This is a genomic window from Mesorhizobium sp. BR1-1-13 (assembly GCF_020165515.1).
GTDB lineage: Bacteria > Pseudomonadota > Alphaproteobacteria > Rhizobiales > Rhizobiaceae > Mesorhizobium.
Genome location: NZ_JAIUIH010000004.1, coordinates 399,436 through 454,585 on the forward strand (window position 1 = coordinate 399,436; position 55,150 = coordinate 454,585).

Consider the following 55,150-nt stretch of genomic DNA (forward strand, 5'->3'; position numbering starts at 1 on the left):
CATCGGCATCATGAACATCATGCTGGTGTCGGTCACCGAGCGCACCCGCGAGATCGGCATCAGGCTGGCCATCGGCGCGCATGAAAAGCACATCCTCATCCAGTTCCTGGTCGAGGCGACGGTGCTGTCGCTGCTCGGCGGCATCATCGGCATCCTGATCGGGCTCTCGCTGGCCGGTCTCGCCTCGGCGATGCTGGCCATTCCCTTTGCGCCGAGCCCGGCAGTCGTCCTGCTCGCCGTCGGCTTTTCCGCGCTGATCGGCATGGTCTTCGGCTTCTTCCCGGCGCTGCGCGGCGCCAGGCTCGACCCGATCGACGCGCTGCGGCATGAATAAGGCGATTGGAAAGCAAAGGCGCGGCTACGACGCTGTTTCCCAGGGATTGATGGTATTCAATCCGGCGGCCGCGAATGGACTGGTGTCGCGGGTGGCGACCGTAAGACCGTTTGCTGCGGCCGTGGCTGCGATGTAGCCATCCGCATTGCCGATCGCCTTGCCTGAGGCTCTCGCTTGCACCATGAGCTTGGCATAGGCGCGCGACGCGTCGAGGTCGAAAGGCAGAATGCGGCCTGCAAACAGCGGCAACGCATCCTGCTCGAGACGATCATGCAGGACCGCGCGACGCTGGCCGGCGGGCATCGCTGCGATGCCGAACCGCAGCTCAGCCACGGTGACGGCTGAGAGATACAGGGTTTCGACAGCCTGGGCGTCGATCCACGCGATTACGCGGCGATCGGGTGCAGGTTTCCAAGGCTCAGAAATGACATTTGTGTCGATGAGGATCATTCGAACCTCATCGGCTCGCCCGGTGTTTCGTCGCGGAGCTGCTGCAATCTATCGACATCCTCTTGCGACAATCCGGCCTCGCGGCCGATGGCGGCGAGCAGCGAGCCGAGTTTGACCCGATTGGCCGGCCGCACCGCCGTTTCCAGGATTTCGCGCATTTCGGCTTCGGTGCTACGGCCATGGTGCGCTGCCCGCACCTTCAAGGCGCGGAGCGTTTCCTCTGGCAAATTGCGGATAGTGACAGCGCTCATTGATATCATCCAAGGTTACAATGATGTCATTGATAGCAATATAGAGAAGTTGCCATCAACACACAACAGTCCCCGCCCCTGAAGGAGGGAGTCATTCGATGTTTGCGATAGCAGAAAGCCACTCAGACCGTCGCATGGCTGGCCAGACGATCAGCAAGGAAGGGTACTAAGATTTTAGTCCGCGTTCGCAAAATGCCATTCGATCAGCGGCTTCATATGCGGCATCAGCCCGTGCGGCAGGTCGGTGGCATGGCGGATGATGACCGGACCCACGATCTCCGGTTCGGCCTCGGTTGCGACGAAGGCCGAAATGCGCTGCGCGATCTCCTCGGCGGGCTCGGGAACCCGGTAGCGGCGGAAGATCACCGTGCCGCTTGCCGTCGACAGCGCATGGTAGTGCAGGCCGCGTGCGGCGCCCGAAATGTCGAGGCCGGTTTCTTCCCGCACCTCGCGGATCATGTTGAAATCGACATCGACGAGGCCGTCGCGAAAATCCGCCGGTTCGAATGAACCGGCGGCGAAATAGACGCGGCCGGCAGTGACGGTGTGGGCGGCCATGCGGATCGCCACCAGCGCATTGTCGCCGGCCACAAGCATGGCATGGGCATAGGCGTGCTCGGCGCCGGAATTCTCGCGCCGCTTCCGCCAAAGCATGAAGGTGGAGTAGTTGACCGCGTGGCACCGGCCGACGAGGCGATTGTCGCGCCAGGCAAGTCGCGAAAGCAGCACAACGGGACCATCGAACAACGCGGGATTGGCCGCGATCTCGTGCTGCCAGTTCGCTGCGATCGCCTCGGCATTGTCCAGCGCGAAAGGATGCGGCCCGGGATCGAGCCGGACATCGACGGCGTCGACCGGCAAAATGACATTGCGCGGCAGGTCGAAGCTCACGGCTCAGGCCATGTCCAGCGTGATGGCCACCGGACAATGGTCCGATGCCTTCGGCCGGTCCCAGCCGGCGCGCGGGAAACGCTCAACTTCCTGGCCGGCGGGGAAGATCGTGCGCCAGGGCTGGCCGTTGCGGATGATGTCCGGGACGGCGGTGGCGTTCTTAGCAGCCAGTCCCTTGGAGAGCAGGATATAATCGAGTTGGCACAAATGCCGCTCTTGCGGCCCACGCGTGTGGTAGAAGGTCCAGCGGTTCATTTCCGGCCGCCTCTCGACCACGTTTTCGCAAAAGCCGCCAGCCGTCAGCACGTTGATGCAGGACAGGTTCTCGTCGACCACCTCGAAACGATAGCCGTCGATGTCGTCGCCGGCGATCTTCACGCGCTGGCGGTAATCGTTCATGTCGCCGCAGATCGCCCAGCGCTTGTCGGCTGCATGATCCGCCCCGAAGCGCTCCTCGATGATCCGCCGCACCGCCTGCGCCTCGGCGATGCGGATCGGCATCGTCGCTTCACGCCCGTCGAGCCCGTTGCGGGGCGAGCCCATCGACTTGAAGTGCACGAGATAGATGGTCAGCGGCGAGCCGCCCACGGTAATGTCCACTTCCAGGCAGTCGCGCCGGAAGATGCGTTCATTGGGCTGGTTGCCGAGCGCCGCCAGCTCCGGCGTGTGCAGCCCGAACTGCTCATAGGTCACATAAGCGTGGCTGGTCATGCGCACGAATTCGATGGGCTGGCCCTGCGCGGTCTCGCTGCGCATCATCACGGCGACGTCGATGCCGCGCGAATCATTGCCGGCAGCGGTATATTTCTGGCGGTAGCCCTGACCCACCATCTTGAAAAGATAGCCATATTCGAACGCCTTCAGGGCCTCGATATTGTCGACTTCCTGCATGCAGATGATGTCCGCGCGCGTGGCCGCGATAGCCAGCGCCGTCAGCTGCCGCGTGTCGTCCGACTGCGCGATGGCCCGGGCCTGCTCCAGCATCTTGTACTCGGCCTCGCTCTGGATATCGAAGAGGGCCAGCGTCCGATCCTCGTTGAGCTGGTTGCGGTATCCGGAAAAATCGAACCTGTTCATCAGGTTCTCGACATTGAAGGTTGCAAGGCGCAGCGACATATCATGACCTTTGCCCGCAAGCGCGGCAGAAAACAAGGCCGGGCAACCATCAGCTGGAAGCGATTGATCCTGGCGGGCTTCGCGCCGTGGTTGACGGAACCTTTCCGTTCATCCGCCGTTCAGACGCAAAGACCCACAGTGCGCCCATCCAGGGTCGGCGTGGGGCCTGTTTTTCTTGGAGAAGTGCAATGAACGCGCTCTTTTCTTCCACTGTAAAATCCGGGCTGATAGCGCTCGGTATCTTCTCCGGCGTCACGGCACCTTCCGCTGCTGGACCGATCCTGCAGCCGGATCTGTCGATTCCCGCCAGCACAGCGGCGCCGACTGTGACGCCGGTTCGCGACAGCTGGGCCGGCGGCAACAACCGGAGTAGTTTCAACAACGACTGGAGATGGCGCCGGTCGGGCGGCTGGAACCGCGACAACTGGAATCGCGGCAATTGGAGCGGCCGTCACTGGAGCGGCCGTCACTGGAACGGCGGCGACGACTGGCGTTGGCGGCATGGTCGCCATCACTACCGCGGCCGCTACTATGACGACGGCGCGGGTGCCGCGATCCTGGGCCTTGGCTTGGGGCTTGGCCTCAGCAGCCTGTACAACAACTACAACTACTATGATCCACCGCCGCGCCGCTACTATCGCGCCGGGCGGTTTTCGAGCGCCCATGTCCGGTGGTGCTACAACCGCTACCGCTCGTATCGCGCTTGGGACAACACGTTCCAGCCCTATAACGGCCCGCGCCAGCAGTGCTACTCGCCCTATCGCTGAGCCAGGCCGCACAATCCTGCAATAAAAAACGGCGCCCCGCGGCGCCGTTTCTTTTCGAGCGTGGATCGCTCAGGACTTGCAAAATGAGGGACGTGGATCGCTCAGTTCTTGGCCTTGTCGACCAGCTTGTTCTTCGAGATCCACGGCATCATCGCGCGCAGCTTGGCGCCGACCTCCTCGATCTGATGGCTGTCGTTCATGCGGCGGATGCCCTTGAAGCGCGACAGGCCGGCACGGTATTCCTGCATCCACTCCGAGGTGAATTTTCCGGTCTGGATGTCCTTCAGCACGCGCTTCATCTCGGCCTTGGTCTCGGCGGTGATGATGCGCGGCCCCGAGACGTATTCGCCCCACTCGGCGGTATTCGAGATCGAGTAATTCATGTTGGCGATGCCGCCTTCATAGATCAGGTCGACGATCAGCTTGACCTCGTGCAGGCACTCGAAATAGGCCATTTCGGGCGCATAGCCGGCTTCCACCAGGGTCTCGAAGCCGGCCCGGATCAACTCCACCAGGCCGCCGCATAGCACGACCTGCTCGCCGAACAGATCGGTCTCGCATTCCTCGCGGAAATTGGTCTCGATGATGCCCGAACGGCCGCCGCCGACGCCGCAGGCGTAGGAGAGAGCGAGGTCGAGCGCGTTGCCCGAGGCGTCCTGGTTGACCGCGACCAGGCAGGGTACGCCGCCGCCCTTCTGGTATTCGCCGCGCACGGTGTGGCCGGGGCCCTTCGGCGCGATCATGACGACGTCAACCGTCGACTTCGGCTCGATCAGGCCGAAATGCACGTTGAGGCCGTGCGCGAAGGCGATCGCGGCGCCGTCGCGGATGTTCGGTGCGATCTCGTTTTTGTAGATGTCGGCCTGCAATTCGTCGGGCGTCGCCATCATCATCAGGTCGGCCCATTTGGCGGCGTCGGCCACGCTCATCACCTTGAGCCCGTCGGCCTCGACCTTCTTGGCGGTCGCCGATCCGGCCTTGAGGCCGATGGCGATCTCCTTGGCGCCGGAATCCTTGAGGTTGAGCGCATGCGCCCGGCCCTGGCTGCCATAGCCGATGATGGCGACCTTCTTGCCCTTGATCAGGTTGAGATCGGCATCACGATCGTAATAGACGCGCATTTTTGTCTTCCTTCCCGTTTGAAGATCAGAGGCCTTGCGGCCCGGTTTTTGCTCCGAAAAGAGCGAGAAACTGCTGCGTCGCGCGGACGGCATCGCCGCCGATCGCCGCCTCAGTCAATTCCAGCCGGTCGCCGAGCAAGAGACGGATCTGCACGTCGCGGGCGACCAGCCCGAAAAAGGTGCGGAACGCCGTCTCGGCGTCCGAAAAATCGAGCAGCCCGGCCTGCCGGCCGGCCTCCAGCACCGGCTTCAGGCGCTTGGCGAGGGCAAAGCGCCCGTTTTCCAGCACCACCGCGCCAAGATTGTCTTTGCCCGAACCGGCATGGCCGACCGCCAGCCGGTTGAGCGCGATCGAAGTGTCGCTGGAAATGACCCTCAGCCAGTCGGAAGCAAATCGCTCCAGGCTCGCGGCCAATGAGGCAAGATCGAGTCCCCTGCCGTCGACCGCCGTCACCCGTACCTTCGAGGCCTGCCATTGCACCGTCGCGGTGAGCAGCCCGTCGCGGTCGCCGAACCATTTGTAGAGCGTTTCCTTGGAGCAGCTCGCCCGGCGCGCCACTGCGGTCATGGTAAGATTGTCGCCCTCCTCGACCAGCAGGCGGAGTGCTGCATCCAGAACCGCCTTCTGACGCTCCGTCAGCGCTTCGCTGTCGTCGAGATCGGCGTTTGCCTGCAACACACTCTGTTCCCGTTTGATGGTAGAGCCGCGGATCGTCCCGAGTCCGTACCGTACGTTACGGTTCGGCATATTGCGCAATCCGAAGATCGGCGCAAGGGGAAAATGACGAAATGTCTTCTGGTGTCCCCGCAGCCGCGCAAACGTATGTTCAGTCGCCGGCTGGCGGATCGCGCAACCGACCGAGCAAGGCCGATACCGTGTTCAGTTCTTGCGGCGAGAGCTTGTCGCCAACCAGCTCCGCGATCGACCTGCCGTAGACGGCCCACATGCGGCGGCGCGTCTCTCGTCCCTTGGCCGTGATGCGGACGGTTTGGCCCCGGCCGTCATCAGCCACCGGCAGCTTCTCGACAAACCCGTCGGCCTCAAGTCGAGCCAGCAGCCGCGAAATATTGTACTGCGCGAACAGGGTTCGTTCCGTCAGCTGGAACGGCCGCAAGCCGCCCTCGCCCGCCTCAGCGAGTTCGTGCAGCACGTCATACCAGGCAAGCGGCGGCAGGCCGCCTTCCTTTAGCGCGTCTTCGGCACGTTCCACCAGTTGGCGTGATACCCGCATCAGGCGGGCCCAGGTCTTGATGGCCTCCGGCGATGGCAGGGCTGTCTCGATCATGACGTCATCATAAGAGATAGATGCAGTTGCATCAATCTTGACGATCAATGCATTTGCATCTAGATAGATGCGAATGCATCGATATCGAGAGGCAAATCCGATGAAGCATGCCAACACCCTCATTCTCGTCAGCCATCCCCTTTGCCCCTATGTCCAGCGTGCGGCGATCTCGCTGGCCGAGAAAGGCGTGCCGTTCGGGCGCGTCGACATCGACCTCGCCAACAAGCCTGACTGGTTCAAGGCGATCTCGCCGCTCGGCAAGGTGCCGCTGCTGCGCGTGGGGCTAGGGAACGACGAGACGGTGATCTTCGAATCCGCCGTCATCCTCGAATTCCTCGAAGAAACCGGGGCCAATCCCCTCCACCCCGCCGACCCCTATGCCCGTGCCCGGCATCGTGCCTGGATCGAGTATGGCTCAGCCATCCTCAACGGGGTCGGCCGGTTCTATTCGGCGTCGACCGAGGCAGGATTCCTTGCCGAGTCTCGGACGCTGTCGGAAATGTTCGATCGTGTGGAGACCGAATTGGCGGGCGAAGCCGGCCGGACTGGACCATGGTTCGAAGGCGGGCGCTTTTCGCTCGTCGACGCAGTCTACGGCCCTGTCTTCCGCTACATCGATACCTTCGACCGGATCGGCGACTTCGGCATTCTGGACGGCAAACCGCTCGTCCAGGCCTGGCGCCAGGCACTGAGTGGACGCCCGTCCGTCAAGCAGGCCGTGGCGCAGGACTATCCAGAGCGCCTGTATGCCTTCCTGCGGGCGAAGGGGTCGTTTCTTTCGACGGTCATTCGCAAGAACGATCCGGCCAGCGCGCTTCCGCCAGCCCAGTTCGCCTGAACGGATCGACCACCGTGCCGGCCACCATCGAGGCCAGGAACTGCGGCGCCGGGGCCGGCACCGCCACGCCCGTGCAGGATCAGTTCCGAGCCGATCGGCTTGGCCTCCTCGAAGCGCTCGAAGATCGTGATACTGTGCCCGGTGCGCTTGAGATAGAGCGCCATCGCCAGCCCGGCGCCCGCAATTGCGATATCGTAGGAAATGCCGATGCCCCCAAGCCGAACAGGCCGGGACAATCCTTCAGCGGCCGGGTGAAATCAAGTCGCGGCGCCACCCTGCGGCTTATGCCTGGGCGGCATCAAAGTCGGCACGCGCTTCGCGCACCGCATCATGGTTGAGTTCGGCCCATAGGATCAGTTGATGAAAGGCGCCGAACATCGAGCGCCCGAGATCGGTCAGGCTGTATTCAACGCTCGGTGGTTTGGTCGGGAACACTTCACGATGCACATAGCCGTCGCGTTGCAAATCATGCAGTGTCTGGGTCAGCATGCGCTGCGAAATGTCAGGCACCAGCCGCCGCAACTCGCCGAAGCGATACGGCCTTTCAGCCAGCGCCATCACCAGCAGCGATCTCCATTTGCCGCTGACGCCCTGGATGACATTGCGAACCGGACAATCGGCAAAATTGCCGCCCCCGCTCATCGCTTTGTAGGTCTCCAGCTTCGATTTCAGATTGATGACCTTGCCGTCCATCGCTGGTTCCCTGGATGTGCCTACCTCCCGAAAAACTGCCTCCTTTACGGGGACAGGTCAATTTCTATTTTAGTGCTGGTCTCTTTCTGAGACCACTAGGGCACCCGCCGCTTCGGCGCAAATCAGGATCTCCGATGACCGAAACCCTTCTCGTCACCGGCGCCTCCGGCCAGCTTGGCCGCGGCGTCATCCGCTATCTCCTGGACGCGCATAAAACTCCGCCTGCAAAGATCATCGCCACCACGCGCAATCCCGAAAGCCTGGCAGATTTGGCGGTGCGCGGCGTCGTTGTCAGGGCCGCAGACTTCAACGACGCCGTTTCGCTGGAAACCGCGTTCAGGGGTGCCGACAAGGCGCTGATCATTTCGACCGGCGATCTCGATCTAAAAAGCGGCAAGCGCCTGAAGCAGCACAAGAATGCAGTCGCGGCGGCCAAAAACGCCGGCGTTTCGCACCTGCTCTACACCTCGATGCCCAACCCGGAACCGGTGTCGCCGGTCCTGTTTGCCGGTGACCACTACAGCACCGAGCAGGCAATCAAGGCGAGCGGCATCCCCTACACGATCTTCCGCAACGGCTGGTACCAGGAGAACCTGTTCATGGCGCTGCCGCACGCGATCGCCTCGGGGCACTGGTACACGTCCGCCGGCGAAGGCCGCATCGCCCATGGCGCACGCGATGACATGGCAGCGGCGATCGCCGCCGGTCTCGCTTCCGGCTCGACCGACAGCGAAACCTACACGCTGACTGGCCCGCAAGCGTATACGACGGCCGAGATCGCCGCCCTCGTCAGCGAAGTCACCGGCAAACCGCTAGATGTCGTGCAGGTTTCGGATGATGCCCTGACCGAAGGGGTAAAGGCATCAGGCGTTCCCGAGGATTTTGCCGGCGTCATCGTTTCCTTCGACGTCAACACGCGCGCCGGCCGCATCGCCATGGTGACGGACGCGGTCGAGATGCTTTCCGGCAGGACGCCAAGGACGTTGAGACAATTCCTCGAGGCGAACAAGGCTGCCCTGGCCGGTTGAAATCCACGCGGCGGGAAGTCTGTTCTCGACTTCCCGCCGCCCCCTACTTCGATGTTTTGATCAGGCCGTGCCGGATAAGGCTCTCTCCGGTCACCGCCAGCGCATCTTCGGGCGAACGCGGCTTCCAGCCGAGCATGCGCACCGCCTTGGCATTGGTGGCATTCTTGACCTTGCCCAGCTCAGGCACGAGCTGGGCGACTTCCGGATTGAACAGTCCCACCATGCGCACCAGCCAATCGGGAAGCTCTCTGGTCGAAACGCGCGCCGCCGCATTGCCGAGCCGCTTTCTCAAGGTTTGCGCGATTTCCCGCACCGTCATGAAATCGCCGGCGACCGCCAGGAAGCGCTCGCCGTTGGCAGCTGGATCGGTCATGGCGCGGACATGCAGGTCCGCCACATCGCGTGCATCGACGACGCCGAAGGACAAGCGCGGCAGCCCCGGCATGGCGCCATTCATCATGCGTTGGACAAATTCGGTGGAGGTCGAATGGTCGGAGCCAAGCACAGGCCCGAAGATGCCGACGGGGTTGACGGCAGCAAGCTCCAACCCGTCCCCCTCGGCGGCGATAAAATCCCAGGCTGCGCGCTCGGCGAGCGTCTTCGACTTCACATAGGCGCTGACCCTTCCCATCGGATCGGTCCAGCTCTCCTCGGTGAACGCACGGCCGTCGGGCGGCAGCTTGCCGTAGCCGATAGCCGCGAAGGAGGACGTCAGCACGACGCGTCTGACGCCGGCAGCTCGTGCCGCCCGCAGCACCCGCAACGCGCCTTCACGGGCCGGAATGATCAGCTCGTCCTCATGCTTGGGCACGCCGGGCGGGAACGGCGAGGCGACATGCAGGACATAGTCGCAGCCGGCAGCGGCTGGCGACCAGCCGGCATCGCTCATGAGATCGGCGATTGCAAAGGAGAGCCTGTCATCCGGCTCGACGCCACCTGTCTTGAGCATGGCCAGGACATCGGCTTGCCGCTTGGCCGAGCGCACGGTCGTGCGCACGCGGTAGCCCGCCTTCAGCAGTTCAAGGATACAGTGAGCGCCGAGAAACCCAGATCCGCCGGTGACAAGCACCAATTCGCCGCTCATGCCCGCCCCCCGAAGCGTCAGCCCAAGGCGATCGAGACCGTCAGATCGCCACCTGCGTGCCGATCTCTACCACACGGCCGGTCGGTATCTGGAAATATTCGGTAGCGTCGGCCGCCGTGCGCGCCAGGCCGATGAACAGCCGGTCTTGCCACACCGGCATGCCGGAATTGGGCGAGGCTTTCAGCGAGCGCCGGGACAGGAAGAAGGAGGTCGTCATGATGTCGAACTTCCAGCCTTGCTTGCGGCAGATCGCCAGCGCGCGCGGAATGTTGGGCTGCTCCATATAGCCGAAGGTCAGCGTCACCCGCATGAACAGCTCGTTGACTGTCTCCATCTTGACCCGGTCGCTGTCAGGCACCACCGGCTGCGGCGCGGTCACCACCGAGAGGATCACATTCTGCTCGTGCAGCACCTTGTAATGCTTCAGGCTGTGCATCAGCGCGGTCGGCGCGCTGAGCGGATCGCTGGTCAGGAACACCGCGGTGCCGGATACCAGTTGCGGCTTCTTCTTCAACAGATTGCCGGCCAGGAAATCGAGTGGGATCTCGTTGCGGCGGGTCTTGTCGAAGAGATAACGGCTGCCGCGCACCCAGGTCCACATCGCCAGAACGATGGTGAAGGCCACCGCCAGCGAGGCCCAGCCGCCTTCGAACACCTTGACGATGTTGGAAGCAAAGAAACCGACATCAATGAAACCGAACAACGCTGTCATCGCGACCGCCACCCACAGCCGCCATTTCCAGATGCGGGTCATGACGACAAACAGCAGCACCGTGGTGACCAGCATGTTGCCGGTCACCGAGATGCCGTATGCCGAAGCCAGCCTGCTGGATTCGCCGAAGCCCACCACCAGCATCATCACCACCAGCGCCAGCAACAGGTTGACGCGCGGCATGTAGATCTGGCCGGACTGTTTTTCCGACGTGTGCAGGATTTCCAGCCGTGGCAGCATGTTGAGCTGCACCGCTTGCCTGGTCAGCGAGAATGCGCCTGAAATCACCGCCTGGCTGGCGATGACCGTCGCGGCGGTCGCCAGCACCACCATCGGGATCAGCGTCCAGCCTTCGTTCATTTCGAAGAAGGGATGTCCGACCACGCCGTTCTTGGCCAGCACGAAGGCGCCCTGGCCGGCATAGTTGAGCAGGAGGCAAGGGAACACGATCGCCAGCCAGGCGAGCACGATCGGCTTGCGGCCGAAATGGCCCAGATCGGCATAGAGCGCTTCGGCGCCGGTGACCGCAAGGAAGATGGCGCCGATGGTGACGAAGGCGACATCGGGCGAATTGATCAGGAAGGCGACGATATAGTGCGGGCTGATCGCCCACAGGATTTCCGGATCGGCGATGATATGGTTGAGACCGGACAGGCCGATAGCCAGGAACCAGACCGCGGTGATCGGGCCGAAGATCAGCGCCACGCCGCCGGTGCCGAAGCGCTGCACCGAAAACAGAACCGCCAGGATGACCAGTGTCAGCGGCACGACATAGGGCTGGAAGGTCGGCGTGACGACATTCATGCCCTCGACCGCCGAGAGCACCGAAATTGCCGGGGTTATGACGGCATCGCCGAAAAACAGCGAGGCGCCGACGATACCGATGCCCAGAATGATCGCCGAGCGCTTCGGGAAACTGCCGCGCGCCAATGCCATCAACGATAGCACGCCGCCTTCGCCGCGGTTGTTGGCGCGCAGCACGAACATGATGTATTTGATGGTGACGATGATCGTCAGTGACCAGATTATCAGCGAGAGAACGCCAAGAATGTCGCCACGGTCGGCCACTTCGCCGCCCGACGACGCCACCAGCGCCTCGCGGAACGCGTAGATCGGGCTGGTGCCGATATCGCCGTAAACAACGCCGAGCGCGCCGAGCATCAACACCTTGGTGCTGTGCTGCTCAATCTCAGGATGGCTCGATTGTTCGACGGTTTCTGCCTCACTACCAGTGTTGGCAAGGGCCATGAACGACACTCCGATAAGCGGGCGGTGCTCTACGCTTGCTGCGATGCAATATCAAGTACCGTCGCGTTATGGCTGCCATGCTTTGCACGCGAGGCTGCCACCATTACCACCCACAAGCCCTGAGAAATCGGCCCACCGTGCCGGCCATGCCATACTCCAACGCGTCGGCTGTCAACCCATGTCCGATCGACACTTCGGCCAATGCCGGAACGCGTCGCGCCAGGGCCGGCAGGTTGCTCACCGTCAGATCGTGCCCGGCATTGACCTCAAGGCCCGCGGCAACGGCCGCATCGGCGGTTTTTCCCAGTCTTTCCAGCTCCTTGGCCGCCTTGGCGGAATCGGCATGACAACTGCCATAAGGTCCCGTGTAAAGCTCGATACGGTCGGCCCCGGTATCGCGCGCGGCGTTTATGCCGGCCGGATCCGCATCGGAGAACAACGAGACCCGGAAACCGCCCTTCTTCAGGCGTCTCACGATCGGTGTCAGGAACGCTGCATCGGCGATGAAGTTCCAGCCATGGTCCGAGGTTGCCTGGGAGGGATCGTCAGGCACCAGGGTCACCTGTTCCGGCTGGTGCTTTTCCACAAGCGCCAGGAAATCCTCGGTCGGATGGCCCTCGATGTTGAATTCGGCCCGCGGGAACTCATCGTCGATCAAGGCCCTGATCTCAGGCAGATCTGAACGGCGGGTATGGCGCTCGTCCGGGCGAGGATGCACCGTCAGCCCATGCGCTCCCGCCGCAAGCGCGATGCGGCCAAGCCTGATCACATCAGGCCACGGCAGGTCGCGCCGGTTGCGCAGCATGGCGATGGCGTTGAGATTGACGGAAAGCTTTGCGGGCATGGCTTCGGATCCTGCTCGATTTCGGCGCATCTATACCGCCTTTGACGGGAACAGATAGGGGTTTCCGGTGTTCCAGAAGATCGGACGACGTTTGTGAAAGGATACGATCCCTTGAATTTCCTCGAAGCCGTGCCGGCAATCCGGCGCATCGATACGGACCGTGAGGATCTCTTCGCCATCGATATCGTCGGCCATGTCTCGGCGGCCGACGCGGAAAACCTGTTCGGCCTGCTCGAAGCGGCCTACGCGCTTCACCCGCGAATCGATGTGCTGGTGCGCGTAATCGATCATGACGGCGTCGACTGGAACGACATATCGGACGAGACGCTGAGACAGGGCGCGGTCCAGGCCGTGGAGCATATCGGCCGTTGTGCCGCGATCGGCGAGCCGGACTGGACGGCGCAAGCGCGAGACTTCCTCCCTACCCCGCCGCCGGTCGAACTCAGGCACTTCAAAGACGAGGACGAGGCCGATGCCTGGCAATGGCTCGGCGCCAGGCAACTGGGCTCCGCTACCTGACGATCGTCAACCGTTCGGCCGCCCGGGTGATCGCGGTGTAAAGCCAGCGCTGGCGCGTCTCCTTGAACGCCCAGCTCTCGTCGAACAGCACGATCTCGTTCCATTGCGAGCCCTGCGCCTTGTGCACGGTCAGCGCATAGCCATAGTCGAAATCGTCGAACCGCTTCTTCTGCTGCCACGGGATATCGGCGTCGGGATCCTCGAAAGCCGCCTTGAGCAGCTTGATCTTGGCGACACCGCGGTCCGGATCATCCTCTTCCGGCGACACCAGAAGGTTGATGCCAGGTTTTACTGTCTCGCGCGACGAGGTCATCACCTTCCACAGCGAGCCGTTGAGCAGGCCCTTGGCCGGGTCGTTGCGCAGGCACACCAGCTTGTCGCCGGCCTGTGGATAGTCGGCATTGAACCCCTTGAGCTCGCGCAGGCGCTGGTTGTAGCGGCGGCGCGTGCGGTTGGTGCCGACCAGCACCTGGTCCGCCCTCAGCACCAGCTCCTGGTTGACGTCTTCCTTGCCGATCACCTGCGCCGTGCCGTAGTCGCCGCGCATGAATTCGCGCCCCTCGCGCACATCGAGCGCCAGCCGCAGGATCGGATTGTCGCGCGCCTGCCGGTGGATTTCGGTGAGCAGGAAATCCGGCTCGTGGTCGGTGAAGAAGCCGCCGCCCGAGATCGGCGGCAACTGGCCGGGATCGCCCAGCACCAGGATCGGCGTGCCGAAGCTCATCAGGTCGCGGCCAAGCTGCTCGTCGACCATCGAGCATTCATCGATAATGACCAGTTTCGCACGCGAGATCGGGCTCTGCCGGTTGAGCGAAAAGGTCGGCGACATCGACGTCTTGCCGGTCACCTCGTCTTCGACCGATTCCTCGCCCTTGGGCCTGTAGATCAGCGAATGGATGGTGCGGGCATTGACCGCGCCCTTGGAGCGCAGCACCTGCGCGGCCTTGCCGGTGAAGGCGGCGAACTGCACCTGCCCGTCAACATGTTCGGCGAAATAGCGCGCCAGCGTCGTCTTGCCGGTGCCGGCATAGCCGAACAGCCGGAACAATTGCGGCTTGCCGGCCTTGAGCCAGCGCGCGACCGCTTGCAGCGCCTCGTCCTGTTGGGGTGAAAATTCCATCTGATCGTGTGACCGGATTCGCGAGGGAAAGACAAGATAGCCGCCATCGCCATCGACGCAGCCTGGTGGCGAACTCCCTGCGCTTCAGCCTATCAGGCGAGGACGGGAACGTAAAGGGAACGGGCGCCATGTCCGCGCGATCAGATGACGGCGTGCGGATCGTTCTCCAGCAGGATCGGCTTGCCGTGCGGGGTGGCATGCGCTGCGCGCTTCCAGGCCCGCGCCATCGCATCGACATCGGGCTTGGCGGCCAATCCTTTCGACGCCAGCAGCCCTTCCAGCGCCGCCAACCAATGTTCGTAATAGTCATGGCCGTCAGCCGCGGCGCCGGGTTTCTTCACTTCGGCCGACAGTGCCTGCGCCCACTCGCTCCACGAAAACAGGCCTTTGTCGTGCAGCGCCACCGTCATCGCGAAGGCTTCGGCCTGCCAAGGCTCGGCGAAGACGGGCGCATCGAGGCCGGCGGGCAATCCGGCAGGCCCGTTCGCCTCAGGCCGGTTCAAGATAGCTCTCCCAGGCATCGATGGACACGGTCAGCGTCGGATCGGCCCCGTCGCCCCAGATCTCGGTGCCGTCGAAGACCACCGTATAGACCCATTGTGGGTTTTCGCCTTGCCCATGCGCGTTGGTGTCGGGGAACACAAAGCCGTCGCGCACCGCTTCGATCCGCCCACGCTTGCCGCGGGCGTAGCGCGGCAGCCTGGTGTGGCCGGTCCGGTTGAAATTCCTGGTTCGTATGCGGTCGCCGGCCCTGAACCGCGGCGCCGTTTCGACCGGCCGGTTGCACGGAGCGCCCCTGGCAAGCACGGCCGGAACGTCATCGGCCTTCAGCACCCGTTTGGGCGTCGCGGCCGCATCGATCGCCTCGCCTGCCGCAAGATCGCGCTCGCTGACGAAACCATGGCGCTTGAGCAGGATCTCCAGCGCCTTGATCCAGATCTGGTAGTAGCTGGAGGCGTAATAGTTGGCCGGATGCAGCGATTCCCGCGCATGCCGGCTCTCATCGATATTCCAGGCGCCCATTGCGCCGGCGGTGAGCGTCACGCCGAGCGCCCGCCGCTCCCAGTCGGCATGAAAATACGGCTCGTCCCGTTCCGGCGCTACCGGTCCGAATCCCATTTGTCCACCGAGATCCTGTGGGCCGTTCATGGCGGCCCCCCCGTTTGTTCCGTTTTTTGGGCCAGCGCGGTGCCGATCATGGCGTCGCGGCTTACCAATCCGGACAAGCGCTCCTCGCTCCAGCCTTCGGTTCCTTGAGGCCGCCTCGGTACGACGAGATAGCGCAACTCCGCCGTCGAATCCCAGACGCGTATCTTTGTTGAGACCGGCAGCGTCAGCCCGAATTCCTCAAGCACGCCGCGCGGATCGATGACCGCGCGCGAGCGATAGGGCGGCGCCTTGTACCAGACCGGCGGCAGGCCGAGCACCGACCACGGATAGCAGGAGCACAGCGTGCAGACGACGAGATTGTGCGTCTCTTCGGTGTTGAACACCGCCTGCATGTGCTCGCCTTGGCGGCCGGTGTAACCCAGCGATCCGATCGCCGCCGTCGCATCGCGCTTCAGCCACTCGGCAAAAGCGGGATCGCTCCAGGCCTTTGCCACCACCCTCGCGCCGTTGCGCGGACCGATCTTGGTCTCGTAGGTATCGACGATGACATCGATCGCGGCCGGATCGATCAATCCCTTGCGGGTGAGAATGGTTTCCAGCGCGCGCACGCGAGCGGCAAACGGATCGAGCTCGTTGTCGTGGTCATGATCGTGGGACATAGCCACAAACTACGGCTGCGATCCGCCGGCCGCAAGCATGACGACTTGGGCCAGTGGGCGCGACGCGGATACGCTACTCCGCGGCCGCCTTTTGCGGCTCGCCTCGGATTTCGTCATCATCGTCGAACAACGAAGGCTGATCCCCCGCTTCGACCAGGTGCAACTCGCCCTTGCGCTTCGGCATCAGCCCGACCAGCCAGCCCGAGAAATTCTCGAAGTAGACATAGATCACGGGTGTGACGAACAGCGTCAGCGCCTGCGACGCAAGCAGGCCGCCGACGACGGCGACGCCCAGCGGCTGGCGCAGCTCCGCGCTGGCGCCCGTGCCGAGCGCGATCGGGAACGTGCCCATCAAGGCGGCCAGCGTCGTCATCATGATCGGCCGGAACCGCATCAGGCAGGCCTTGTGGATCGACTCGGTGGCCGACATGCCCTCTCGTCGCAATTCGAGGGCGACGTCGACCATCATGATGCCGTTCTTCTTGACGATACCGATCAGCATCAGGATGCCGATCACCGCGATGACGGACAGGTCCATGCCCGCGAAGCGCAAGGCGACAACCGCCCCCAGCACAGCCGATGGCAAGCCTGTGAGGATCGTGAGCGGATGGATGAAGCTCTCATAGAGAATGCCAAGCACGATATAGATGGTCAGGATCGCGCCGCCGATCAGCAGGCCCTGGTTGGCGAGCGAGTCCTGGAAGGTCTTGGCCGTGCCGGCGAAGCTGGTCGAGATCGTCTCCGGCATACCGATCTGCTCTTTGAGCGCGTTGATGCGGCTCACGCTGTCGCCAAGCGCCACGCCTTGCGGCAGATTGTAGGAGATCGTCACGGCCGGAAGCTGGCCGAGCTGGTTGACCGTCAAGGCGCCGGCCGTGCGATCGACCCGGGCGAAGGCGCCAAGCGGGACCAGGGAGCCGCTCGCCGTCCTCATCTGGATGGCCAGCATCCGCTCCGGCGACCACTCGATCTTGGGATCGAGCTCGGTGATGACTTCGTAGCTGTCGGCGGAGCCGAAGATCGTCGAAACCTGGTCGGTGCCGAACCCGCCATAAAGCGCCGAGCGCAGCGTGTCGGTGTCGATGCCGAGCTGGGCCGCCTTGTCGCGATCCACCACCAGTGTCGCCTGCAGCGCATTGTTCTGCAAATCGCTGGTGACGTCGGTGAAGGTCGCATGATCGGCCGCCATCGCGTCATTCAGTTTCTGCGCCCAGATGTCGGTCTGGCCGGTGTCGAGGCCCTGAACCACGAGCTGGTAGGCGCTGGCCGACGAGCGCGAACCCAGCCTCAAATTCTGCACCGGCTGCATGTAGGTCTCGATGCCCGCCACGCCGGCCAGTTGCTTGCGCAGATCCGCAAGCACCTTCTCGATATTGGGCCGCTGGTCCTTGCCCTTGAGCTGGACGAAAAGCTGCCCCTGGTTGAGCGCATTGTTGCCGCTGCCCGCCGACCACGCAACATGGTCGACATAGGGCGAATGCGAGAAGACGCTGGCCACCTGCCCCTGCAGCTTTGCCATGGCGTCGAACGAGATGTCCTGGCGCGCGATGGTCGTCACCGATATCTGGCCGATATCCTCCTGCGGGAAAAAGCCCTTCGGCGAGACCTCGATCAGCCACACCGACGCCGCGGCGGTGCCTATGAAGACCAGGAACACCAGGAAAGTGTGCCGCAGGCAGAAGCTCAAGATCCGATCGTAGCCGCGGGTGATGAAATCGCGCCTGTGGCCATCGCCATGCGCCTCGCGGTCGGCCTTGGTCACCGACAGCAGCCGCGAGCACAGCATTGGCGTCAGCGTCAGCGACACGAACATCGACGCCAGGATGGCGACCGTCACCACGACGGCGAACTCGTTGAAGATGCGCCCGATCACGCCGCCCATCAGAAGCACCGGGATGAACACGGCCACCAGCGAGATCGAGATCGAGATGATGGTGAAGCCGATTTCGCGCGCGCCCTTCAGCGACGCATCGAAAGCCGACAACCCATCCTCCTCCATATGGCGGAAGATGTTTTCCAGCATCACGATGGCGTCGTCGACGACGAGGCCGACCGCAAGCGTCAGGCCCATCAGCGAGATGTTGTCGATGGAAAAGCCGAACAGGAACATCGCGCCGAGCGTGGCGATCAACGAGATCGGCACCGCCACGGCCGGGATGATTGTCGCCGTCACGCGGCGCAGGAACACGAAGATCACCATGACCACCAGCGCGATGGTCAACAGCAGTGTGAACTGCACGTCGTCCACGGCCTGGCGGATCGAGGTCGAACGGTCGTTGAGCAGCTTGATCTGGGCGGCGGCCGGCATCTGGTCCTGGAAGGACGGCAGCATCGCCTTGACCTTGTCGACGACGTCGACAGTGTTGGCGTCGGGCTGGCGCTGCACCGCCATGATGATCGCGCGCGTGCCGTCATACCAGCTCGCAGTCGTCGTGGTCTGCACCGAATCGACGACGCGTGTCACCTCGCCCAGCCGCACCGGATGACCGTTCTTGGTGGCGATGATGAGGTTGGAGAACCCGGCGGCGTCGGTCAGTTGCGTATCGGCCGTGATCGTCAGCTGCTGTTTGTTGTTCTTCAGAACGCCCAGCGGCGTGTTGGAGTTGGCGGATGCGATCGCCGCCTGCAGCTGGTCGATCGAAATGCCGCGCGCGGCAAGCGCGGTCGGATCGATCTGAATGCGGACTGCATATTTCTGCTGGCCGAAGATGGAGACCTGCGCCACGCCGTCGATGGTCGACAGCGACGGCGAGATGACGTTTTCGGCGAAAGCATCGAGATCGGTCAGCGGAACCGTATCGCTGACCAGCGACATCAAAAGGATCGGCGCGTCGGCCGGGTTGACCTTGCGGTAGCTCGGCGGCGAGGTCATCTGCGGCGGCAGCGATCTTTGCGTGCGCGCGATCGCTGCCTGCACGTCCGCGGCCGCGGCATCGATGTCGCGGTTGAGCACGAACTGGATGGCGATCGAGGTCTGGCCGAGCGAGTTGGTGGTCGAGATCGAGTCGATGCCGGCAATGGTGGCGAATTGCTTGATCAGCGGCGTCGCCACCGACGTTGCCATCGTTTCCGGCGAGGCTCCGGGCAGCTGAGCCGAGACGTTGACGACCGGGAATTCGGCACTGGGCAGCGCGGCTACCGGGAGGAACTTGTAGGCGAACAGCCCGCCCAGAACGAGGGCGAACGACATCAGGAGGGTGGCGACAGGCCTGCGAATGCAGAACTCGGAGATCATTGGGCGGCCTCGCCGGCCTTGTCGGCTTGCGCAACCTTGGGTGCTGCCTGGTCGCGCGCTCCGGCGGATGCCTTGCCTTCGTGCACGGCAGCCCCGTTCTTCAGTCGCGTCTGGCCTTCGATAACAACCTTCTCGCCGCTTTTCAGGCCATTGCTGATGGCGCTGTTCTGACCTTCGGTCAGCGCCACTTGCACGGGCCGCATTTCGACTGTGTTGTCAGGCTTGACCACATAGACGAACGGCCCCTTCTGGCTGGGCTGCACCGCGACCGTGGGAACGGATGTCATCTGCGGCATGATGCCGGCATCGAGCACGACATTCACATATTGGCCCGGCCACAGCGACAGATCGGCGTTGGGTATGCTGGCTCGCGTTGCGATGGTGCCGGAAGCGGTATCGACGCTGGAATCGACGAAATCGAGCGTGCCCTTGCCAATCGGTGTCGGGTCCCCGTCCTGGGTCAGGGTCACTGCCCCTTGCTGTGGCTTTGCCAGTGCCTTGTGCAGCAGCGCAAGGTTGCTTTCGGGCAGGTTGAAGTTCACCTGCAGCGGATCCATCTGGGTGATGGTGACGAGCGGGGTCGAGGTGCTGCTGCTGCCATTGCTGGTGGTCACGAGATCGCCCACGGCAACGTTCACCGCGCCAAGCCTGCCGGAAATCGGCGCGGTAATCGTGGCAAAGCCAAGCTGGACATTGTCTGCATCGATTGTCGCCTTGTCGGCATCGACAGTCGCTGCCGCCGCCTTCTGCGCGGCAACGGCCTGGTCGTAGGTCTGCTGCGTACCGGCCTGCTTGGCGACAAGATCCTTGGCGCGCTGAAGATCGGAATTCGAACTGGCAAGCAGCGCCTGATCCTTGGCGAGCGTCGCCTGATCCTTGGCGAGCTGCGCCTTCAAGGCACGGTCATCCAGCGAAAATAGGAGGTCGCCGGTTTTCACCATCTGCCCGTCCTTGACGTCGATCGACACGATCTGGCTGGACACGCGCGCATTGATGCTGACCACTGCGGGAGAGGAGACGAAGCCAATGGCGTAGCGCCGGACCGGGAAATCGGCCGTCGTTGCCGTGGCCGAGATGATCGAGGCCGTCCGGGCGCCAGTGCCGCCGGCCGCCTGCTTGGCCCCTGCCTGCGGATCCTGCCTATCCGGCGTCGGCTTGTCCGACGCGACCTGCTTTGCACCGATGATCTGCCGGGCCCTGCTCAGCGTGTCGGGAGACAGATAGAGCCAGGCCGCGCCTGCGCAGGCGACCGCAAGCAATGAAAGAATGACTTTTCCACGCATCGACAAAAGACCCTCTCCGTCCGACACGCCATAGCCAGGTGGTCGTATTCTAGCTCAAATCACGACTGCCTGCCGCGATTTCGCTGAATAGATAGGACAGGGCTTTGGCGGAAAAGGGCCAAAACACGGCATTACGAAGATTTAATGTGCACTGCACAATGGATGGGCAGGCCACCATGATCGCGTGCAAAAGCCGGATCGCGAACCTGGACAGCTCACCGCAGCATCGGCCAAAGCGTCGCGGCCAACAACACGCCCATGGCGATGTTGAACCATTTCAGCCGCACTGGATCGGACAGGAAACCGCGCAGCGCCGTGCCGAATCCCGCCCACACTGAAACACTCGGCAGGTTGACGATAGTGAAGGCCACCGAGATCAGCGCCACCGACAGGAACGGATGCTCCGGATTGGAGTAGACGGCCATGGCGGTGATCGCCATCACCCAGGCCTTGGCATTGACCCACTGGAACGCCGCCGCCTCGATGAAGCGCATCGGACGCGCCTTCGTCTCCCCTTTGCCGCTGAGCGAGCGCGACATGGCGATTTTCCAGGCAAGGTAGAGCAGATAGGCCGCGCCGGCGACCTTGAGCGCGGTGTGCAGCGCCGGGAACGCCGTCAGCACGGCGCCAAGACCAAGGCCGACCGCCAGCAGCAAGACAAGAAACCCGATGCTGATGCCGAACATATGCGGCACGCTCCTCACCAAGCCGAAATTCACACCTGAGGCGAGCAGCATCAGATTGTTAGGCCCGGGCGTGATCGAGGTCACGAAGGCGTAGACAAGCAAGGCGAGGAATGCGTCGAGCGACATGATATCCTCCCAGATAGGCCAGTATTATTGTCTCTTCCGACGACCGCACAAAGGCTACCATCGGCCGGTGGCCGATCCCGTCGTCATGCTATGGAGAAACTGACGGGTGCTACATCCCCTGCGGGCCACGGTTCATCGCCGCCACGCCGGTGCGGCAGATTTCGACCAGGCCGAGCGGCTTCATGATGGCGATGAACTGGTCGAGCTTGGAGCCCTTACCGGTGATCTCGAAGATGAAATGTTCGGTATTGGCGTCGATGACGCTGGCGCGGAAGGCGTCGGCGAGCCGCAGCGCCTCGACGCGGGCTTCGCCGGTGCCGGCGACCTTGACCAGCGCCAATTCCCGCTCCAGCGGCCGTTCCTGGCCGAATTCCTGCGAGCGCACGGTGAGGTCGACGACGCGGTGGACCGGCACGATGCGCTCGAGCTGGTGCTTGATCTGTTCCAGCACATGCGGCGTGCCGCGCGTCACGATGGTGATGCGCGACAGATGTTTCTCGTGCTCGGTTTCCGAGACTGTCAGGCTCTCGATGTTGTATCCGCGCCCGGAAAACAGGCCGATGACCCGGGCAAGCACGCCCGGCTCGTTGTCGACCAGCACGGAAAGCGTGTGGTTTTCGGGCTTTTCCGTTTCCTTGGCGATGAAATAGGCGGAGCCGGTCGGTTGTAGCTGTGCGTTCATGATGTGAATCTCGACTTCAAACTCTTGGATCTAATCTCTGTTTACGCACGGCTTCTCGCGACAGCCCTGCCTCTGTCCGCTGCTACACCAGTTCCCTGCCCTTGGCGTCGATGGCGTTGGCCACCGCCTCGTCCGTGGCCTCGTCCGGCAAGAGCATCTCATTGTGCGCCTTGCCCGACGGGATCATCGGGAAGCAGTTGGCGAGCGTCGCCACGCGGCAGTCGAACAGCACCGGCTTCCTGACCGAGATCATCTCCTTGATGGCATCGTCCAGCTCGTCCGGCTTGTCGCAGCGAATACCGTGGCCGCCATAGGCTTCGGCCAGCTTGACGAAATCAGGCATGGCTTCGGTGTAGGAATGCGACAGCCGGTTGCCGTGCAGCAGCTGCTGCCATTGCCGCACCATGCCCATATACTGGTTGTTGAGAATGAAGATTTTGATCGGCGCGTCGAACTGCACCGCGGCACTCATCTCTTGCATCGTCATCTGCACCGAAGCGTCGCCGGCGATATCGACGACCAGCGCGTTCGGATGCGCGATCTGCACGCCGAGTGCCGCCGGCAGGCCGTAACCCATCGTGCCGAGCCCCCCGGAGGTCATCCAGCGGTTCGGCTTCTCGAAATGGTAGTGCTGCGCCGCCCACATCTGGTGCTGGCCGACCTCCGTCGTGATGTAGGTGTCCATGTCCTTGGTCAGGGCATAGAGCCGCTGGATGGCATATTGCGGCATGATCACGTCGTTGTTCATCTTGTAGGCGAGCGAATCGCGCGCACGCCATTTGGCGATCTGCTCCCACCAGGGATAGAGCGCCTTCTTGTCGGCCTTGGCGGTTGCCCGCCACAGCCGCACGAGATCCTCGAGAACCCGGCCGACATCGCCGATAATGGGCACGTCGGTGTGGACGTTCTTGTTGATCGAGGACGGATCGATGTCGATATGGATCTTCTTCGAGTTCGGCGAGAACGCGTTGAGCCGGCCGGTGATGCGGTCGTCGAAGCGCGCGCCGATACAGATCATCACGTCGCAATCATGCATGGCCATGTTGGCTTCGTAGGTGCCGTGCATGCCGAGCATGCCGAGCCAGTTTTTGCCCGATGCCGGATAGGCGCCGAGCCCCATCAACGTCGAGGTGATCGGGAAACCGGTGAGGTCGACCAGTTCGCGCAGCAGATGGCTCGCTTCCGGACCGGAGTTGATGACGCCGCCGCCGCTATAGATGATCGGTTTCCTGGCACCGGCCAACAGCTCGACCGCCGCCTTGATCTTCTCCAGATCACCCTGCACCTTCGGCTGATAGCTGGTGCGTGGCGCGGTTTGCGGAGAAACGTAAAAACCCTTGGCGAACTGCACGTCCTTCGGGATGTCGACCACGACAGGACCGGGACGGCCGGTGGTGGCGACATGGAAGGCCTCATGGATGGTTGCGGCAAGTTCGTTGACGTCCTTCACCAGCCAATTGTGCTTGGTGCAGGGGCGCGTGATGCCGACCGTATCGCACTCCTGGAAAGCGTCCGAACCGATCAGCGAGGTCGGCACCTGGCCGGTCAGGCACACCAGCGGGATCGAATCCATCAGCGCGTCCTGCAAAGGCGTCACCGCGTTGGTCGCGCCCGGACCTGATGTCACCAGCATGACGCCTGCCTTGCCGGTCGAGCGCGCATAGCCCTCGGCCGCGTGGCCTGCGCCCTGCTCGTGCCTCACCAGGATGTGCTCGACGTCGTCCTGCTGGAAGATCTCGTCATAGATCGGGAGAACCGCGCCGCCCGGATAACCGAAGACATGCTTGACGCCATTGTCCTTCAGCGCCTGCACCACCATTTCGGCGCCAGTCATTTCGCGCCGCTCGCTCTGTCCGTTGCTCATCGGTTTGGTCCCGTACTGTCCGCCATCTGGCGATTTGCTGGTCGTTTAGTCGTGTTTTGGGCAATAAAAAAGGCCCCCGAGGGAGCCTGTGTGTTGCGCATGGGAGGTTTTCGCCCGGCGGTTACACCGCCTTGCCCACGCGCCTTCCTACGAGAATGAGTGCCTTTTTCATGGTGGCGAACCATAAGGGTGAAACCGGCCGTTCGTCAATGGGGTCGATTCCGCTTTCGTGGCGGCCTGCCCGGTGCATGGCACGAAGCACGCGCACGCCGTCAGTTTAGACCCGGCTCGACGCCTGGTCGCTGCTCAACCCCCTGAAAACAAAGCGAACTATTTGGCGACGTGACGCGGACCATCGTTTGCCGCGATACTGCCCGAGGCCGGACCCCAAGCTCGGCAAAGGCAGCTCGCAACGAGGCCGATCAACAAAAACGCGGAGGAAACTGATGCTCGACAAGGCCCCGAACAGGAAGCTTTCCGACCTTCTAGAACGATTTGGCGCGGCCCTCGCCGCCGGCGACATCGACAAGGCGGTCGAATGCTTCCAGGAAGATTGTTATTGGCGCGACCTCGTCACCTTCACCTGGAACATCAAGACCATGGAAGGCCGCGATCAGGTGCGTGACATGCTGGAAAGCCAGTTGTCGAAGACGAAGCCATCGCATTTCGCGATCGCCAGGGGCGAGGACGCGACCGAGGCGAACGGCGTGATCGACGGCTGGATCAGCTTCGAGACCGACGTGGCGCGCGGCTTCGGCCATATCAGGTTGAAGGACGGCAAGATCTGGACGCTGCTGACCACAATGGTCGAGCTGAAAGGGCATGAAGAGCCGGCCGGCTTCGCCCGGCCGCTGGGCGCCAAGCACGGCTCCGGCAAGAACCGCCCGACCTGGAAGGAAGAGCGCGAAAAGGAAGCGGCCGAGCTTGGCTTCAAGACGCAGCCCTATACGGTCATCATCGGCGGCGGCCAGGGCGGCATCGCGCTTGGCGCGCGGCTCCGGCAACTCGGCGTGCCGACGATCATCATCGAGAAGAATGAACGTGCCGGCGACAGCTGGCGCAAGCGCTACAAGTCGCTCTGCCTGCACGATCCGGTCTGGTATGATCATTTGCCCTACATCGATTTTCCCCGGACCTGGCCGGTGTTCTCGCCCAAGGACAAGATCGGCGACTGGCTGGAAATGTACACCAAGGTGATGGAACTGAATTACTGGTCCTCCACCGAGGCCAAGAGCGCTTCCTATGACGATGAGAAGAAGGAATGGACGGTTGTCGTCCACCGCGACGGCAGGGACATCACGCTGAAGCCGAAGCAGCTGGTGCTGGCGACCGGCATGTCCGGCCGTCCCAACCTGCCGAAGTTCAAGGGCATGGAGAATTTCAAGGGCGATCAGCACCACTCCTCGAAGCACCCCGGCCCCGACCAATATGCCGGCAAGAAGGTTGTCGTCATCGGCTCGAACAATTCCGCGCATGATATTTGCGCGGCGCTGTGGGAAGCCGGCGTCGACGTCACCATGGTGCAGCGCTCGACCACCCACATCGTCAGATCCGACACGCTGATGGATATTGGGCTTGGCGCCCTCTACTCGGAGCAGGCGGTGCAGAACGGTATGACCACCGCCAAGGCCGACCTTATCTTTGCGTCCCTGCCCTACAAGATCCTGCACGAGTTCCAGATTCCGCTTTATGAGAAGATGAAGGAGCGCGACGCGGCATTCTACAAGGGCCTGGAAAAGGCCGGCTTCATGCTCGACTGGGGCGACGACGGCTCCGGCCTGTTCATGAAATATCTCAGGCGTGGTTCCGGCTACTACATCGATATCGGCGCTTCGCAGCTGATCATCGATGGCGCCATCAAACTCAAGAGCGGCGTCGATGTGGCCGAGATCAAAGAACATTCCATCCTGCTCAGCGATGGCACCGAACTGCCGGCGGACGTCATCGTCTACGCCACCGGCTACGGCTCGATGAATGGCTGGGCGGCCGAGTTGATCTCAAAGGAGGTTGCCGACAAGGTCGGCAAATGCTGGGGGCTCGGCTCGAACACCACCAAGGATCCCGGCCCATGGGAAGGTGAGCAGCGCAACATGTGGAAGCCGACGCAGCAGGAGGCGCTCTGGTTCCATGGCGGTAACCTGCACCAATCACGCCATTATTCGCAGTTCCTGTCGCTGCAGTTGAAGGCGAGGCACGAAGGCATTGCGACGCCCGTCTATGGGCTGCAGCAGGTTCACCACAAGGCATAAGCCCGATTGTGCCGCAAACAAGCCGAGGGAGGCGCGGTTTGGCGCGCCTCCCTTTCCGGAGCACATCGGGGCATTTTCTGACCAAGGCACCGGTCGCGCGACTGACCGGTGTCGAGCAGGATTTCCGCCAATGGCTGCTGTCGCGCCTCGGCGAGCGGTCTCCGGATGACGGTCACCGGCCGATGCGCTTCCAGTAGATGAGCGTGCCGGTCAGCCCGCCATGGGGCTTCAATGCATAATCCGGTATTTCCCCGGTCAGCGTGAAGCCCAGCCTCTCATAGAGCCCGGACGCCCCCTCTTCGGTCGCCGTATCCAGAACCAGAAGTGTGCGGCCCCTCTCCACCGCAAGGGCCTCGGCCGCTTGCATCAGGCGGGTCGCCACGCCTTTGCCTCGACGATCGAGGCGCGTCATCAGCTTGGCGATCTCGGCCCGGTGCGGCTGGTTGGGCGGACAGTCGAGCAGCAGCGTGACCGTGCCGACCAGCGTGTCTGCCTCCCACGCGCCAAGCACCACCCGCTCGCCTCTTGCGGCCGCCGTCAGCGACGTGTCCCAGAACCTGCGGGCGGTTTCCGGCGCCAGCGGATGCATGAAGCTCACGGACCCGCCCGCGGCAACCGTTTCGACCAGAAGATCGCCAAGCAACGCCTGTGTTCGCGCGTCCTGCGTCAACATTCTGATCTCGATGGAATGCATGCTCGTTCTGCCTGGCTGAGATGGAAGGATCGATACGGTCGAACTGGCGTCAATCGAAAGCGCCGAATCGCCTTCGCTTGCGTGCAGCCTTGATCGCGGCGATGCGTTCGGCGTCCTCTTCCCTGAGATGCCGCCCGCGCTCCAGAATCTCGAGCGTGTATTCCTCATAGGTGAGTCCCAGCCGTTCCGCCTTGTCCACGCGCATCAGCATGACGTCGCGACTCGGTGCTTTCCACGCCTTGGCGTGCGCGGCCTGCCAGGCCAGGAAAATATAAGGATCGCCCTTGCCCCATGGCGGCCCCTTATAGTCGTCGATCGGCGGTCCCCGATTGTGGGAGCGCTTCGGACGTCTCGCGGCCATGATGTCAGCCCCTGACCAGCGCGACGAGGTAGTCGGCGCCCGCATCGAGCGCATGGAAGGTGCAGTCCGACGGCGCGCCGAGCGCCAGACAGTCGCCGGGCTCGAGCCTGTGCACCAGATCGCCTTCGGTGAACTCGAGCCGTCCGGAGATCAGCCATATCTGCTGTTTGATGAAGGCGTAGGACGCCGCGGGCAAACTGACCTTGGCGCCCGCCGGCAGATGAACCCTGATCAGTTCGAGCGGCATGTCGCCGGCCGGCGAAAGATGCCGCCTGACATAGCCGGTGTCGGGATCCCGCCAAACGGGCTGGTCGCTCGCCCGCAGCAAGCCCCCACCCTGCAATTCCGCGCGTGCGATAAGGGTCGACAGCGTCATGCCGAAGGCGGCGGCGATCCGCACCAGGAGCGCTGCCGTCGGGCTGGTCATGCCGCGCTCGATCGTGCTCAGCATGGCTTTGGAGACGCCGGAGCGTTCGGCGAGTTCGGCCAGGGACCAGTCCCGTATCGTCCTCTCGGCGTGTATCCGTCTGCCGATTGTCGAGGAGATGTCGTTCGCTATGTCATCCATTTGTCTATTATAGCGAAAACCGATAGCGGGAAAAGAGCCTTGTCGCGACAATTTTCGCCGGCTTCTTAATCCTCCCTACACCATCCGGCCACACTCGACCTTAACCCCGTTCCTGTAGGCTTCGATGTGAGGGAAAATGGGGATTGGCCTGTCCATGTATGTCGAACGCGAAGCCTCGGTCGGAGAACCGACATCGCAGGAGCGCCGCAACGCCGAACAGAACGACAGGCGCATCCTGGGCAATGTCGTGCAATGCGACGGCGCGCGCGCCACCATCAGCGCCTTTGCGGACGACGTCGACGGCGCGGTGACCGGCCTGTGGACGGTCGGCAAGATGATCTCGGTCAATCTCGGCACGACGCGCACCGTCGGCCTGGTCTATGCGATCGGCAAGTCGGATCGCGCCTGGAACAGCGAAGGCCAGAACGCCATCGAGGTCAGCATCGAGCTGATCGGCGAAGTGCGCGACGGCGCCGACCCCGGCTCCAAGCCGATCTTCGACCGCGGCATCACCACCTATCCCCATATCGGCGCCATCGCGCACCGCATCCGCAGCCGCGACCTGCAGGCCGTCTATGATCTGGCCGGGCGTCATTCGATCACCATCGGCTCGCTGTCGCAGGACGAGGCGATCGCCGCCAACATCGCCATCGACGACACGCTGGCGCGCCACTTTGCCATTGTCGGCACCACTGGTGTCGGCAAGTCCACCGCCGTCTCGCTGCTGCTGCGCAAATCGATCGCGGCGCGGCCGGATCTGCGTATCCTGATCCTCGATCCGCACAATGAATTCGCCGCGTCGCTGCCCGAATATTGCGTCAAGGTCGATTCCAAGACGCTCGACCTTCCGTTCTGGATGTTCCGGCTCGAGGAATTCGCCGAGGTTCTGTTTCGCGGCCGCGAGACCGTGCCCGACGAGATCGATGCGCTGCGCGACCTCATTCCGCTCGCCAAAAACCTCTATCGCAACCCCAATTCCGGTGCCTATCTCAGGCGCGGCAGCGATGCGCTGACCGCCGATACGCCAGTGCCCTACCGCATTGCCGATCTGCTCAAGCAGATTGACGAGCGTATGGGCATGCTCGAAAGCAAGAACGAGCGCCCGACGCTCAAATCGCTGAAGACGCGCATCGAATCGGCGGCAGCCGATCCGCGCTACCGTTTCATGTTCAACTCGCGCCTGATCGAGGACACCATCCACGAGACGATCGGCAACATCTTCCGCGTGCCGCATAACGGTCGCCCGGTGACCTGTTTCGAAATGGCCGGCATGCCGTCCGAAGTGGTCAATTCCGTCTGTTCGGTGCTGGCGCGCCTGGCGTTCGACCTTGCGCTGTGGAGCGAGGGCAAGCTGCAGCTCCTATTGCTGTGCGAAGAAGCGCATCGCTACATGCCGGCCGATTCGCGCCTCGGCTTCGCGCCGACAAGGCACGCGCTGTCGCGCATTGCCAAGGAGGGCCGCAAATACGGCTGCTATCTCGGCGTCGTCACCCAGCGCCCGGGCGAACTCGACCCGACCATCCTGTCGCAGTGCTCGACTTTCTTCGCCATGCGGCTCGCCAATGAGCAGGACCAGGCGATCATCCGCTCGGCCATCGCCGACTCGTCCGCCTCCACGCTTGCTTTCCTGTCGTCCATGGGCCAGCGCGAAGCGATCGCCTTCGGCGAAGGCGTGGCGACGACGATGCGGCTGAAGTTCGAGAGACTGCCGGCTGAACTGATCCCGGGCACGGCAAAGCGCGAACAAGCCATGTCGTCGAAAACCGGAGACGATGTCGATCTGGTGACGATCGTGGAACGGCTTCGCAACGTTCCAAAGCCGCAACAGCAGGCGATGGCCTTTGCCGAAGTGGTCGATTCTGGCCGCCAGGCTGGCGATCCCGACTACCGCAAGCCGCCGGCCGCACGGGTGCAATCGGACGATGATTTCGATATGCGCTACGGCCTCAAGCCCGCCACCTTTGGCATGCGCCCCCAGAACGATTGAGCCTGCAAGCTCTCTGACGACCGGCCGGGAAGCCGCACACAAGCTTCCAAAGGCTTCACATCATCGAACCAGCTTGGTCAAATCCCGAAAGGGAATTCATCAGGCCGGATTGAATGGCGTGGTTTTCGAGAAAGCCGCGTCAGGCAACCGGCCTCATGAATTCTTCTTCGGGATTTCAGGCGCAGACACGGTTGCGGCCTTGCCTCTTGGCCTCGTAGAGCTGGCGGTCAGCGCGGCGATAGAATTCTTCCGCCGTCTCCTTTCGGTCCCAGACGGCAAGGCCGACGCTGGTGGTGATCTTGAGCCGGACATTGCCCGAGAGAACCGACATGTTGGCGATCGCCTTGCGGATACGCTCGGCGAATTTCGACAACAATTCCGCCTCCATATTGGGCGTGACCACGGCGAATTCCTCACCGCCCAATCGCGCCACCACGTCATGGTAGCGCGTCATGTCCTTGAGACAGCTGGCGACGGCCTTGAGTACCTCGTCGCCGACGTCGTGGCCGTGTGTATCGTTGACCTGCTTGAAATGATCGAGGTCGAGGATCATCAGCCCGACGGGCTTCTCGATGCGCTTGAACTCCTCGAGATATTCCTTCAGCGCGTCGTCGAAATAGCGCCGGTTCTGCATGCCGGTCAGGCTGTCTGTCAGCGCCGCATGTTCGAACGTCTCGGAGCGGGCGCTCAGCGACACGGTCATGGCGCGCAGCTTGCCTTCCTCCATCGCCTGCTTGCGGATCAGCGGGTAGATGAAGAAGATTCCGAAGAACAGCGCGGTCGCCAGCAGCACGCCCGTCGCGAAAAGCAGCTTGTTGAGGTAGATGACCTTGTCCAGGCCGGAGGCCGTGTGCAGTTCGGTGGCAAAGGATTGCAGCAGTCCATAGGCATGCAGCGTCACCAGGCCGGCGGCCAGGATCACGAAGATAAAGACGAAAAACGCCGATTCCGCCTTGTGGAAACGCATCTGCTCCCCGATGGAAAAATGCCCGTCGACCTTATGGCATGGCGGGCCTTACGGAGGGTTAATTCGGACAACCACAACGAGAACCTTTCCGTGAAGGCTCAGCTTTCTAGGTTGCATTAGCAACAAGCGTTTGGATCGTGGTTTCGAGATCGTCACCAGGGCGCAATCTTTGCCATTCCGGCCCTAGCTGGTGGCGAAACCAGGTCGTCTGCCGCTTGGCATATTGCCTGGTTGCGATCTTGGCGCGCTCGATCGCCTCAGGAAAACCCGATTGGCCGGCCATCGTCGCTTGCAGTTCGCGGACGCCGATCGCCTTCATCGCCGGCAATTGCGAATCGAGACGAAGCGATGCGAGTTGCCTGACTTCGTCCAGTGCGCCCTTGGCCAGCATCTGGTCGAAACGCCTTTCGATGCGTCCGACCAGCGTGGCCCGGTCCGGCTCGATGACAAAGAAGCGGGCCGTCTGTCTGTCGATGAGCGGCCGGCCCCGCGCGGCCTGCCAGTCCAGGATCGAGCGGCCGGATGCGTCGAGTACTTCGAGCGCCCGCACGATGCGCTGGCTGTCCGTGGGCTTCAACTGCATGGCTGCCCTGGAATCCTCGCGCAGCAGGATGCCATGCAGTTTGACGGCGCCTTGCTCCTTCAACTCGTAGCGCCAACGGTCGCGTACCTGCCGCGGAATGTCGGGCATTTCCGAAATGCCCTCGGCCAAGGCGCGAAAGTAAAGGCCGGTGCCGCCGACGAAGATCGGTCGCCGCGAGAGCGCGCCGTCTTCGATCAGCCTCGTCACGTCGCGCAGCCACGCGCCGGTCGAGTAGGCGGTGCCGGGATGGACATGCCCATAGAGATAATGCGGTGCCCGAGCGAGGTCCGCCGCCTCCGGCCGGGCGGTCAACACGTCGAGAACCGAATAGGCTTGCATGGAATCGGCGTTGACGATCACGCCGCCTATACGCTCGGCCAGGTCGAGCGCCAGCGCCGACTTGCCGCTGGCGGTCGGCCCGGCTATCAGGATCGCGTTCTTCACGCGGCCTTCGCCCGCATCCGCACCGGAATTATCGATGCCGCTTATCGCCACGCTTGTTTCCCATCCCGCCGATCGTGCCTTGTCGCCATCGCTTGCGAATATGGCCTCACGGTCGGTGGGCGCAAGCACTGTTAGCTGGATGGCCGAAGACATTGCCTGCGATCTCGCACTGCCGGCGAATGCACAAGCCGACGAGGCGACCGCCAATCTGCGCGCGGCGCTGGCCGCCGAGCCGATCGACGTGATCGTCCAGCAGTCGGCAACGCGCCGCAAGAAGATCCTCATCGCCGACATGGATTCGACCATGATCGACCAGGAATGCATCGACGAGTTGGCCGACGAGATCGGCGTCAAGGAGCACGTCGCGGCGATCACCGCACGATCGATGAATGGCGAGATCGCCTTTGAGCCCGCCCTGCGCGAGCGCGTGGGGTTGCTCAAGGGGCTCGATGCGGCCGTGGTCGATCTGATCGTTGCCAACCGGTTGACATTGGCCTCCGGCGGTCGCGCGCTGGTGCAGACGATGCGGGCCAACGGCGCCTGGACTGCACTAGTCTCGGGCGGCTTCGAGGTCTTCACCTCACGCATCGCCGCCATGCTCGGCTTCCATGAAAACCGCGCTAACCGCCTGCTCGAACAGGATGGCCTCTTTGCCGGCCTGGTCGGCGAGCCGATCCTCGGCCGCGCCGCCAAGGCCGAGGCGCTGATCGAGATCACGGCGCGTCTCGGCCTCACCCCGGCCGATGCCATTGCTGTCGGCGACGGGGCCAACGATCTCGACATGATCCGCCTTGCCGGCACCGGTGTTGCGCTGCATGCCAAACCGATGGTGGCTGCACAGGCAAAGGTTCGCATCGACCATGGCGACCTGACCGCATTGCTCTATCTGCAAGGCTACAGGCAGGAAGAGTTCGTCCAATGAAACCAATGCGCACCGAGCGCCTGATCCTGCGCAACTGGGAGGATCGCGACCGCGAGCTCTTCCATCGCATCAATTCCGACGAACGCGTGATGGAGTTCTTCCCATTCCGTCGCGACCGCGCCGCAGCAGACGCCAAGATGGACGAACTGCGGGCCATCATCGAGCAAGACGGCTATGGCTTCGCCGCCGCCGAGGTCGCCGCATCGGGTCAATGCATCGGCTTTGTCGGCATCACCGGAACCGACCATCTGCCGTTCCTGCCCGCCGGCACCGTCGAGATCGGCTGGCGGCTGGCGCCCGAATTCTGGGGCAAGGGCTACGTCACGGAAGCTGCCGAGGCGTGGCTGGCCTACGGCTTCGAAAAACTCGGCCTTGGCGAGATCGTCTCCTTCGCGGTCGCGAACAACCACCGCTCGACCGCCGTCATGCAACGCCTCGGTATGACCGCCGATCCATCCGCCGACTTCGATCATCCCGGCATTCCCGACAGCCACTCCGGGCTCAAGCGGCATGTGTTCTATAAGCTGACGAGCAAGGATTGGCAGGCAAGAAAAAGGGCGGCTCGCTAACCGCCCTCTTCAATCAGATTGTTGCAGGCTGTGCCGGATTCAATCCATCCGGATCGTCACAAACCTCAGCTCACCGGTCTTGGAGGCCAGCATCAGCAGTGCGTTCTTGCGTCCCTGCTCCTTCAGCGCGCCGATCCGGTCCATCACATCCTTGGGCGTGGCAACTGATTCCTGCGCGATTTCGGTGATCACCTCGCCCGGCTGGATGCCGCGTTCAGCCGCGGCCGAATCCTTGGCGACATCGGTGATGACGACGCCCGAAACATCGGCGGCGATGCTGAACTTCTTGCGCGTATCGTCGTTCAGTTCGCCGACGGTCATGCCGAGCACCGAGGCCGTCGAAACCGCCGGCGCCTTGTCGCCTTTGTCCTGGTCGGTGTTGCCGTTTTCGCCGCTGGCGAGCTTCTCGCTGTCCTCGAGCCGGCCAAGTGTTACCTTCACCGTCTGCTCGACACCCTTGCGCACTATGAGCACGTCGACCGCCTTGCCGACCGGGCTCTCCGCGACCACACGCGGCAGGTCGCGCATTTCGTGGATGTCCTTGCCGTCGAACTTGATGATGACGTCGCCGGCCTGGACGGTGCCGTTGTCGACCGGTCCGCCCTTGATGACGCCGGCGACCAGCGCGCCCTTGGCGGTCGCCATGCCGAGGCTCTCGGCAATGTCGTCCGTCACCGGCTGGATACGCACGCCAAGCCAGCCGCGCCGCGTCTCGCCATATTGGCGCAGCTGATCGACGACGCCGGAGGCGAGTTGCGAAGGAATGGAGAAGCCGATGCCGATCGAGCCGCCGGACGGCGAGATGATCGCCGTGTTGATGCCGATGACCTCGCCGGCGCTGTTGAACAGCGGCCCGCCCGAATTGCCGCGGTTGATCGCAGCGTCGGTCTGGATGAAGTCGTCATAGGGGCCGGAATTGATGTCGCGGTTGCGCGCCGAGATAATGCCGACCGTGACCGTGCCGCCGAGGCCGAACGGATTGCCGATCGCCATCACCCAGTCGCCGACACGCATCTTGGTGGAATCGCCGAATTTCACCGCCGTCAGCTTGTGGCCCTTCGGATCGACCTTGAGCACCGCGACATCGGTCTTGGTGTCGGTGCCGACCAGCGTCGCCTTCAGCGTGACTCCGTCGGAGAAATTGACCTCGATATCGTCGGCATCGGCGATGACATGGTTGTTGGTGACTACGATGCCCTGCTCGGCATCGATGACGAAACCGGAGCCGAGCGACTGCACTTTCTGCGAGCCATTGTCCTTGTCGCCACCGCGGTTCTTGAAGAAATCGTCAAAGAAATCCTGGAATGGCGAGCCTTCGGGGAGCTGCGGCATCGGCACCGCGCCCGGACCTTCCGTGCCCTTCACCGTCTGCGAGGTCGAGATGTTGACCACCGCGCCGAGCAGGCCTTGCGCCAGGTCGGCTACCGAAGCAGGCCCGTCGGCGGCCATTGTCGGCGTCATGAGGGCCGGAACGGCCACGGTGCCCAGAAGAAGCGCTGCCGCGCCGGCGACGAATGTGCGTCGAGCCGCGCGCAAAAGGGTGTTGGATGTCATCGAGAAGCCTCCCGGCATTTCTGAAAGAGAAAAGCGCTTCGACGAAAACGCCGTGTCGCGCCATGATGGTAAGAAATAAGGCACGTTTGCGGCTGTGGCTATCGGCAGAGTGTAAATCCCGCGTTATTGCGCAAACCGACGCTCCTATCCGCCGCGAACCAGCCAGACGACGCCGACGCCGGCTCCGATCGCCACCAGCCCGGCAATCCGCAATGCATTCTCCGGCAATGACAGCACCTCGCCCGCCAGTTTCCTGGCGAAGCCGGGAAAGCCGCCATAGACCAGGCCCTCGATGACGAGGACCAGGCCTATTGCCGCGAAGAAATCCTGCACCGGCCGCTACTGGCCGGTGCCGGGCGAAGGCGCGGGTGCCGTCGCCGGTGCGGCAGGAGGTGCCGGTTGCGGAGCCGCCGGCCTTGCCGGCGCCTCCTTGCCGTCAGGGTCGCGGAAGAAACGGAAGAACTCCGAATTCGGCGACAGCACCATTGTCGTGCCGGTGTTGTCCAGCGCCGTGCCATAGGCGTTCATCGACCGGTAGAAGTCGAAGAACGCCGGATCGCGCTGATAGGCCTCGGCAAAGGTGGCGCTGCGCTGCGCCTCGCCCTCGCCGCGCAGGATTTCGGACTCCTTCTGCGCTTCCGCGATGATCTCGACCACCTCACGGTCGGCGCGGGCCTTGATGCGCTGCGCCGCCTCGTTGCCGCGCGCCCTCAGCCTTTCGGCCTCGGCCAGACGTTCGGCCTTCATGCGATCGAAGGTCTGCTGCGAGACTTCGGCGGTGAGGTCGGTGCGACGGATGCGGACATCCTCGATCTGCAGGCCGAGCGAGGTGGCGTCGGGCCGTAACTGATCGCGCACTTCGCGCATCATCACCGCGCGCTCCTCCGATAGGGCGGCCTCGAAGTCGCGCAGACCGTAGACCCGACGCAAGGCAGCGTCGAGACGCGTCCTCAGCCGGGCTTCGGCGAGCTCGATCTGGCCGGATACCGCGGCTCGGAAGACACGCGGATCCGAGATTCGGTAGGCAATGAAGGCATCGACCTCATAGAACTTGCCGCCCGAGACCTGGACGCGGATGTTGTCGAGGTCGAAGCGCAGCACCCGGTTCTCGATCAGTTGCACCGTGTCGGCGTCGAAGAACGAGAACGGCGCCTTGAAGTAGATGCCGGGTTCGGTCTTGACGTCGACGATCTCGCCGAACCTCAGCACCAGCGCCTGCTGGCGCGCATTCACCACGAAGACCGACGAATAGAGCAGAAACAGGATGACCGCCGCGATGACGACGATGACGGGGAGACGGTTGGCCATCACTGGTTACCTCCCGTCGTCGCGCCAAGGGGGGCCGGAGCCGGCGCTTTCTGCTGCAATGCCGGCAGCGGCAGATAGGGGACAACCCCCTGCCCGTTGCCTTGCTCGACAATCACCTTGCCGGAGTCCTTCAGCACCTTCTCCATCGTTTCCAGGTAAAGCCGCTTGCGCGTCACGTCGGGCGCCTTGGCATATTCGTCATAGACGGAGATGAAACGCTGGGCCTCACCTTCGGCCTCCTGCACCACCCGGTTCTTGTAGGCGGCCGCGTCTTCGCGGACCTGTGCGGCCTCGCCGCGAGCCTGGCCGAGCTTCTGGTTGGAGTACTGGTTGGCCTGCTCGACGAACTTATCCTCGTCCTGCTCGGCGCGCTGCACCTCGTCGAAGGCGTCGGCGACCTCACGCGGCGGCGCCGCGTCCTCGATCGAGATGGCGTTGACCTGAAGCCCGGCCTTGTAGCCGTCAAGCGTGGTCTGGATGATCTCGCGCACCGAAGCCGCTATGCCCTGGCGGTCGTCACGGAAGATGTCCTGCGCCGGCCTGCGGCCGACGGCCTCGCGCATCGCGCTTTCGGCGACCTGCCGCAGCATGCCGTCCGGGTCGGAGACGTCGAACAGATAGGCGCGGGGATCGGAGACCTGATAGGCGACCGAGAACTGCACGTTGACGATGTTCTGGTCGCCCGAAAGCATCAGCCCCGACGTGTTGCCGCTGGACGCGCCGCCGCCAATGTCGACGAGCTGCTCGGAAATCTTGGCCGTTTCGACGGTTTCGAGAGGCCACCAGTGGAAATGCAGTCCGGGCTGCGACAGTTCGGCCTTCGGCTTGCCGAAGCGCAGCTCGACCGCGACCTCGTCGGGCTGCACGGTATAGATTGCCTGGAACGCCCATAGCACGACCAGCGCGGCGCCGATCAGGCCGAATATGGCCGGACTGGCGCCGCCACCGCCGGGCAGCGCACGCCGCAGCCTGTCCTGGCCGCGGCGGATGATGTCCTCGAGGTCGGGAGGCGAGCCTTGCGGTCCGCTTGGCCCCTTCGGTCCCTGCCCCCAGGGTCCCTGATTGTTGCCGCCGCCCCACGGGCCGCCGCCACCGCCACCTTTGTCGTTCCAGGGCATGAATGTCCTTTCGCTTGGAATTCCCTCAAGCGCCGGAATTACGGCGCAAATCCAGTCTTGTTCTTCTATAGGGACGCCACGGCATGCTTTCAACGCGATGCCCCTTTTCTCTGGCACGTCAGAACAGGGATAACTGCTCCTCTTCAGCGGAATGCATCTCCGAGCGCGCAATCATCGACGAGTATCTGTCTAAGAACGAAGCCACCTCAGGGTCAGCACGCAACAAATTGTCTGTCGTTTCGTACCGATGCACGGGCTTTAACCGCAGCAGTGTGGTAATACGAAACGGATGATCGTCAACATCAGACCGGGGATATTCTCTTTCCTTGAAAAACCTCCAATGCTTCTGATCAAATTCCCAGTCGAACTTCGCGTCTCCATTAATTCTAGCAAAAACTTCCGTCAAATAAACCTTATTTATGTACTTTTGAAATTCCCCATATATACGTTCTCCGCCGATTACAAAGAACTGCTTTCTAAAATTACAAATCGAATAAACGTCCGCCAGAAGGAGGGCCGTCTCTATATCTTTGGCCCACTTTATTCCCCGAGCATCCGCTAATGGCGTACGAGAGAGAACAATATTCTCCCGCTTAGGAAGCGGCCGACCAATCGATTCGAACGTTCTTCTGCCCATAATTATGGCGTGCCCCTCGGTTCTTTTCCTAAAAAACCGAAGATCGGTACTTAGATGCCAAGGTAACTTGTTCTCGATTCCGATGACATGGTCGGGGTAACTCCTGGCAACGATTGACGTTGCGGAAGGCATCTGAACTCTTTTCGCTACCAATGGCCGTCCCCCACACTCAATAGTCGTAGGCTCGGGAAAACGCCGTCAACCTCGATGAGATTGGACCTCTATGTCCTATCAATTCGGACTGCGCCAGTGACGAAGCGCCGCAATTGGATTGAGCGCGGCCGGTCACCCCGTTCTCTGCAGTGGCAACGTAGGCGGCGGCATCCATCAGTTGCCACTCCCGCCGCCGTCCGTTGGATCGAGGATAAGGATGTCGATGTCGCGCTCTGGATAGAAGTCCTCAGCCGTCATCTCGAAACTCGTCGGCCCGACCTTCCTGACATTGTCGCCGCAGAACGAGACCAGGGCTTTGGGATTGCCCTTGTCGACGGTCAGCTTGAACTTGCCGATGCTGCCGGCCGCCCAGTTGCCGCCGGTGGTCAGGATGTAGGCGATGCGGCTCTCGTAATATTTTGGATAGCCGTCGGGATCGTTCTTGGCAGCCTTGCGCACTGCGTTCTCGAACGTGTCGTCCATGCAGTAGCGGGACTTGTAGGCGGCGTACTGTCCCTGGAACTTGCCGTCGTAGAAGAAGCTGACCGACGAGGTGCCGCCGACGCTCGGTTTGTAGCGGTGGGAAACGTGGACGTCCTTGTTGGCCGGAAAGGTCGAGCGCCACCAATAGGTCGAGCGCAATTGCCAGAACGGTGCATAATTGGGTTTCGCGCCAGCGCCGTCATCGACAGTACCCTCGATGATGATGCCGCGGGTGACCCAATCGTCGGCCACCGTTTGCGGCAGCTTCGCGAGCGCCGCCTTTGCCGCTTCACCGAATGGGTTGAAAGACACGTTCTGCGCCTTCAGGTCGGCACCGATGTCGATGCCGAGCGCGAACGCCTTCTGCTCGAGCTCAGGCTTTGCCGCCACGCCGTCGATCGTCACCTCGAAGCCGAGGAAATTGTCGCTCTGGTTTTCGGGGATCGCCGGCATCTCCTCGGGATCGCCGGAGATGTCGGGCATTGGGAAGGCGACGATCGCCTCGACGTCCTTGTCGGTGTTGTTGTGGAAGACGTAATCCACGGTCACCTTTTCCGGCGATATGAAGAGGTCCTCGCTCTGCATCGCCACGGCATCGCTGCGCGATAGGACTAGGCCGCCGGTGCCGAGCTCGGCAACAGAATCATTGGCGAACGCGGGGGCAGCCGACAAGGCCAGCACCGCGGTCAGAACATATCGCAACATGAAAGCCCCTCGGCGAGAATGTCGCGATGACCCTAGCGGTTTCAACGTGGCGTTTCAAAGCCCTTCCGCATTGCACCACGCCAGTCTGGACTAAAGGGTTGCGATCGGGCAGGAGTTCGCTTCATGCGCAAGGTTCTCGTCATCGGCATCGGCGCCGGCAATCCCGACCATATGACCGTGCAGGCCATAGACGGCCTCAATCGGGCCGACGTGCTGTTCATCCCCGACAAGGGTGCGAAGAAGAACGATCTTGCCGAACTGCGCCGTCACATCTGCGACCGTTTCGTCACCAACCCGAACTCACGCCGCGTGCAATTCGACGTGCCCGTGCGGGCCGAACCAGCGCCTTCCTATCGCTCGACGGTCGATGACTGGCACGAGGCAATCGCCGCCATCTATGAAGACCTGATCCGCGAAGAGATCGCCGAAGATGGTTGCGGCGCCTTCCTGATCTGGGGCGACCCCTCGCTCTACGACAGCGCGCTGCGCATCCTGGAGCGCGTACGCCTCAGGGGCAACGTCGCCTTCGAACTGGAGGTTATTCCCGGCATCACCGCCATCCAGGCGCTCGCCGCCAGCCACGCGACAGCGCTGAACCGCATCGGCGATTCTATCCTGATCACCACCGGCCGCCGGTTGACGGAAGAAGGCATGCCGAAAAATGCCGGAAGCGCCGTCGTCATGCTTGACGGCAAATGCGCCTTCAACACGCTCGCCGACCAGGATCTTTTCATCCAATGGGGCGCCTATCTCGGCACGCCGGACGAAATCATCGTCTCCGGCCGCCTCGGCGACGTCGGCGCCGAAATTGAAAAAATCCGCGAGGAAGCCCGCCGGAAGAAGGGCTGGATCATGGACACCTATTTGCTGCGGAAGGGAGGGGAGTAAAATTCCAACGCGCCCGAGTTGGACTGCCCTACTGCCCTACTGCCTAATTCTACCCCGCCTCAATCTCCGCCTGCAACGCTTCCATATGCGTTGCGGCCGCCGAAGCCGCCGCGCGTTCGATGGCGCGGAAACGGCTGACTACGGCCAGGCCCACCGCCGTCAGTTGCGCGCCGCCGCCCTTGCGGCCGCCGGTCTGCGCGGCCACCAGCGGCTTGCCGAACACCCGGTTCATGTCCTCGACCAGGTCCCACGCATGCTTGTAGGACATCTCCATGCCGCGCGCGGCGGCCGAGATCGAACCGAAGGCGGCGATCTGCTCCAGCAATTCAATCTTGCCCGGCCCGATGCGCCCGTCGGGGTCGAGGTTTATCCGCAAGCTCAGCGACGGCATTTTCTTCCTCCGCGATCACGCCCGCCATGTTAGAGCGTCTTTGGCGGCATCGCTATTCCAAATAGATATAGCGCAAAGACCCACTCGCCGTCTCAGCCATCCGCCTCCGCGGGGAGCCCGCCCCCGGTGTTCGCCTGGTCGAAACTCACCGTCTTGATCACGGCGAAGACCTGTACACCGAGCCGCAGCTTCAGAACCTGCCGCGACTGTTCGGTGACCCGTGCCAGCACGGTCGCGCCGTTGCAGTCGATACCGATCTCGACCGTCGGCCCCTCGCCCGGCCTGATCGCGACGATCGTGCCGGCCAGGATGTTGAGCGCGCTGAGACCCGAAGGCCGTTCGGTGGCGATCATGACGTCGCGAGCGCGGATGCGTATGCGCACCGGCGCGCCCACCGTCGCCGCCAGCTTGGGCACACGTATCTCGCCGGCGTTCGAGCCAAGCACCGTCATGCCGAAAACCTCGTCATGCTGCAGTACGCTGGTGTCCAGCACCGCGCCGCCCTCGCCGCGCTCCTCCGCCGGCAGAAGGTCCAGCCTTTGCATGACAGCCGTGGTCGGGCCGCTGGCGGCAAGCTTGCCTTGCGCCAGCATCACCACCTCGCTCGCCAACCGCGCCACCTCGGCGATCGAATGGCTGACATAGACGATCGGGATCTTCGTCTCGTCGCGCAGGCGCTCGACATAGGGCAGGATTTCGGCCTTGCGCGCCTCGTCGAGCGAGGCCAGCGGCTCGTCCATCAGCAACAGCCGGGGGCTGGCGAGCAGCGCCCGGCCGATCGCGACGCGCTGCCTCTCGCCGCCCGAGAGCTTTGCCGGCCGCCGCGCCAGCAGCGGCTCGATGCCGAGCAATTCGACGACGGCGTCGATCTCGGCATAACGCTCCGCCGCCGGCGTGAACCAGCGGCCATAGCGCAAATTGCTCGCCACGCTCATATGCGGAAACAGACGCGCATCCTGGAACACCATGCCGATCCGGCGCCTGTGCTTCGGCACGAAAATGCCCTTGGCCGTGTCGACCAGCACACGGCCATCGACCTCGATGCGTCCCTGGTCGGGCCGGATCAGCCCGGCAATCATATTGATCAGCGTCGTCTTGCCCGAGCCAGAGGGCCCGAACAGCGCCGTCAGCCGCCCGGCGCTCTCGAATCGGATGTCGAGGGGGAAATCGCCGAGCCGATGGCGGATATCGACAAGGACCGTCATTCGATGTCCATCCGCCGGCCGACGCGCCGCGCCAACACTTCCGAGGCCACCAGGGCAGCCATCGAGATGACGATCGAGATCAGCGTCAGCCGAAGCGCGCCGGCATCGCCGCCCGGCACCTGGGTGAACGTGTAGATTGCCGACGGCAGCGTCTGCGTCTCGTTCGGGATGTTGGAGACGAAGGTGATCGTCGCTCCGAACTCGCCCATCGCCTTGGCGAAGGAGAGGATGGCGCCGGCGATCAGCCCGGGCAGGATCAGCGGCAAGGTGATGGTGCCGAACACCCATGGCGGGCTGGCGCCGAGCGTTCCGGCCGCCGCCTCCATCTTGCGGTCGACGGCCTCGATCGACAATCGGATCGCCCGCACCATCAGCGGAAAACCCATGACGCCGCAGGCAAGAGCCGCACCCGTCCAGCGAAAGGAAAAGACGATGCCGAAATGCTCGGCCAGGAATGCGCCGGCCGGCCCGCGCTTGCCGAAGGTCAGAAGCAGGAGATAGCCGGTCACCACGGGCGGCAGGATCAGCGGCAGATGCACCAGCCCATTGAGCAGCGTCTTGCCCCAGAAGCGGCCGCGCGCCAGGAGCAGCGCTATCGCTATGCCTGGCGGCAGGCTGGCGATCATCGCCACTGTCGCCACCTTGATGGACAGCCGGACCGCATTCCATTCGTCGGGAGTGAGGTCCAGCAGCCAGTTCATGCGCAGGTGGCTATCCTAGTTGACGGGCGCAAGGACCGTGAAACCCTGCTCCTTGAATAGATCCGATGCCTTTGCCGTCCGCAGGCACTTCAGGAAGGCAGGCGTGTCCTTGTCCTTCGAATCCGCCGTCTGGGCAACCGGATAGATGATCGGCGGATGCGAATCCTCGGGGAAAATACCAACCACCTTGACGCCCTTTTCTGCATGCGCGTCCGTGGCGTAGACGATGCCGAGAGCCGCTTCGCCCGTCGAGACCAGCTTGAGTGCCGCCCGCACATTCTCGGCCTGCGCCACCTTGCCCTCGACCGAGGACCAGACGCCGAGCGATTCAAGTGCGGCCTTGCCGTATTTGCCGGCCGGCACAGCCTTGAAGTCGCCCATGGCGAGCTTGCCGTCGCCGACCAGCTTGGCCAGATCAAAACCCTTTTCGATCTTGGCTTCAACGCCCGAATCCTTCGGCGCCACCAGCACGATCCGGTTGCCGAGCAGCTTCACTTCGGTATCGGGCTTGGTCAGCTTCCTATCGGAAAGATACTTCATCCAGTCGAGATCGGCCGAGATGAAGACGTCCGCCGGCGCGCCGCTTTCGATCTGCTTGGCGAGCGCCGAACTCGCCGCGTAGGAGATGGTCGCCGCTTCGCCGACATCAGCCGCGCAGGCCTTGTTGACCGCGTCGAGCGCGTCCTTGAGGCTGGCGGCCGCAAACACCACGACCTCGTCTTGCGCGCGCGCCGCCGGCACTGCTGCCGTCCACGCCGCTGCGAAGCCGCCAATGGCGACAGCCGCCACTGCAAAACCATTGCGCGTCATGAAACTCTCCCTGAGTTGACATCCGGCCTGCTCGAAGCCTGCCATCCGATATATCCGGATGAATATAACAAGGAAAGGTTTTTCGCCCAGCGTGGCCATTGAATGCGCGGCGTCATCGCGACCAGCGATAGACCAGCACGGATACAGCGAAAGGCAGAAGAAGACGTCACAAGAAGATGCAAAGGCCGACCGCCTCGCCTGTCAGGATCGACATTGACGGCGCCGTCGTCACGGCCTCGATGCGTCACGTCGGCAAGGGTTGCGCCGGCGGTTCAGACCGCGATCGGCGCCTTGATCGTCGCGTCGGCGACATAGTTTTCCAGCCGGAAATCCTCGAAGCGGAAGGCGAAGAGATCCTTCACTTCAGGGTTGATCCACATGGTCGGCAGCGTTCTTGGCGTGCGCCGCAGCTGCTCGCGCGCCTGCTCGAAATGGTTCGAATAGAGATGCGCGTCGCCGAGCGTGTGGATGAAATCGCCGGGCTTCAGGCCGGTCACCTGCGCCACCATCAGCGTCAGCAGGGCGTAGGAGGCGACGTTGAACGGCACGCCGAGGAAGATGTCGCCGGAACGCTGGTAAAGCTGGCAGGAAAGCCGGCCTTCCGAGACGTAGAACTGAAACAGACAATGGCACGGCGGCAACGCCATCGCCTCCACCTCGGCCGGATTCCAGGCCGAAACGATCAGCCGCCGCGATTGAGGATTGCGGCGTATCTCTTTCACAAGATTGGTTATCTGATCGATCGACCCGCCATGGCCGTCCGGCCAGGAACGCCACTGCTTGCCATAGACGGGGCCAAGATCGCCATTCTCGTCAGCCCATTCGTCCCAGATGGAAACGCCATGGTCGGTCAGATATTTGATATTGGTTTCGCCGGCCAGGAACCACAGAAGCTCATGAATGATCGATTTCAGATGCAGCTTCTTGGTGGTGGTGGCGGGAAAGCCGCGCGCCAGGTCGAAGCGCATCTGGTAGCCGAAGACGGAGCGCGTTCCCGTGCCCGTGCGGTCGCCGCGGTCGGCGCCGTGGTCCAGCACGTGCTGCAGAAGGTCGAGATACTGGCGCATCGGTTCGGCTCGATTCGATCGTGCGAGCATTATAGCTGCTAGACAGGCGGGCGAACACATCAAAACGGTGCAGGCGGCGCTTGCCTCATCACTGTTTCGGCGTCCGCGCCGGCCTCCAAGCAACTGACCGCAGCCTCGGCGTCCGTCTTGCAACGCCGGCAATTGGCCAAACCATCGGTGGCAGCGTGCTTCTCCCCGTCTCTATACGGGGAGAAGATGGCGGCAGCCAGATGAGGGGCAGCACCAGGCGTGCCCATTACAAAGCAACGGCGCGCCTCAGCAGCCGCGCGAGCACGGAATTCTCAGAGCGAACCGAGCTTTCCCAGGTCCTTGGCAACGAGGTAGTAAAAAGTCACCCGATTCTTGGTGTTGTCTGCGGCCATCGCCTTGCAGGTCTTCTCGATCGCAGCATCTGCCTTCGCTGCATCAGCGACGCCGAGCTTCTTGCCGACCCAGTTTTCCCGGACTCGCTCGAGTTCTTTGGGATCGGTGCAGGACACCAGCGAGGAATCGCGGTTCCTGAGCGCAATGCCCAGATGCTTCACAATCTTCTCGACAGTTTCGGCACTCGCCGCGGCGTCGTATTTCTTCACGTCTGCAAGATAGTCGGCCATCAAAATTCCCCTCGTCGGCGCCACGGATCCGATCGATGAGGGCTGTGGCGCGCTCCGCAACTCGTGCGCTCTGTCGGTAACTCCTCACCGCGGCAAAGCTTCGGTTGAGACCGTTCCCAAGTCAACCCTGCCGCGTCGCATTTTGACACAGGGACAAAGCACCATTGCGGTCTTTCATTTCTGGCGACGGACCCCTATATTCGCTTCGTCGGCTTGACCGACTATGGCGATAAACTGGCGATGAAATAAGCCGTTCGGACCCGGGGGCGGTACCCGGCGCCTCCACCAAAAACCGCTCTGGAAGACGGAGCGGCTTTTGCTGGGGGCGAAATAGGATCGACGAAGGTGTAAAGATCGTACTTTTGCCCGGCATTGTACCACCGTCATCGGGCTAAACTTATAGTTGCCAACGACAACTATGCGGAAGCACGTCTCGCTGCTTAATGCAGTGCGATAGCTTCAAATCAAGCCCTAGGGGTTCGCACTTCTAGGCGGGGTTCGGAGGTACCTGGCAACAGAAACCTCCACTTCTCCCCCTTTTTCATCTGCATCACGCGCAACGGCTCCTCGCGCCAGCCAGACTTCGTTCGGCCCATGGGAGGCGACGCAGTGGAGCCGCATGCCTCCTTCGACATGGGTAAAAATGCAAAACAATTCCGACCGATTCTTCGTGCTGACCGGCGGTCCGGGCTCCGGCAAGACCACACTGATCGAAGGCTTGCGCCGTGCAGGGTTCGCCACCTCGGTCGAGGCCGGACGCGGCATCATTCGCGACCAGTCCGCCATTGGCAGCCCCGCTTTGCCCTGGAGCGATCGCGCATTGTTTGCCGAATTGATGCTGTCCTGGGAGATGCGCTCGTACCAAGCCGCGATGGAACAGGAGGGACCGGTCTTCTTCGATCGTGGCGTGGCTGACACGCTGGGCTATCTCCGCCTCGGCGGCCTGCCGGTGCCCGATCACGTCGGCATCGCAGCGAAGCGTTTCCGCTACAACCCCCGTGTCTTCGTTGCCCCGCCCTGGCCCGAAATCTTCACGCAGGATGAAGAGCGCAAGCAGACGCTCGACGAAGCCGAGCGCACCTATCACGCGTTGGTCGGCGTCTACGCCGAACTCGGTTATGAACTGGTACGACTGCCCCTGGCGTCTGTCGAGACACGGCTGCGCTTCGTGCTGGACGAAGCGGGATTGGCATAAAAAAGGCCGGGATCGGCCCGGCCTCTTTCAATTTATTGACGATTGCCTACTCCGCCGGCGCTTCAACCGCCTCGCGCGAACGGCCGAGGGTGATCTTGGCCAGGGTGAAAGAGATCACCGCGCAGAGCGTGATACCGGCGACCATCGGCAACGGTGTGCCGTCGAAGAAGATGCCGGCGATCCCCATGGCGAGCGCACCGATGGCGAAGTGCAGCGTGCCCATCAGCGCCGAAGCCGTGCCGGCAATCTCGCCATGCTCCTCCATGGCCAATACCGAGGTGGTCGGAATGACCAGGCCGAGGAAGCCGTAGCCGACGAACAGCAGCGCCGCCATCATATCCAGCCGGTCCACGCCGGAAGCCATGATCGCGAACAGGGCCACCATCGTGGTGGCGTAGCCGGTCACCGCCACCCACACCACCCGCTTGAGCCCGAAACGCTCGGAAAGCAGGCCCGTGAGTTGCGACATGCCGATGAAGGCGACGGCATTGATCGAAAAGAACACGCTATAGACCGAAGGCGACAGGCCGTAATGGTCGATCAGGATGAAGGACGAGCTCGACAGGTAGACGAAGAAGCTCGCAATGCCGAAGCCCGCGATCGCCACCAGACCGAGGAAGTTGCGGTCGCCCATCAGGAAACGGTAGCCTGAAAGGGCGGTGCCAAAGGAAGAACCGGCGCGTTCTTCAGCCGGCCGCGTCTCCTTGAGCGAGGTCGCGAGCAGGATGGTTGCTAGCACCGCTGCGGCCGTCACGGTCCAGAACACGGCGCGCCAGCCGAAACTCTCGATGATCTGGCTGCCGGTCAGCGGCGCCAGGATCGGCGATACCGAGAACACCAGCATCAGCAACGACATCAGCTTGGCGGCTTCGTTGCCAGTGTGCAGGTCGCGCACGATCGCGCGCGGAATGGCCATGCCGGCGCTGGCGCCAAGGCCCTGCAAGAAACGGAAGGCGATCAGCCATTCGATGGTCGGCGCCAATGCCGAACCGATGCCGCCGACCATGAACAGCGCAAGACCGCCATAGAGCGGCAGCTTGCGTCCGACCATATCGGAGATCGGCCCTACGACGATCTGGCCGAAGCCCATCGACAGGAAGAAGATCAAAAGGCTCATCTGCACGGCTGCGGTGCCGGCATTGAGATCAGCGCCGATCGACGGCAATGCGGGAAGATACATATCGATGGCGAAGGGGCCGATGGCGGACAACAGGCCGAGCACGACCGCGATGCGGAGGAATTTGGAACTCATGATGTTGGCTTCTTTCGAATCTGGTTGTCGCCGCAAGGCGACGTCTAACCCCAGGACGTTCGATCCCGTGGGATTCCGACTCTCCGAGTGCGAATTGTTCGCGTGTCCAGAGGGGAACCCCTTATATCGTGTCCACAAATTTAGACAGTCTTGTCTAAATCGTCAATCACCTCTATATAGATTTTCATGAGACCGGGCGTTTCTCCTGACAGTTTCCCGCCACGAAGCCACGAGGCCAAGCGCATCTCGGTGGTCGACGCCGCCGCTTCCGTGTTCTGCCGCGAAGGCTTTGCCGGCGCCAATATCGACCTGATCGCTGCCGAGGCGGGTGTGTCGCGTCAGACCGTCTATAACCACCATGGCGACAAGGAAAAGCTCTTCATCGCCGTAGTCCGCGACCTCACCGAGCGCTGCAATGCCGGCATCTTCGCCACCATCGCCACGTTCCCGGACCAGCCGAGGGATCTGGAAGCGGATCTGATCGGCTTTGCGGTGCGCCTCAACCAGAACTGCATCTGCAACCGCGACGGAAAATTCCTGCGCAAGCTGATCCAGACCGAAGGCGAGCGCTACCCTGAATTGTTCGCCGAATGGCGCGAACAGGGTCCGGGGCGGACCTGGCCAGCAATCGCCGCCCGCTTCGCTCGCCTTGCCTATGGCGGTTACCTCGCGATCGACGACCCCGACGTCGCGGCGCGGCAGTTCCTCGGCCTCGTTAATGCTGAATTGCAGACGACTTTCATGCTCGGCGGCACCCCGGCCGAGGACGAGGTCGTGCAATCGGCGACAAATGGCGTGCGCACCTTCCTGCGCGCTTTCGGCAAGCGCCCCTCCCCGACCGTCAAAAAGCAGACCGCACTGGCCAACGCATAGCATTGCGCGTGACGCAAGCCGGCTTCGCCGATCAAATCTCGGCAATCGTCCTCGCTTCGACACGGCGGCGCGTCTATATGCGGTTTACGCCGCGCTCAAGCTTGATTACAGCTATGCGGACGATTCAACGGAACCCGACCGCCACATGGCCGACGACCACATACGCTATGACATTCTGGCCCAGGAGGCGTTGCGCGGCGTCATGCGCAAGGTCCTGGCGGAAGTCGCGCGCACCGGCCTCCCCGGCAATCATCATTTCTTCATCACCTTCCTGACCGGCGCGCCGGGCGTGCGCGTGTCGTCGCGGCTGCGCGAGCGCTATCCGGAGCAGATGACCATTGTCATCCAGTTCCAGTATTGGGACCTTAAGGTCACCGAGACCGGTTTCGAGGTCGGGCTCTCCTTCTCGGACGTGCCGGAAAAACTCGAAATCCCGTTCTCGGCGGTGCGCGGCTTCTACGATCCGTCGGTCAACTTCGAACTCGAATTCGACGTCAAGACCGAAGGCCAGTCGGATGACGAGCCAGCTTCCCAGCCGGCGTCCGAACCGCTCGCCATCGTCTCCGAGAAAAAGCCGAAGGCGGAGAAGAAGACCGCCGAACCCGAGAAGAAGGCGGCCGATGCCGATGCCGCCAAGGGCGCCGAAGTCGTCTCGCTCGACGCCTTCCGCAAGAAATAAGCCTTCGGGTCGCGCGTCATGGCCGACATCGTCAATCTGCGCCAGGCTCGCAAGCAGAAGGCAAGGCTGGAGAAGGAGCGCACTGCCAGCCAGAACCGCGCCCTGTACGGCCGCTCCGGGGCAGAGAAGGAACGCGACCGCCTGGTTGCCGAAAAGGCTGAGTCCTTCGTCGCGGGCCATCGGCGTCAACCGTCGCCCGATCCGGACCCCAAATGAGCTTCAGGTGAGCCCGGTCGAAAAGCGCTCGGTGACGATCCGCGGCCACCGCACCAGCTATTCGCTCGAAAAGCCCTTTTTTGACGACCTTGTCGCTATCGCCATCGCGCGCAATCTGACCCTTGCCGCGCTGGTCGCGGAAGTCGACGAAAACCGGCCACGAGACACCAATCTGTCCTCGGCGCTCCGGATCCATGTACTGGCCTGGGCGAAGCGCGGCCGCGCCTGATGCCAGGCTCCGTCAGACAGCGCTTTCCTGTTTCCCGCGGCGGGTGCCGAACCCCAGCAGGGCCGTGCGATCGCGCTCTTCCGCCTGCTTCCTGGATCTGACGCGCATCAGGTCCTTCCAGCCGACGTAACCGACCAGCGTTCCGTCGTCGCGGGCCACGACCGGCAGATGCGACACGTTGGCCATCAAGAGCTTGTCCGACAGGCCTTCCAGATATTCATCGGGATAGGCAAGCGTCACCTTGCTCCCAGCCAGCAAGTCGCCGAGCGTCGTCGTGCGGTGTTTGCCGGCGCGCCGCCAGCGCAGGATCGCCGGTGGGTCGATAAGGCCGAGCACCTGCCTGTTGCCGTCAATGACCGGGAAGCTCGGATGACGCGTCTCCGGCGCGGTCAGGAATGCCGCTGCGCCATGCAGCGTCATCGTCGCCGGCACGCTTTGGACCTCCGTGGTCATCACTTCGTGCACCCTGGTCAGCGCGAACGGATCGACCCGGTATTCGCGCACCAGATGATGCCCTCGCCTGGCGATCTTCTCGGTCAGGATGGAACGTTTCATCAAAAGCACAGTCACCGCATGGGCGGCGGCGCAAGCCGCGATCAGTGGCACCAGCACATGCGTGTTGCCGGTCAATTCGACCGCGAAGAAGGTCGCCGTCAGCGGCGCGCGCATCGTACCGCCCATGGTCGCCGCCATCGCCAGCAGTGCCCAGAAGCCGGGATCGGCCGCCGGCAGGAAGCCGGCGAGCACCGCGCCCATCGCGCCGCCCATGATCAGCAGTGGTGCCAGCACGCCGCCCGACGTTCCCGAGCCCAGCGCCACCGACCAGATGACGGCTTTTACCACCAACAGCAGGAGTGCCGCCGTCGCGATCGTACGGCCGTCCAGCATGTTCGATATGTTGTCGTAGCCGACGCCGAGCGCCTGCGGCTCGATCAGGCCGCCAATGCCGACGACGAGGCCGCCGAGCATCGGCCACCACATCCAGTGGATCGGCAGCTTCTGGAAACCATCCTCGCAGGCATAGACCATCTGCGTCAGCAAGGCGGACAGGAGGCCCGCGGCAACGCCGATCAGGACCCAGCCGCCAAGACCGGCAAAGGAAATCGCCATGCCGCCCTGAAACGGAAAGATCGGTCCCGGCATGTGCAGCATGGTGCGCTCGACCTCCGCCACGATGGCAGCCACCGCCACCGGAATGAAGCTGCGCGGCGTCCATTCGAACAGAAGCAGTTCCACCGCCAGCATGATGGCGGCGATCGGCGTTCCGAACACGGTGGTCATGCCCGCAGCGGCGCCCGCCACCAGCAGCGTCTTGCGCTCATTGTCGCTGACCGGCAGCATCTGCGCGATTAGCGAGCCGATGGCGCCGCCGGTCATGATAATTGGGCCCTCGGCGCCGAACGGTCCACCGGAGCCGATCGAGATCGCCGACGACAGCGGCTTCAGCACTGCGACCTTGGCGTCCAGTCGCGAGCGCCCGAGCAGGATCGCTTCGATCGCTTCGGGAATGCCGTGGCCACGGATCTTCTCGCTGCCGTAGCGCGCCATCAGGCCGATGATCAGCGCGCCGATCACCGGCACGGCGACGGCGGCATATCCAAGCGGAGTGTCCTCCAGCTTCAAATCGGCAAGCGTGAATTGACCGAAATAGGCGACATTGGTGGCGAGCCGGATCAATTTCAGCAGGATGATGCCGGCAAACAGCCCGGCCGTCGCCACCACCACGGCAATGGCCGCGATCAGCAGCACCCTGGCGTCGGTGGTAAAATCGCGCAGATGTCCGGGAGTGCCATGTTCGGTCTTCATTGCCTGCCTGCTTTCCGTCGGCGTGCCGCTCTTGGAGGATAGGCAAACCGCCAAATCGGCTTTGCCGGCGGCTATGTATCGTAATACGATATAAATATTCAAGCAGGCATGGCCCGAAATCGTTTGAGCTTTGGCCGGAATGACAACACATGTCTGATATGTCGCATCCGCAAAAACCCCGCTCCGCCATCAGCCAGGCCGACTACCAGCGGCTGTCCGAGTTCCGCTACCTGATCCGCCGCTTTCTGGAATTCAGCCAGCTACAGGCGGAAGACGCCGGTCTCACCACGCGCCAGCACCAGGCACTGCTCGCCATAAAGGGTTTTCCGGGCGGAGGCCCGGTAGCCATCGGCGACCTCGCCGAACGCTTGCGCATCCGTCACCATAGTGCCGTCGAACTGGTCAACCGCCTGTGCGAGGCCGGGCTGATCGTCAGGGATCAGGACAAGGACGACCAGCGCAAGGTGCTGCTGCAACTGACCGAGCGGGCCGATGCCTGCCTCGCCGACTTGTCGGCCGTGCATCTCGACGAGCTTTCCCGCATCGAACCCATGCTGAGGAGCGTGCTCGCCCGAAAGGACCGCGATACGCTTCAGAAATAAGTTCGTTAACCCAGCTGAATGGAGGCTATGCCATGTACAACATCTGGTTTTCCAAGGCAGTCCCGGTTTCCACAGGCGTTTCCGGCGACGTTCGACATCTGTCCAATGCCGAACAAGCCCTCGACCTTCTTGCCAATCACTGGCGCGATGCGGGAAGCATCAAGCATAAGGCTGCGCTGCGGGCGTGCCGGCAGGCCATGAACGGCGGCGTATCGGCCGATACCGCCAGGGATGCTTTTGTCGAAGCCGCGAGGGAAGCGCGCATTCTGGTCGAATAACTGCCGCGCATGGGCTGTGGCGTTGTTGGTCCAACCAGAGGCCCGACATAGCGTCGTCGATCGACGGCGAGCGCACGATGAGATCGCGACAGCCGTCAGCAACGCGCCGTCGTCCATTCAACTTTGCGAAGCCCGGCTACCATCGGGAAGATGGGACATGACGGGCCGCATAAAAAATCCGGAAACCCCGAATCCTTTGGCTCCGCCGCTTCGTCTCGGACATGAGCGACCTGCAGGGTGCAGGGCCGCCAGAGGAACGGGCAAGATGAAACACCATTTGATACGTTACAGGACCAAACCGGAGCTGGTCGACGAGAACGAGCGGCTGGTCAAGGCCGTGTTCCAGGAATTGCGGGATAAATCGCCCGAAGGGTTTCGCTACATGACATGGCGGTCCAGCGACGGTACCTTCTTCCATCTGGTCGAAGCGGCAACCGAGGAGCAGGCCGGCACCCTTCCCGGGCTGGCGGCGTTCGAGACTTTTCAGAACGGCATCAGGGATCGCTGCATCGAGCCTCCGCATCGCGAGGCGATGACGGTGGTGGGCAGTTACCGGATGCTGGACCAGTAGGCGCGGTCAAGCGATGTAGAGAACGGCGGGCGTATGAACATCCTCATTCCTGGCGAGCACCGCGCGCTCATCGAACGCCTGTTTGGAGAATTGCGCCCAAAGCTGCACCGCTATTGTGCGCGCATGACGGGTTCCGTCTTCGACGGCGAGGACGTGTTGCAGGAAGCTCTGGCCAAGGCGTTCGAGGCTTTGCCGAACGCCGGCCAGATCGCAAATCCGGAGGGCTGGCTGTTCCGCATCGCGCACAACACGGCACTCGATTTTCTGCGCCGGCGAGCCCGCGAAAAGGCCTTTTCCGATGAGGATCCGGACATGATCGTCGACCCGGCCAACGCCACCTTCGACCGTCAGGCCGCTGCCGCCGGCCTGCACACCTTCATGCGCCTGCCCGTCGCGCAGCGAAGCAGCGTCATCATGATGGACGTTCTGGGTTATTCCCTGCAAGAAATCAGCACCGCGCTGGACACCAGCGTCCCGGCCGTCAAGGCGGCGCTGCATCGTGGCCGCGGCCGCTTGCGCCAGCTCGCCGCCGAGCCCGAGGATCGGCCGGTTCCCAGGCTGAGCGTCTCCGAACGCCTGTTGCTCGAAGCCTATATCGATCGCTTCAACGCCCGTGATTTCGACGCCGTGCGCGACATGCTCGCCGATGAAGTTCGCCTGGAGCTGGTGGCCAGAACGCGATTTACCGGACCCAAGGAAGTGGCCACCTACTTTCACAACTATTCCCGCGTTCACGATTGGCGTTTTGTGCCGGGATTCGTCGAGGACAGGCCGGTGATCCTCGTTCACGACGGCAACGATCCGGTTGCGCGACCAGCCTATTTCATCCTGCTGGTCTGGCAGGAGGGTAAGCTTGCCGCCATCCGCGATTTTCGTCACGCCCGCTACGTCGCCGACAGCGCCGAACTGCTCGTTCTTTGAACGATTGAGGCAAATCCCCTGCCTACTGCCCTACTGCAAAGACTTCAGCAAATTGTCGATCGTAGACGGATTGAACTGCGGTTTGGCCGGGGGCGGATTATCATTGGCCACCGGCGGCGGCGCCGGTTCCGGGTTCGGCGTCTGCTCGGCGCCCTTGCGCTCTGCTTCCAACCTTGCCCTCTCCTGCGAGGCGGTCCGCATCGCCTCCTCGGCCTTTGCCTTGGCATCCGCCTCGGCTTTGGCTTTTGCCTCGGCATCCGCCTTGGCCCTGGCCTCCGCTTCGGCCTGCGCCTGAGCTTCCGCCTCGGCTTTCGCCTTGGCGTCGGCCTCGGCCTTCAGCCGCGCCGCCTCCTCCCGCTGTCGCTGCTCCTCGGCCGCCTTGTCGCGCTGGTCCTGCAACGCAGCGTAGTAACGCACTTCGCGCCGCAGCCGCTGCTTCTCCAGCAATGCGGCCTGCATCGCCTCGACCCGCTGCTGCTCTTTCTCCAGCGCGCGCTGCGTCAGGAATTGCGCCAGCGGTTCGCTGTCGAACTGCCGTTTGACGGCGCCGAACGGCCCCTCGACGCTGAAATTCATCGCCGGCTCGGAACCGACGAGCGCTTCGTCGCCGGGCCGGTAGGTGACCGCGCCCTTGGCGGAGACCGTATCGGCATTGAGATCCGCCGTGATGTCGGCGGACAAGGTCGCCGAAGGATTTTCGAGGCTGATCGGCGGCGCCCGCAGCGTGCCACCTGCAATGGTGAAGGCGATGTCGGTATCCTTTGCCGCGAAACTCCCATCTGCCGCGATAGCAGGGGCGAAGCCGGCTGTCTTGGCTGCATCGATATCGCGGCCGATCGCGTCGGCCTTGGCGAGGAAGGTGTTGAACGCATCGGGATTGACGCCGGCGACCGTAACGCCCTTCAGCGCCGCCGTGCCCGAACCCGACAGAGCGGCGATCATCGCGTCGACCGATTTGCCGCTTGTCGAAAACGCCGCGGAGATATCCCCCTTGCCGTCGATGCCGGCATTCGGCAGCACGGCTGGCAAATCGGCGTCCGCAAGCTTCATCTGGCCGGTGAAAAGCCCGGTGCCGTCATTGTTTTTCAATTCGAACAGGCCGGTCAGCGCACCGCCAAGGAATTTCGCCCTGAGATCGGACACGCGGATGCCTTCCTGGTCGAGCTTCAGCGACAAGGCCGCGTCATAGGCGGTCGCGAATGGTCCTGCGGTGAGGGAAGCCGCGGTCAAGTCGAGATCGGCCGTGAACGGAAGGCTGGATTTCTGGCTGAACGGAGCCGACGGCCACACACCGCCTTTATTGTCTCCGTTCTTGTCCGTGAACGCGGAATCGCCGAACAGCGCCACCGCCATCGGGTCGAGATCGAGTTCGTCGAGCGCCAGCGCGCCGGCCAGATGCGGCACGCCATCCTTGCCGCCAATCCCCTCCTTGACGTCGATATTCACGTCACCCGACACCGCAGCTTCGTTGATGGCGGCATTGAGGCCGGAGAGCACCAGTAGGCCGTTGCCGTAATCGGCCTGCGCGGTGAGCGACGTCGACATGCCTGTTCCCATGCCTGGCAGGCCTATGCCTGATGTCATCAACCAGGGCTCGATGTCG

59 protein-coding genes and 1 other RNA gene (2 of these 60 running past the window's edge) are annotated in these 55,150 nt (G+C 62.9%); 20 read left to right on the forward strand and 40 right to left on the reverse strand.

Translation table 11 applies throughout. The annotated features are described in order from the left end of the window. Nucleotides 1-334: the end of an ABC transporter permease gene (locus tag LB533_RS12630; protein WP_140639124.1), read on the forward strand. Its footprint begins 884 nt before the window's first position; 334 of the gene's 1,218 nt are visible here — the last part of the coding sequence; its start codon lies off the left edge, out of view; the stop codon is at nt 332-334. A gap of 24 nt (nt 335-358) precedes the next feature. On the opposite strand, the gene LB533_RS12635 is transcribed toward LB533_RS12630, so the two are convergent. From LB533_RS12635 to LB533_RS12650, 4 genes are all read right to left on the reverse strand, one after another. Beyond that, entirely contained in the window at nt 359-784 is a 426-nt protein-coding gene (locus LB533_RS12635; protein ID WP_140639125.1) for a type II toxin-antitoxin system VapC family toxin, read from the reverse strand. Beyond that, entirely contained in the window at nt 781-1,035 is a 255-nt protein-coding gene (locus LB533_RS12640) for a FitA-like ribbon-helix-helix domain-containing protein (RefSeq protein WP_140639126.1), read from the reverse strand. The genes LB533_RS12635 and LB533_RS12640 overlap by 4 nt, the downstream gene beginning before the upstream one ends. Before the next feature lie 174 nt (nt 1,036-1,209). Next, nucleotides 1,210-1,926 carry a hypothetical protein gene (locus LB533_RS12645; protein WP_140639127.1) on the reverse strand — a complete coding sequence of 239 codons (717 nt, stop codon included), beginning with the start codon at nt 1,924-1,926 and terminating at the stop codon, nt 1,210-1,212. A gap of 3 nt (nt 1,927-1,929) precedes the next feature. Then, nucleotides 1,930-3,042 (reverse strand): endonuclease/exonuclease/phosphatase family protein, encoded by a 1,113-nt coding sequence (locus tag LB533_RS12650; protein WP_140639128.1) that lies wholly within the window; start codon nt 3,040-3,042, stop codon nt 1,930-1,932. A 188-nt stretch (nt 3,043-3,230) separates the two neighbouring features. Here LB533_RS12650 and LB533_RS12655 point away from each other — a divergent pair, with 188 nt between their 5' ends. Next, entirely contained in the window at nt 3,231-3,809 is a 579-nt protein-coding gene (locus LB533_RS12655; RefSeq protein WP_224677286.1) for a BA14K family protein, read from the forward strand. A 101-nt stretch (nt 3,810-3,910) separates the two neighbouring features. Here LB533_RS12655 and ilvC read toward each other — a convergent pair whose 3' ends face one another. From ilvC to LB533_RS12670, 3 genes are all read right to left on the reverse strand, one after another. After that, nucleotides 3,911-4,930 (reverse strand): ketol-acid reductoisomerase, encoded by a 1,020-nt coding sequence (gene ilvC / locus LB533_RS12660; protein ID WP_010910140.1) that lies wholly within the window; start codon nt 4,928-4,930, stop codon nt 3,911-3,913. Between the two features lie 25 nt (nt 4,931-4,955). Then, nucleotides 4,956-5,606 carry a TetR/AcrR family transcriptional regulator gene (locus tag LB533_RS12665; protein WP_263487487.1) on the reverse strand — a complete coding sequence of 217 codons (651 nt, stop codon included), beginning with the start codon at nt 5,604-5,606 and terminating at the stop codon, nt 4,956-4,958. A gap of 151 nt (nt 5,607-5,757) precedes the next feature. Further along, entirely contained in the window at nt 5,758-6,216 is a 459-nt protein-coding gene (locus tag LB533_RS12670) for a MarR family winged helix-turn-helix transcriptional regulator (protein WP_140639233.1), read from the reverse strand. 100 nt (nt 6,217-6,316) lie between these two features. Between LB533_RS12670 and LB533_RS12675 the strand changes: the two genes are divergently transcribed. Further along, nucleotides 6,317-7,054 carry a glutathione S-transferase family protein gene (locus LB533_RS12675; protein ID WP_224677288.1) on the forward strand — a complete coding sequence of 246 codons (738 nt, stop codon included), beginning with the start codon at nt 6,317-6,319 and terminating at the stop codon, nt 7,052-7,054. 282 nt (nt 7,055-7,336) lie between these two features. Here LB533_RS12675 and LB533_RS12685 read toward each other — a convergent pair whose 3' ends face one another. Next, nucleotides 7,337-7,747, reverse strand: coding sequence for a winged helix-turn-helix transcriptional regulator (locus LB533_RS12685; RefSeq protein ID WP_224677289.1), 411 nt, complete (start codon nt 7,745-7,747; stop codon nt 7,337-7,339). A gap of 134 nt (nt 7,748-7,881) precedes the next feature. Between LB533_RS12685 and LB533_RS12690 the strand changes: the two genes are divergently transcribed. Beyond that, the gene (locus LB533_RS12690; RefSeq protein ID WP_224677290.1) at nt 7,882-8,775 is read left to right on the forward strand and encodes an SDR family oxidoreductase; all 894 of its coding nucleotides are present in this window, start codon (nt 7,882-7,884) and stop codon (nt 8,773-8,775) included. A gap of 43 nt (nt 8,776-8,818) precedes the next feature. Here the strand turns inward: LB533_RS12690 and LB533_RS12695 are convergent, their stop codons facing one another. The 3 genes from LB533_RS12695 to LB533_RS12705 form a co-directional block, all read right to left on the reverse strand. Continuing rightward, nucleotides 8,819-9,859 carry an SDR family oxidoreductase gene (locus LB533_RS12695; RefSeq protein WP_224677291.1) on the reverse strand — a complete coding sequence of 347 codons (1,041 nt, stop codon included), beginning with the start codon at nt 9,857-9,859 and terminating at the stop codon, nt 8,819-8,821. A gap of 40 nt (nt 9,860-9,899) precedes the next feature. After that, nucleotides 9,900-11,819, reverse strand: coding sequence for a potassium transporter Kup (locus LB533_RS12700; protein ID WP_140495382.1), 1,920 nt, complete (start codon nt 11,817-11,819; stop codon nt 9,900-9,902). Between the two features lie 103 nt (nt 11,820-11,922). Further along, nucleotides 11,923-12,663, reverse strand: a complete 741-nt coding sequence (locus LB533_RS12705; protein WP_140639135.1) for a pyridoxine 5'-phosphate synthase — start codon at nt 12,661-12,663, stop codon at nt 11,923-11,925. Between the two features lie 111 nt (nt 12,664-12,774). On the opposite strand from LB533_RS12705, the gene LB533_RS12710 reads away from it, so the two are divergent. Further along, entirely contained in the window at nt 12,775-13,182 is a 408-nt protein-coding gene (locus LB533_RS12710) for an STAS/SEC14 domain-containing protein (RefSeq protein WP_140639136.1), read from the forward strand. Here LB533_RS12710 and LB533_RS12715 read toward each other — a convergent pair. From LB533_RS12715 to LB533_RS12755, 9 genes are all read right to left on the reverse strand, one after another. After that, complete coding sequence (locus LB533_RS12715) at nt 13,175-14,302, reverse strand: ATP-dependent RecD-like DNA helicase (protein ID WP_140553563.1); 1,128 nt, start codon at nt 14,300-14,302, stop codon at nt 13,175-13,177. The two genes, LB533_RS12710 and LB533_RS12715, sit on opposite strands and share 8 nt — an antisense overlap. A 140-nt stretch (nt 14,303-14,442) precedes the next feature. Continuing rightward, on the reverse strand, nt 14,443-14,805 hold the full coding sequence (locus LB533_RS12720; protein WP_224677292.1) for a nitrile hydratase accessory protein: 363 nt from the start codon (nt 14,803-14,805) through the stop codon (nt 14,443-14,445). Continuing rightward, the gene (gene nthB / locus LB533_RS12725; RefSeq protein ID WP_224677293.1) at nt 14,792-15,451 is read right to left on the reverse strand and encodes a nitrile hydratase subunit beta; all 660 of its coding nucleotides are present in this window, start codon (nt 15,449-15,451) and stop codon (nt 14,792-14,794) included. Before nthB ends, LB533_RS12720 begins: the two co-directional genes overlap by 14 nt. Further along, complete coding sequence (nthA, locus tag LB533_RS12730; protein ID WP_224677294.1) at nt 15,448-16,071, reverse strand: nitrile hydratase subunit alpha; 624 nt, start codon at nt 16,069-16,071, stop codon at nt 15,448-15,450. Before nthA ends, nthB begins: the two co-directional genes overlap by 4 nt. Before the next feature lie 73 nt (nt 16,072-16,144). Next, entirely contained in the window at nt 16,145-19,306 is a 3,162-nt protein-coding gene (locus LB533_RS12735) for an efflux RND transporter permease subunit (protein WP_224677295.1), read from the reverse strand. Then, nucleotides 19,303-20,589, reverse strand: a complete 1,287-nt coding sequence (locus tag LB533_RS12740; protein WP_224677296.1) for an efflux RND transporter periplasmic adaptor subunit — start codon at nt 20,587-20,589, stop codon at nt 19,303-19,305. Before LB533_RS12740 ends, LB533_RS12735 begins: the two co-directional genes overlap by 4 nt. A 215-nt stretch (nt 20,590-20,804) precedes the next feature. Further along, entirely contained in the window at nt 20,805-21,401 is a 597-nt protein-coding gene (locus tag LB533_RS12745) for a LysE family translocator (protein ID WP_224677297.1), read from the reverse strand. Between the two features lie 109 nt (nt 21,402-21,510). Next, nucleotides 21,511-22,083 (reverse strand): acetolactate synthase small subunit, encoded by a 573-nt coding sequence (gene ilvN, locus LB533_RS12750; RefSeq protein WP_023676680.1) that lies wholly within the window; start codon nt 22,081-22,083, stop codon nt 21,511-21,513. Between the two features lie 82 nt (nt 22,084-22,165). After that, a complete protein-coding gene (locus LB533_RS12755) occupies nt 22,166-23,947 on the reverse strand; it encodes an acetolactate synthase 3 large subunit (RefSeq protein WP_140553557.1) in 1,782 nt (593 codons plus the stop codon). Between the two features lie 446 nt (nt 23,948-24,393). Between LB533_RS12755 and LB533_RS12760 the strand changes: the two genes are divergently transcribed. Next, nucleotides 24,394-26,196, forward strand: coding sequence for an NAD(P)/FAD-dependent oxidoreductase (locus tag LB533_RS12760; protein ID WP_224677298.1), 1,803 nt, complete (start codon nt 24,394-24,396; stop codon nt 26,194-26,196). A 172-nt stretch (nt 26,197-26,368) separates the two neighbouring features. On the opposite strand, the gene LB533_RS12765 is transcribed toward LB533_RS12760, so the two are convergent. The 3 genes from LB533_RS12765 to LB533_RS12775 are packed head-to-tail and all read right to left on the reverse strand — an operon-like array spanning nt 26,369 to nt 27,819. Next, on the reverse strand, nt 26,369-26,890 hold the full coding sequence (locus LB533_RS12765; RefSeq protein WP_140495357.1) for a GNAT family N-acetyltransferase: 522 nt from the start codon (nt 26,888-26,890) through the stop codon (nt 26,369-26,371). A gap of 49 nt (nt 26,891-26,939) precedes the next feature. After that, nucleotides 26,940-27,251, reverse strand: coding sequence for a hypothetical protein (locus LB533_RS12770; RefSeq protein WP_224677299.1), 312 nt, complete (start codon nt 27,249-27,251; stop codon nt 26,940-26,942). Nucleotides 27,252-27,255: 4 nt separating this feature from the next. Continuing rightward, nucleotides 27,256-27,819, reverse strand: coding sequence for a helix-turn-helix domain-containing protein (locus tag LB533_RS12775; RefSeq protein ID WP_224677300.1), 564 nt, complete (start codon nt 27,817-27,819; stop codon nt 27,256-27,258). Between the two features lie 154 nt (nt 27,820-27,973). Between LB533_RS12775 and LB533_RS12780 the strand changes: the two genes are divergently transcribed. Further along, a complete protein-coding gene (locus tag LB533_RS12780; protein WP_224677330.1) occupies nt 27,974-29,806 on the forward strand; it encodes an ATP-binding protein in 1,833 nt (610 codons plus the stop codon). Nucleotides 29,807-29,981: 175 nt separating this feature from the next. Here the strand turns inward: LB533_RS12780 and LB533_RS12785 are convergent, their stop codons facing one another. Together LB533_RS12785 and miaA are read right to left on the reverse strand one after the other, a co-directional pair. Then, entirely contained in the window at nt 29,982-30,773 is a 792-nt protein-coding gene (locus LB533_RS12785; protein WP_140639146.1) for a GGDEF domain-containing protein, read from the reverse strand. A 106-nt stretch (nt 30,774-30,879) separates the two neighbouring features. Next, nucleotides 30,880-31,845 (reverse strand): tRNA (adenosine(37)-N6)-dimethylallyltransferase MiaA, encoded by a 966-nt coding sequence (miaA, locus tag LB533_RS12790; protein WP_224677331.1) that lies wholly within the window; start codon nt 31,843-31,845, stop codon nt 30,880-30,882. On the opposite strand from miaA, the gene serB reads away from it, so the two are divergent. After that, entirely contained in the window at nt 31,835-32,722 is an 888-nt protein-coding gene (gene serB, locus LB533_RS12795; RefSeq protein ID WP_224677301.1) for a phosphoserine phosphatase SerB, read from the forward strand. The genes miaA and serB overlap by 11 nt on opposite strands. After that, nucleotides 32,719-33,291 carry a GNAT family N-acetyltransferase gene (locus LB533_RS12800; RefSeq protein ID WP_140639148.1) on the forward strand — a complete coding sequence of 191 codons (573 nt, stop codon included), beginning with the start codon at nt 32,719-32,721 and terminating at the stop codon, nt 33,289-33,291. Before serB ends, LB533_RS12800 begins: the two co-directional genes overlap by 4 nt. 39 nt (nt 33,292-33,330) lie before the next feature. Here LB533_RS12800 and LB533_RS12805 read toward each other — a convergent pair whose 3' ends face one another. From LB533_RS12805 to LB533_RS12830, 6 genes are all read right to left on the reverse strand, one after another. Beyond that, nucleotides 33,331-34,845 (reverse strand): DegQ family serine endoprotease, encoded by a 1,515-nt coding sequence (locus tag LB533_RS12805; RefSeq protein ID WP_140639149.1) that lies wholly within the window; start codon nt 34,843-34,845, stop codon nt 33,331-33,333. 144 nt (nt 34,846-34,989) lie between these two features. Further along, nucleotides 34,990-35,178: a DUF2065 domain-containing protein gene (locus LB533_RS12810; RefSeq protein WP_224659817.1), complete on the reverse strand. Its 189-nt coding sequence runs from the start codon at nt 35,176-35,178 to the stop codon at nt 34,990-34,992. Between the two features lie 6 nt (nt 35,179-35,184). After that, nucleotides 35,185-36,153 (reverse strand): protease modulator HflC, encoded by a 969-nt coding sequence (gene hflC / locus LB533_RS12815; RefSeq protein WP_224677302.1) that lies wholly within the window; start codon nt 36,151-36,153, stop codon nt 35,185-35,187. Continuing rightward, nucleotides 36,153-37,271 (reverse strand): FtsH protease activity modulator HflK, encoded by a 1,119-nt coding sequence (gene hflK / locus LB533_RS12820; RefSeq protein ID WP_140639152.1) that lies wholly within the window; start codon nt 37,269-37,271, stop codon nt 36,153-36,155. Before hflK ends, hflC begins: the two co-directional genes overlap by 1 nt. A gap of 118 nt (nt 37,272-37,389) precedes the next feature. Beyond that, the gene (locus LB533_RS12825) at nt 37,390-38,040 is read right to left on the reverse strand and encodes a dihydrofolate reductase (protein ID WP_224677303.1); all 651 of its coding nucleotides are present in this window, start codon (nt 38,038-38,040) and stop codon (nt 37,390-37,392) included. A gap of 195 nt (nt 38,041-38,235) precedes the next feature. After that, a complete protein-coding gene (locus LB533_RS12830) occupies nt 38,236-39,249 on the reverse strand; it encodes a DUF4424 domain-containing protein (protein ID WP_224677304.1) in 1,014 nt (337 codons plus the stop codon). 123 nt (nt 39,250-39,372) lie between these two features. On the opposite strand from LB533_RS12830, the gene cobF reads away from it, so the two are divergent. After that, nucleotides 39,373-40,137 carry a precorrin-6A synthase (deacetylating) gene (gene cobF, locus LB533_RS12835; RefSeq protein WP_224677305.1) on the forward strand — a complete coding sequence of 255 codons (765 nt, stop codon included), beginning with the start codon at nt 39,373-39,375 and terminating at the stop codon, nt 40,135-40,137. A 49-nt stretch (nt 40,138-40,186) separates the two neighbouring features. On the opposite strand, the gene LB533_RS12840 is transcribed toward cobF, so the two are convergent. From LB533_RS12840 to LB533_RS12865, 6 genes are all read right to left on the reverse strand, one after another. After that, complete coding sequence (locus LB533_RS12840) at nt 40,187-40,528, reverse strand: winged helix-turn-helix domain-containing protein (protein ID WP_140554456.1); 342 nt, start codon at nt 40,526-40,528, stop codon at nt 40,187-40,189. 92 nt (nt 40,529-40,620) lie between these two features. Continuing rightward, the gene (modC, locus tag LB533_RS12845) at nt 40,621-41,733 is read right to left on the reverse strand and encodes a molybdenum ABC transporter ATP-binding protein (RefSeq protein WP_224677306.1); all 1,113 of its coding nucleotides are present in this window, start codon (nt 41,731-41,733) and stop codon (nt 40,621-40,623) included. Beyond that, complete coding sequence (gene modB / locus LB533_RS12850) at nt 41,730-42,434, reverse strand: molybdate ABC transporter permease subunit (RefSeq protein WP_140495324.1); 705 nt, start codon at nt 42,432-42,434, stop codon at nt 41,730-41,732. Before modB ends, modC begins: the two co-directional genes overlap by 4 nt. Nucleotides 42,435-42,449: 15 nt before the next feature. Beyond that, entirely contained in the window at nt 42,450-43,244 is a 795-nt protein-coding gene (modA, locus tag LB533_RS12855) for a molybdate ABC transporter substrate-binding protein (RefSeq protein WP_224677307.1), read from the reverse strand. 272 nt (nt 43,245-43,516) lie between these two features. Next, nucleotides 43,517-44,311, reverse strand: a complete 795-nt coding sequence (locus tag LB533_RS12860; protein WP_224677332.1) for a thymidylate synthase — start codon at nt 44,309-44,311, stop codon at nt 43,517-43,519. A gap of 302 nt (nt 44,312-44,613) precedes the next feature. Beyond that, complete coding sequence (locus tag LB533_RS12865; RefSeq protein WP_140554449.1) at nt 44,614-44,925, reverse strand: DUF2853 family protein; 312 nt, start codon at nt 44,923-44,925, stop codon at nt 44,614-44,616. 168 nt (nt 44,926-45,093) lie between these two features. On the opposite strand from LB533_RS12865, the gene ssrA reads away from it, so the two are divergent. Next, nucleotides 45,094-45,454, forward strand: a transfer-messenger RNA (tmRNA) gene (ssrA, locus tag LB533_RS12870). Nucleotides 45,455-45,568: 114 nt separating this feature from the next. Continuing rightward, on the forward strand, nt 45,569-46,120 hold the full coding sequence (locus LB533_RS12875; protein WP_224677308.1) for an AAA family ATPase: 552 nt from the start codon (nt 45,569-45,571) through the stop codon (nt 46,118-46,120). Between the two features lie 46 nt (nt 46,121-46,166). Here LB533_RS12875 and LB533_RS12880 read toward each other — a convergent pair whose 3' ends face one another. After that, on the reverse strand, nt 46,167-47,372 hold the full coding sequence (locus tag LB533_RS12880; protein ID WP_224677309.1) for a multidrug effflux MFS transporter: 1,206 nt from the start codon (nt 47,370-47,372) through the stop codon (nt 46,167-46,169). A gap of 186 nt (nt 47,373-47,558) precedes the next feature. Between LB533_RS12880 and LB533_RS12885 the strand changes: the two genes are divergently transcribed. The 4 genes from LB533_RS12885 to LB533_RS12900 all read left to right on the forward strand — a co-directional run bounded on the left by LB533_RS12885 (nt 47,559) and on the right by LB533_RS12900 (nt 49,369). Further along, entirely contained in the window at nt 47,559-48,245 is a 687-nt protein-coding gene (locus LB533_RS12885) for a TetR/AcrR family transcriptional regulator (RefSeq protein WP_224677310.1), read from the forward strand. Nucleotides 48,246-48,390: 145 nt separating this feature from the next. After that, on the forward strand, nt 48,391-48,924 hold the full coding sequence (locus tag LB533_RS12890; protein WP_140639162.1) for an SspB family protein: 534 nt from the start codon (nt 48,391-48,393) through the stop codon (nt 48,922-48,924). 18 nt (nt 48,925-48,942) lie between these two features. After that, nucleotides 48,943-49,140: a DUF4169 family protein gene (locus tag LB533_RS12895; RefSeq protein ID WP_140639163.1), complete on the forward strand. Its 198-nt coding sequence runs from the start codon at nt 48,943-48,945 to the stop codon at nt 49,138-49,140. A gap of 7 nt (nt 49,141-49,147) precedes the next feature. Continuing rightward, on the forward strand, nt 49,148-49,369 hold the full coding sequence (locus LB533_RS12900) for a ribbon-helix-helix domain-containing protein (RefSeq protein WP_140639164.1): 222 nt from the start codon (nt 49,148-49,150) through the stop codon (nt 49,367-49,369). A 12-nt stretch (nt 49,370-49,381) separates the two neighbouring features. Here the strand turns inward: LB533_RS12900 and LB533_RS12905 are convergent, their stop codons facing one another. Next, the gene (locus LB533_RS12905; protein ID WP_140639165.1) at nt 49,382-51,175 is read right to left on the reverse strand and encodes a chloride channel protein; all 1,794 of its coding nucleotides are present in this window, start codon (nt 51,173-51,175) and stop codon (nt 49,382-49,384) included. Nucleotides 51,176-51,324: 149 nt separating this feature from the next. On the opposite strand from LB533_RS12905, the gene LB533_RS12910 reads away from it, so the two are divergent. From LB533_RS12910 to LB533_RS12925, 4 genes are all read left to right on the forward strand, one after another. Beyond that, entirely contained in the window at nt 51,325-51,777 is a 453-nt protein-coding gene (locus LB533_RS12910; RefSeq protein ID WP_140639166.1) for a MarR family winged helix-turn-helix transcriptional regulator, read from the forward strand. Nucleotides 51,778-51,809: 32 nt separating this feature from the next. Further along, nucleotides 51,810-52,055 (forward strand): DUF982 domain-containing protein, encoded by a 246-nt coding sequence (locus tag LB533_RS12915; RefSeq protein ID WP_140639167.1) that lies wholly within the window; start codon nt 51,810-51,812, stop codon nt 52,053-52,055. A 265-nt stretch (nt 52,056-52,320) separates the two neighbouring features. Then, nucleotides 52,321-52,626 carry a hypothetical protein gene (locus LB533_RS12920; RefSeq protein WP_140639168.1) on the forward strand — a complete coding sequence of 102 codons (306 nt, stop codon included), beginning with the start codon at nt 52,321-52,323 and terminating at the stop codon, nt 52,624-52,626. A gap of 33 nt (nt 52,627-52,659) precedes the next feature. Further along, a complete protein-coding gene (locus LB533_RS12925; RefSeq protein ID WP_140639169.1) occupies nt 52,660-53,547 on the forward strand; it encodes a sigma-70 family RNA polymerase sigma factor in 888 nt (295 codons plus the stop codon). A gap of 30 nt (nt 53,548-53,577) precedes the next feature. Here the strand turns inward: LB533_RS12925 and LB533_RS12930 are convergent, their stop codons facing one another. Next, nucleotides 53,578-55,150, reverse strand: the end of a protein-coding gene (locus tag LB533_RS12930) for an AsmA family protein (RefSeq protein WP_224677311.1). The gene runs 2,300 nt beyond the window's last position; 1,573 of the gene's 3,873 nt are visible here — the last part of the coding sequence; the start codon falls outside the window, past its right edge; the stop codon is at nt 53,578-53,580.

Coding starts and splice junctions, on each gene's coding strand:
- LB533_RS12635 (WP_140639125.1), bottom strand. CDS start 784: ATGATCCTCATCGACACAAATGTCATTTCTGAGCCTTGGAAACCTGCA.
- LB533_RS12640 (WP_140639126.1), bottom strand. CDS start 1,035: ATGAGCGCTGTCACTATCCGCAATTTGCCAGAGGAAACGCTCCGCGCC.
- LB533_RS12650 (WP_140639128.1), bottom strand. CDS start 3,042: ATGTCGCTGCGCCTTGCAACCTTCAATGTCGAGAACCTGATGAACAGG.
- LB533_RS12655 (WP_224677286.1), top strand. CDS start 3,231: ATGAACGCGCTCTTTTCTTCCACTGTAAAATCCGGGCTGATAGCGCTC.
- ilvC (WP_010910140.1), bottom strand. CDS start 4,930: ATGCGCGTCTATTACGATCGTGATGCCGATCTCAACCTGATCAAGGGC.
- LB533_RS12670 (WP_140639233.1), bottom strand. CDS start 6,216: ATGATCGAGACAGCCCTGCCATCGCCGGAGGCCATCAAGACCTGGGCC.
- LB533_RS12675 (WP_224677288.1), top strand. CDS start 6,317: ATGAAGCATGCCAACACCCTCATTCTCGTCAGCCATCCCCTTTGCCCC.
- LB533_RS12685 (WP_224677289.1), bottom strand. CDS start 7,747: ATGGACGGCAAGGTCATCAATCTGAAATCGAAGCTGGAGACCTACAAA.
- LB533_RS12690 (WP_224677290.1), top strand. CDS start 7,882: ATGACCGAAACCCTTCTCGTCACCGGCGCCTCCGGCCAGCTTGGCCGC.
- LB533_RS12695 (WP_224677291.1), bottom strand. CDS start 9,859: ATGAGCGGCGAATTGGTGCTTGTCACCGGCGGATCTGGGTTTCTCGGC.
- LB533_RS12700 (WP_140495382.1), bottom strand. CDS start 11,819: ATGGCCCTTGCCAACACTGGTAGTGAGGCAGAAACCGTCGAACAATCG.
- LB533_RS12705 (WP_140639135.1), bottom strand. CDS start 12,663: ATGCCCGCAAAGCTTTCCGTCAATCTCAACGCCATCGCCATGCTGCGC.
- LB533_RS12715 (WP_140553563.1), bottom strand. CDS start 14,302: ATGGAATTTTCACCCCAACAGGACGAGGCGCTGCAAGCGGTCGCGCGC.
- nthB (WP_224677293.1), bottom strand. CDS start 15,451: ATGAACGGCCCACAGGATCTCGGTGGACAAATGGGATTCGGACCGGTA.
- nthA (WP_224677294.1), bottom strand. CDS start 16,071: ATGTCCCACGATCATGACCACGACAACGAGCTCGATCCGTTTGCCGCT.
- LB533_RS12735 (WP_224677295.1), bottom strand. CDS start 19,306: ATGATCTCCGAGTTCTGCATTCGCAGGCCTGTCGCCACCCTCCTGATG.
- LB533_RS12740 (WP_224677296.1), bottom strand. CDS start 20,589: ATGCGTGGAAAAGTCATTCTTTCATTGCTTGCGGTCGCCTGCGCAGGC.
- LB533_RS12745 (WP_224677297.1), bottom strand. CDS start 21,401: ATGTCGCTCGACGCATTCCTCGCCTTGCTTGTCTACGCCTTCGTGACC.
- ilvN (WP_023676680.1), bottom strand. CDS start 22,083: ATGAACGCACAGCTACAACCGACCGGCTCCGCCTATTTCATCGCCAAG.
- LB533_RS12755 (WP_140553557.1), bottom strand. CDS start 23,947: ATGAGCAACGGACAGAGCGAGCGGCGCGAAATGACTGGCGCCGAAATG.
- LB533_RS12760 (WP_224677298.1), top strand. CDS start 24,394: ATGCTCGACAAGGCCCCGAACAGGAAGCTTTCCGACCTTCTAGAACGA.
- LB533_RS12765 (WP_140495357.1), bottom strand. CDS start 26,890: ATGCATTCCATCGAGATCAGAATGTTGACGCAGGACGCGCGAACACAG.
- LB533_RS12770 (WP_224677299.1), bottom strand. CDS start 27,251: ATGGCCGCGAGACGTCCGAAGCGCTCCCACAATCGGGGACCGCCGATC.
- LB533_RS12775 (WP_224677300.1), bottom strand. CDS start 27,819: ATGGATGACATAGCGAACGACATCTCCTCGACAATCGGCAGACGGATA.
- LB533_RS12780 (WP_224677330.1), top strand. CDS start 27,974: ATGTATGTCGAACGCGAAGCCTCGGTCGGAGAACCGACATCGCAGGAG.
- LB533_RS12785 (WP_140639146.1), bottom strand. CDS start 30,773: ATGCGTTTCCACAAGGCGGAATCGGCGTTTTTCGTCTTTATCTTCGTG.
- serB (WP_224677301.1), top strand. CDS start 31,835: ATGCCGCTTATCGCCACGCTTGTTTCCCATCCCGCCGATCGTGCCTTG.
- LB533_RS12800 (WP_140639148.1), top strand. CDS start 32,719: ATGAAACCAATGCGCACCGAGCGCCTGATCCTGCGCAACTGGGAGGAT.
- LB533_RS12805 (WP_140639149.1), bottom strand. CDS start 34,845: ATGACATCCAACACCCTTTTGCGCGCGGCTCGACGCACATTCGTCGCC.
- hflC (WP_224677302.1), bottom strand. CDS start 36,153: ATGGCCAACCGTCTCCCCGTCATCGTCGTCATCGCGGCGGTCATCCTG.
- hflK (WP_140639152.1), bottom strand. CDS start 37,271: ATGCCCTGGAACGACAAAGGTGGCGGTGGCGGCGGCCCGTGGGGCGGC.
- LB533_RS12825 (WP_224677303.1), bottom strand. CDS start 38,040: ATGCCTTCCGCAACGTCAATCGTTGCCAGGAGTTACCCCGACCATGTC.
- LB533_RS12830 (WP_224677304.1), bottom strand. CDS start 39,249: ATGTTGCGATATGTTCTGACCGCGGTGCTGGCCTTGTCGGCTGCCCCC.
- cobF (WP_224677305.1), top strand. CDS start 39,373: ATGCGCAAGGTTCTCGTCATCGGCATCGGCGCCGGCAATCCCGACCAT.
- LB533_RS12840 (WP_140554456.1), bottom strand. CDS start 40,528: ATGCCGTCGCTGAGCTTGCGGATAAACCTCGACCCCGACGGGCGCATC.
- modC (WP_224677306.1), bottom strand. CDS start 41,733: ATGACGGTCCTTGTCGATATCCGCCATCGGCTCGGCGATTTCCCCCTC.
- modB (WP_140495324.1), bottom strand. CDS start 42,434: ATGAACTGGCTGCTGGACCTCACTCCCGACGAATGGAATGCGGTCCGG.
- modA (WP_224677307.1), bottom strand. CDS start 43,244: ATGACGCGCAATGGTTTTGCAGTGGCGGCTGTCGCCATTGGCGGCTTC.
- LB533_RS12860 (WP_224677332.1), bottom strand. CDS start 44,311: ATGCGCCAGTATCTCGACCTTCTGCAGCACGTGCTGGACCACGGCGCC.
- LB533_RS12865 (WP_140554449.1), bottom strand. CDS start 44,925: ATGGCCGACTATCTTGCAGACGTGAAGAAATACGACGCCGCGGCGAGT.
- LB533_RS12875 (WP_224677308.1), top strand. CDS start 45,569: ATGCAAAACAATTCCGACCGATTCTTCGTGCTGACCGGCGGTCCGGGC.
- LB533_RS12880 (WP_224677309.1), bottom strand. CDS start 47,372: ATGAGTTCCAAATTCCTCCGCATCGCGGTCGTGCTCGGCCTGTTGTCC.
- LB533_RS12885 (WP_224677310.1), top strand. CDS start 47,559: ATGAGACCGGGCGTTTCTCCTGACAGTTTCCCGCCACGAAGCCACGAG.
- LB533_RS12890 (WP_140639162.1), top strand. CDS start 48,391: ATGGCCGACGACCACATACGCTATGACATTCTGGCCCAGGAGGCGTTG.
- LB533_RS12895 (WP_140639163.1), top strand. CDS start 48,943: ATGGCCGACATCGTCAATCTGCGCCAGGCTCGCAAGCAGAAGGCAAGG.
- LB533_RS12905 (WP_140639165.1), bottom strand. CDS start 51,175: ATGAAGACCGAACATGGCACTCCCGGACATCTGCGCGATTTTACCACC.
- LB533_RS12910 (WP_140639166.1), top strand. CDS start 51,325: ATGTCTGATATGTCGCATCCGCAAAAACCCCGCTCCGCCATCAGCCAG.
- LB533_RS12915 (WP_140639167.1), top strand. CDS start 51,810: ATGTACAACATCTGGTTTTCCAAGGCAGTCCCGGTTTCCACAGGCGTT.
- LB533_RS12920 (WP_140639168.1), top strand. CDS start 52,321: ATGAAACACCATTTGATACGTTACAGGACCAAACCGGAGCTGGTCGAC.
- LB533_RS12925 (WP_140639169.1), top strand. CDS start 52,660: ATGAACATCCTCATTCCTGGCGAGCACCGCGCGCTCATCGAACGCCTG.